Source organism: Mitsuaria sp. BK037 (genome assembly GCF_014193045.1).
Taxonomy (GTDB): Bacteria; Pseudomonadota; Gammaproteobacteria; order Burkholderiales; family Burkholderiaceae_C; genus Roseateles.
Window position 1 is genome coordinate 1,131,591 of sequence record NZ_JACHYS010000001.1, and the last position, 55,384, is coordinate 1,186,974.

At 71.2% G+C, this 55,384-nt stretch carries 48 protein-coding genes, 1 pseudogene and 1 riboswitch (2 of these 50 only partly in view); of the genes and pseudogenes, 18 read left to right on the top strand and 31 right to left on the bottom strand.

What is annotated here, in order from left to right; translation table 11 throughout:
* The 8 genes from ribD to FHT37_RS04980 form a co-directional block, all read right to left on the bottom strand.
* On the bottom strand, positions 1-1,370 hold the 5' portion of the coding sequence (ribD, locus tag FHT37_RS04945; protein ID WP_183479208.1) for a bifunctional diaminohydroxyphosphoribosylaminopyrimidine deaminase/5-amino-6-(5-phosphoribosylamino)uracil reductase RibD. It extends 307 nt beyond the left edge of the window; only the first 1,370 of its 1,677 coding nucleotides appear in the window; it begins with the start codon at positions 1,368-1,370; the stop codon falls past the left edge of the window.
* The gene (locus tag FHT37_RS04950) at positions 1,367-2,497 is read right to left on the bottom strand and encodes a PilX N-terminal domain-containing pilus assembly protein (protein WP_183479210.1); all 1,131 of its coding nucleotides are present in this window, start codon (positions 2,495-2,497) and stop codon (positions 1,367-1,369) included. The genes ribD and FHT37_RS04950 overlap by 4 nt, the downstream gene beginning before the upstream one ends.
* Positions 2,494-3,276: a PilW family protein gene (locus FHT37_RS04955; RefSeq protein WP_183479212.1), complete on the bottom strand. Its 783-nt coding sequence runs from the start codon at positions 3,274-3,276 to the stop codon at positions 2,494-2,496. The genes FHT37_RS04950 and FHT37_RS04955 overlap by 4 nt, the downstream gene beginning before the upstream one ends.
* A 13-nt stretch (positions 3,277-3,289) precedes the next feature.
* Positions 3,290-3,709, bottom strand: coding sequence for a type IV pilin protein (locus FHT37_RS04960; RefSeq protein ID WP_183481272.1), 420 nt, complete (start codon positions 3,707-3,709; stop codon positions 3,290-3,292).
* Positions 3,706-4,320, bottom strand: coding sequence for a GspH/FimT family pseudopilin (locus tag FHT37_RS04965; RefSeq protein WP_183479214.1), 615 nt, complete (start codon positions 4,318-4,320; stop codon positions 3,706-3,708). The genes FHT37_RS04960 and FHT37_RS04965 overlap by 4 nt, the downstream gene beginning before the upstream one ends.
* Positions 4,321-4,429: 109 nt before the next feature.
* A complete protein-coding gene (nrdR, locus tag FHT37_RS04970; protein WP_183479216.1) occupies positions 4,430-4,873 on the bottom strand; it encodes a transcriptional regulator NrdR in 444 nt (147 codons plus the stop codon).
* A gap of 16 nt (positions 4,874-4,889) precedes the next feature.
* Positions 4,890-6,140, bottom strand: coding sequence for a serine hydroxymethyltransferase (gene glyA, locus FHT37_RS04975; RefSeq protein ID WP_183479218.1), 1,251 nt, complete (start codon positions 6,138-6,140; stop codon positions 4,890-4,892).
* Positions 6,141-6,229: 89 nt separating this feature from the next.
* A riboswitch (ZMP/ZTP riboswitch) is annotated at positions 6,230-6,376 on the bottom strand.
* Positions 6,377-6,502: 126 nt separating this feature from the next.
* Positions 6,503-7,354 carry a lytic transglycosylase domain-containing protein gene (locus FHT37_RS04980; protein WP_091724385.1) on the bottom strand — a complete coding sequence of 284 codons (852 nt, stop codon included), beginning with the start codon at positions 7,352-7,354 and terminating at the stop codon, positions 6,503-6,505.
* 308 nt (positions 7,355-7,662) lie between these two features.
* On the opposite strand from FHT37_RS04980, the gene FHT37_RS04985 reads away from it, so the two are divergent.
* Positions 7,663-9,216, top strand: a complete 1,554-nt coding sequence (locus FHT37_RS04985; protein ID WP_183479220.1) for a UbiD family decarboxylase domain-containing protein — start codon at positions 7,663-7,665, stop codon at positions 9,214-9,216.
* 236 nt (positions 9,217-9,452) lie between these two features.
* Here FHT37_RS04985 and FHT37_RS04990 read toward each other — a convergent pair whose 3' ends face one another.
* Positions 9,453-10,220, bottom strand: a complete 768-nt coding sequence (locus FHT37_RS04990; RefSeq protein WP_183479223.1) for a YdcF family protein — start codon at positions 10,218-10,220, stop codon at positions 9,453-9,455.
* Between the two features lie 88 nt (positions 10,221-10,308).
* Between FHT37_RS04990 and FHT37_RS04995 the strand changes: the two genes are divergently transcribed.
* From FHT37_RS04995 to FHT37_RS05025, 7 genes are all read left to right on the top strand, one after another.
* Entirely contained in the window at positions 10,309-14,214 is a 3,906-nt protein-coding gene (locus tag FHT37_RS04995; protein WP_183479224.1) for a DUF748 domain-containing protein, read from the top strand.
* Positions 14,215-14,318: 104 nt separating this feature from the next.
* Positions 14,319-14,894: a peptide-methionine (S)-S-oxide reductase MsrA gene (gene msrA / locus FHT37_RS05000; RefSeq protein ID WP_091724389.1), complete on the top strand. Its 576-nt coding sequence runs from the start codon at positions 14,319-14,321 to the stop codon at positions 14,892-14,894.
* Entirely contained in the window at positions 14,894-15,616 is a 723-nt protein-coding gene (locus tag FHT37_RS05005; protein ID WP_183479226.1) for an ABC transporter ATP-binding protein, read from the top strand. Before msrA ends, FHT37_RS05005 begins: the two co-directional genes overlap by 1 nt.
* Positions 15,613-16,962 (top strand): ABC transporter permease, encoded by a 1,350-nt coding sequence (locus FHT37_RS05010; protein ID WP_183479228.1) that lies wholly within the window; start codon positions 15,613-15,615, stop codon positions 16,960-16,962. Before FHT37_RS05005 ends, FHT37_RS05010 begins: the two co-directional genes overlap by 4 nt.
* 173 nt (positions 16,963-17,135) lie before the next feature.
* Positions 17,136-17,702 (top strand): DUF3299 domain-containing protein, encoded by a 567-nt coding sequence (locus tag FHT37_RS05015; RefSeq protein ID WP_255489490.1) that lies wholly within the window; start codon positions 17,136-17,138, stop codon positions 17,700-17,702.
* A gap of 20 nt (positions 17,703-17,722) precedes the next feature.
* Positions 17,723-18,106 carry a hypothetical protein gene (locus FHT37_RS05020; RefSeq protein ID WP_221210955.1) on the top strand — a complete coding sequence of 128 codons (384 nt, stop codon included), beginning with the start codon at positions 17,723-17,725 and terminating at the stop codon, positions 18,104-18,106.
* A gap of 254 nt (positions 18,107-18,360) precedes the next feature.
* On the top strand, positions 18,361-20,478 hold the full coding sequence (locus FHT37_RS05025; RefSeq protein ID WP_221210956.1) for a TonB-dependent receptor: 2,118 nt from the start codon (positions 18,361-18,363) through the stop codon (positions 20,476-20,478).
* A gap of 215 nt (positions 20,479-20,693) precedes the next feature.
* Here FHT37_RS05025 and pdxH read toward each other — a convergent pair whose 3' ends face one another.
* Positions 20,694-21,329, bottom strand: a complete 636-nt coding sequence (gene pdxH, locus FHT37_RS05030; RefSeq protein ID WP_183479230.1) for a pyridoxamine 5'-phosphate oxidase — start codon at positions 21,327-21,329, stop codon at positions 20,694-20,696.
* Positions 21,330-21,482: 153 nt separating this feature from the next.
* Between pdxH and FHT37_RS05035 the strand changes: the two genes are divergently transcribed.
* Positions 21,483-22,130 carry an NTP transferase domain-containing protein gene (locus tag FHT37_RS05035; RefSeq protein WP_091724394.1) on the top strand — a complete coding sequence of 216 codons (648 nt, stop codon included), beginning with the start codon at positions 21,483-21,485 and terminating at the stop codon, positions 22,128-22,130.
* A gap of 80 nt (positions 22,131-22,210) precedes the next feature.
* Here the strand turns inward: FHT37_RS05035 and FHT37_RS05040 are convergent, their stop codons facing one another.
* Positions 22,211-22,834: a gamma-glutamylcyclotransferase gene (locus FHT37_RS05040; RefSeq protein ID WP_183479232.1), complete on the bottom strand. Its 624-nt coding sequence runs from the start codon at positions 22,832-22,834 to the stop codon at positions 22,211-22,213.
* 393 nt (positions 22,835-23,227) lie between these two features.
* On the opposite strand from FHT37_RS05040, the gene edd reads away from it, so the two are divergent.
* Together edd and FHT37_RS05050 are read left to right on the top strand one after the other, a co-directional pair.
* Positions 23,228-25,048: a phosphogluconate dehydratase gene (gene edd, locus FHT37_RS05045; RefSeq protein ID WP_183479234.1), complete on the top strand. Its 1,821-nt coding sequence runs from the start codon at positions 23,228-23,230 to the stop codon at positions 25,046-25,048.
* A gap of 53 nt (positions 25,049-25,101) precedes the next feature.
* A complete protein-coding gene (locus FHT37_RS05050; RefSeq protein WP_183479236.1) occupies positions 25,102-25,734 on the top strand; it encodes a bifunctional 4-hydroxy-2-oxoglutarate aldolase/2-dehydro-3-deoxy-phosphogluconate aldolase in 633 nt (210 codons plus the stop codon).
* Between the two features lie 137 nt (positions 25,735-25,871).
* Here the strand turns inward: FHT37_RS05050 and FHT37_RS05055 are convergent, their stop codons facing one another.
* The gene (locus FHT37_RS05055) at positions 25,872-26,426 is read right to left on the bottom strand and encodes a PaaI family thioesterase (protein ID WP_091724398.1); all 555 of its coding nucleotides are present in this window, start codon (positions 26,424-26,426) and stop codon (positions 25,872-25,874) included.
* Positions 26,427-26,547: 121 nt separating this feature from the next.
* Between FHT37_RS05055 and FHT37_RS05060 the strand changes: the two genes are divergently transcribed.
* Positions 26,548-27,066 carry a MarR family winged helix-turn-helix transcriptional regulator gene (locus FHT37_RS05060; RefSeq protein WP_091724399.1) on the top strand — a complete coding sequence of 173 codons (519 nt, stop codon included), beginning with the start codon at positions 26,548-26,550 and terminating at the stop codon, positions 27,064-27,066.
* Positions 27,067-27,141: 75 nt separating this feature from the next.
* On the opposite strand, the gene FHT37_RS05065 is transcribed toward FHT37_RS05060, so the two are convergent.
* The 10 genes and pseudogenes from FHT37_RS05065 to FHT37_RS05105 form a co-directional block, all read right to left on the bottom strand.
* The gene (locus FHT37_RS05065) at positions 27,142-28,293 is read right to left on the bottom strand and encodes a methyl-accepting chemotaxis protein (protein WP_409072704.1); all 1,152 of its coding nucleotides are present in this window, start codon (positions 28,291-28,293) and stop codon (positions 27,142-27,144) included.
* Positions 28,294-28,296: 3 nt separating this feature from the next.
* Positions 28,297-28,578 (bottom strand): annotated as a pseudogene (locus FHT37_RS25775) (PAS domain-containing protein); the annotation flags it as partial.
* A 149-nt stretch (positions 28,579-28,727) separates the two neighbouring features.
* Positions 28,728-29,492 carry an exodeoxyribonuclease III gene (locus FHT37_RS05070; RefSeq protein WP_091724401.1) on the bottom strand — a complete coding sequence of 255 codons (765 nt, stop codon included), beginning with the start codon at positions 29,490-29,492 and terminating at the stop codon, positions 28,728-28,730.
* 93 nt (positions 29,493-29,585) lie between these two features.
* Positions 29,586-30,122 carry a DUF2878 domain-containing protein gene (locus FHT37_RS05075; RefSeq protein ID WP_175538234.1) on the bottom strand — a complete coding sequence of 179 codons (537 nt, stop codon included), beginning with the start codon at positions 30,120-30,122 and terminating at the stop codon, positions 29,586-29,588.
* 74 nt (positions 30,123-30,196) lie between these two features.
* The gene (locus tag FHT37_RS05080) at positions 30,197-31,153 is read right to left on the bottom strand and encodes a fasciclin domain-containing protein (RefSeq protein ID WP_255489491.1); all 957 of its coding nucleotides are present in this window, start codon (positions 31,151-31,153) and stop codon (positions 30,197-30,199) included.
* Between the two features lie 186 nt (positions 31,154-31,339).
* Entirely contained in the window at positions 31,340-32,890 is a 1,551-nt protein-coding gene (locus FHT37_RS05085) for a cryptochrome/photolyase family protein (RefSeq protein ID WP_183479240.1), read from the bottom strand.
* A 140-nt stretch (positions 32,891-33,030) separates the two neighbouring features.
* A complete protein-coding gene (locus FHT37_RS05090; protein WP_183479242.1) occupies positions 33,031-34,782 on the bottom strand; it encodes a hypothetical protein in 1,752 nt (583 codons plus the stop codon).
* Between the two features lie 127 nt (positions 34,783-34,909).
* Entirely contained in the window at positions 34,910-35,488 is a 579-nt protein-coding gene (locus FHT37_RS05095; protein WP_091724405.1) for a DUF4337 domain-containing protein, read from the bottom strand.
* 98 nt (positions 35,489-35,586) lie between these two features.
* On the bottom strand, positions 35,587-36,093 hold the full coding sequence (locus tag FHT37_RS05100; protein WP_183479244.1) for a dihydrofolate reductase: 507 nt from the start codon (positions 36,091-36,093) through the stop codon (positions 35,587-35,589).
* A 173-nt stretch (positions 36,094-36,266) separates the two neighbouring features.
* On the bottom strand, positions 36,267-37,727 hold the full coding sequence (locus FHT37_RS05105) for an epoxide hydrolase family protein (protein WP_183479246.1): 1,461 nt from the start codon (positions 37,725-37,727) through the stop codon (positions 36,267-36,269).
* A 233-nt stretch (positions 37,728-37,960) separates the two neighbouring features.
* On the opposite strand from FHT37_RS05105, the gene ppk2 reads away from it, so the two are divergent.
* The gene (ppk2, locus tag FHT37_RS05110; protein ID WP_183479248.1) at positions 37,961-38,884 is read left to right on the top strand and encodes a polyphosphate kinase 2; all 924 of its coding nucleotides are present in this window, start codon (positions 37,961-37,963) and stop codon (positions 38,882-38,884) included.
* Here ppk2 and FHT37_RS05115 read toward each other — a convergent pair.
* The 3 genes from FHT37_RS05115 to FHT37_RS05125 all read right to left on the bottom strand — a co-directional run bounded on the left by FHT37_RS05115 (position 38,878) and on the right by FHT37_RS05125 (position 41,873).
* Entirely contained in the window at positions 38,878-39,600 is a 723-nt protein-coding gene (locus FHT37_RS05115; protein ID WP_183479250.1) for an aspartate/glutamate racemase family protein, read from the bottom strand. The genes ppk2 and FHT37_RS05115 overlap by 7 nt on opposite strands.
* 96 nt (positions 39,601-39,696) lie before the next feature.
* Positions 39,697-40,290, bottom strand: coding sequence for a tetratricopeptide repeat protein (locus tag FHT37_RS05120; protein ID WP_091724410.1), 594 nt, complete (start codon positions 40,288-40,290; stop codon positions 39,697-39,699).
* Between the two features lie 110 nt (positions 40,291-40,400).
* The gene (locus FHT37_RS05125) at positions 40,401-41,873 is read right to left on the bottom strand and encodes a HAMP domain-containing sensor histidine kinase (protein WP_221210957.1); all 1,473 of its coding nucleotides are present in this window, start codon (positions 41,871-41,873) and stop codon (positions 40,401-40,403) included.
* A gap of 129 nt (positions 41,874-42,002) precedes the next feature.
* Between FHT37_RS05125 and FHT37_RS05130 the strand changes: the two genes are divergently transcribed.
* Positions 42,003-42,821: a MipA/OmpV family protein gene (locus FHT37_RS05130; RefSeq protein ID WP_183479254.1), complete on the top strand. Its 819-nt coding sequence runs from the start codon at positions 42,003-42,005 to the stop codon at positions 42,819-42,821.
* Between the two features lie 141 nt (positions 42,822-42,962).
* On the opposite strand, the gene FHT37_RS05135 is transcribed toward FHT37_RS05130, so the two are convergent.
* Together FHT37_RS05135 and FHT37_RS05140 are read right to left on the bottom strand one after the other, a co-directional pair.
* Complete coding sequence (locus FHT37_RS05135; RefSeq protein ID WP_183479256.1) at positions 42,963-43,790, bottom strand: thymidylate synthase; 828 nt, start codon at positions 43,788-43,790, stop codon at positions 42,963-42,965.
* 40 nt (positions 43,791-43,830) lie between these two features.
* The gene (locus tag FHT37_RS05140) at positions 43,831-45,687 is read right to left on the bottom strand and encodes an ABC transporter transmembrane domain-containing protein (protein ID WP_183479258.1); all 1,857 of its coding nucleotides are present in this window, start codon (positions 45,685-45,687) and stop codon (positions 43,831-43,833) included.
* Positions 45,688-45,853: 166 nt separating this feature from the next.
* On the opposite strand from FHT37_RS05140, the gene FHT37_RS05145 reads away from it, so the two are divergent.
* From FHT37_RS05145 to FHT37_RS05160, 4 genes are all read left to right on the top strand, one after another.
* Positions 45,854-46,375: a MarR family winged helix-turn-helix transcriptional regulator gene (locus FHT37_RS05145; RefSeq protein ID WP_091724414.1), complete on the top strand. Its 522-nt coding sequence runs from the start codon at positions 45,854-45,856 to the stop codon at positions 46,373-46,375.
* A 73-nt stretch (positions 46,376-46,448) separates the two neighbouring features.
* Complete coding sequence (locus FHT37_RS05150) at positions 46,449-47,918, top strand: efflux transporter outer membrane subunit (RefSeq protein WP_183479260.1); 1,470 nt, start codon at positions 46,449-46,451, stop codon at positions 47,916-47,918.
* Positions 47,919-48,044: 126 nt separating this feature from the next.
* Positions 48,045-49,310, top strand: coding sequence for an efflux RND transporter periplasmic adaptor subunit (locus tag FHT37_RS05155; RefSeq protein WP_091724416.1), 1,266 nt, complete (start codon positions 48,045-48,047; stop codon positions 49,308-49,310).
* The gene (locus FHT37_RS05160) at positions 49,307-50,902 is read left to right on the top strand and encodes a DHA2 family efflux MFS transporter permease subunit (protein ID WP_183479262.1); all 1,596 of its coding nucleotides are present in this window, start codon (positions 49,307-49,309) and stop codon (positions 50,900-50,902) included. Before FHT37_RS05155 ends, FHT37_RS05160 begins: the two co-directional genes overlap by 4 nt.
* A 42-nt stretch (positions 50,903-50,944) precedes the next feature.
* Here the strand turns inward: FHT37_RS05160 and FHT37_RS05165 are convergent, their stop codons facing one another.
* The 4 genes from FHT37_RS05165 to FHT37_RS05180 all read right to left on the bottom strand — a co-directional run.
* Positions 50,945-51,358 (bottom strand): response regulator transcription factor, encoded by a 414-nt coding sequence (locus FHT37_RS05165; RefSeq protein WP_091725252.1) that lies wholly within the window; start codon positions 51,356-51,358, stop codon positions 50,945-50,947.
* Between the two features lie 29 nt (positions 51,359-51,387).
* Positions 51,388-53,586, bottom strand: coding sequence for an AsmA family protein (locus FHT37_RS05170; protein ID WP_183479264.1), 2,199 nt, complete (start codon positions 53,584-53,586; stop codon positions 51,388-51,390).
* Between the two features lie 80 nt (positions 53,587-53,666).
* A complete protein-coding gene (locus FHT37_RS05175; protein WP_183479266.1) occupies positions 53,667-55,145 on the bottom strand; it encodes a phosphatidylserine/phosphatidylglycerophosphate/cardiolipin synthase family protein in 1,479 nt (492 codons plus the stop codon).
* A 3-nt stretch (positions 55,146-55,148) separates the two neighbouring features.
* Positions 55,149-55,384: the 3' end of a bacterioferritin gene (locus tag FHT37_RS05180; RefSeq protein ID WP_091724420.1), read on the bottom strand. Its footprint extends 301 nt past the window's final position; 236 of the gene's 537 nt are visible here — the last part of the coding sequence; its start codon lies off the right edge, out of view; it ends in the stop codon at positions 55,149-55,151.

The window sequence follows — 55,384 nt, forward strand, 5'->3', positions numbered from 1 at the left end:
AGTTCCGCGCCCAGGCCGGCGAGCACCGCCCCCCGTTCGCCGGCCTGCGCCAGCGCGTGATAAACGAGCAGCCCGCCGGGCGGCGCCAGGAGGCGGGCGGACGGCGGGAGCTCCAGCCGCGAGTCGATCAGCACCCGCTGCGGCTGCCGGGCGGTCTCCACGTCGCGGACATCCAGGCGCGGGTCATCCTCGCGGGCGGTGCCGATGCCGGTCAGCACCGCCCCGGCGCGACGGCGCCATGCATGGCCGTCCTTGCGGGCCTCGGGGCCGGTGATCCATTGGCTAACGCCATTGGACAGCGCCGTGCGGCCATCCAGCGACGCGGCGATCTTCATTCGCACGAACGGGCGGCCGTGGCGCATGCGGGTCAGGAAACCGATGTTGAGCTCGTGCGCCTCGATCGCTGCCGGATGGTCCGCCGTGAGCACGTCCGTGACGATGCCGGCGGCGCGCATCCGCGCCAGGCCCTGGCCGGCGACCAGCGGATTGGGATCGTCCAGCGCGACGACGACCCGGGCCACGCCGGCTGCGATCAGCGCGTCGCAGCAGGGCGGGGTGCGACCGTGGTGGGCGCAAGGCTCGAGCGTCACATACGCGGTGGCGCCGCGCGGATCGTGACCACGGGCCTGCGCGTCTCGCAGCGCCATGACCTCGGCATGGGCCTGGCCCGCCGCCTGCGTGTGCCCTTGTCCGAGCACCCGATCCTGCGCGTCCACGAGCACGCAGCCCACGCGGGGATTGGGATCGCTGAGGCCGACGGCGCCCTGCGCCAGTCGCACCGCCTCGGTCATCCAGCGGCTGTCCCGGGTGTCGGCATGGAAAGGGGGCGGGGATGAGGCGGGGCGGGGCGCTTGCATGGCGCGCAGTCTAGCGGCGACCTTGGGCGGCAGCAGAAGCAGGCCCGAGAGGGCGGGATCCTCCGCCGGCAGCAGGCTGTCCAGCGTGAGCGACCGCGGCCTGCCGGCGCGATCGGTCCAGTGGACCCGGAGGTGGACCGCGCGCAGTGGCGGGACGTCGGCCATGAAACCGTCCGCCGGACCGTCCGCCGGAAGGCTGCCGGGCGGCATCGGCTCATGCCAGGGCGCGGACTGCGCGTCGAGCTTGAACTCGGTGGCCGGCCCCTCCCAGGTCAGCGAGGGGGCCGGGCCGTCGGGCCGCCATCGCCAGCGCTCGAGTTCGTTGCGCGCCAGGCGCAGCGCCTGCTCCTGGTGCCGGATGTCGTCGACAACGAGTCGCAGACGGACCTGGAGCGCCATGAGCGCTGCCGTGCCGATCGCGAGCAAGGCCAGCGCGATCAAGGCTTCCACCAGGGTGAAGCCCCGGCGACGACGCCGACCGTCATGCGGGAAAGGGGCGCGGGCGTCGGTCATCGCGTGGGGCTCCAGCTACCGGGGACGGGAAGAAAGCTGCCCATCTGGCGATGCACGCGATAGAGCACCGCGGCATCGTGGGTCAGGGTGACGGTCTTTCCCGGGTCGAAGACGCCGTCGGTCACGATCGCGCCGCGCCAGGAGGCGGCCTGGCCGACGGGCGGGTGCCAGCCGATGCCCTCCCGCGCATAGAGCACGCCTTGCGCGCTGCCCGGCGCGGAGAGGTCGAGGCGGCCGTCGACGACCAGCACCAGGGGCGTGCCGTCCAGCGCGGCCGGCGGCCACTCGCTCAGGCGCGCGTCGCCGTCGATCCAGATCAGGCGACGGCCCCGCGCCAGGGCCTGGGCGAGCGGGGCGCCGCAGTCCGCGTCGCAGCGCATGCGCGCGATGGCGGGCTGACCGCGATATCGCATCGCCGGATAGCCGAAGATGCGCAGGAAGCTGCCCGGCCCTTCGGTCGCCGCCTGCGGCGGCGGCAGCCGCAGGGCGCTGAGCAGGGCCAGATGCCGGGCAGCCTCGGCAAGGCCGGAGGGGCCTTCGGACAGGTCGTCGCAGTCGGCCCGGCGGTCGCTGCATCCGCGCACGATCAGCTTCAGCTGGCCGGCCGGGCCCGCGTCGGTGAAACGAACGGTGAAGCGTGGTTGCGGATCCAGGGGCCGTGCGTCCGCGGTGGGTGATGCGCCGGCGGGGTCGCGCTGGGTCGCGCACTGGCAGGTCCAGCGGAGCGGTCCGGTGTTCGTGCAGGCCGGGGACATCGCACCCCCTGCGCCTGGGGCGCTGGGCTTCGCGCGGTAATGCCCGTCCGCGCCGAGCTCCAGGAAGCGGCTGCGGAAGTCGGTCGCGGAGGCGCTGGAGGTGCCGGCGGCGGCAATGTCGGCGCTCGGGCCGGCTGGATGCGATGCCGGCCGGCAGCTGTCGTCCACATGGCCGCCATTGAGCATCGCGATCGCCCAGGCCATGCCGGCCTCGGCCGCCTCGAAGGCGGTGGCGGCGCGGTGGTCATTGGCGGCCACGCGCTGGGCCGTCGTCAACTGGCGCGTTGCCCAGGCGGCACCCAGCGCCAGTACGCCGAGCAGCACGACGCACATCGCCAGCGTGCCGAGCCCGCGTTGCAGGCGCCGGGTCATGGGCAGTCTCCCGCGAGCGCGTCGTTGCGCACGAGGCCACGCACCGTCAGCTGTTGACGGACCCGGTGATCGTGAACGGCCTCGGCGTCGAGCACCAGTTCGACCATGCGGGTCAGGATCGCTGGGCCACAAGCGGGCGCGTCGCCACCCCCACCGCCACCCCCACCGCTGCCACTGCCGCCGTCGGTTGGAGGCGGCGCGGGCGGCGGCGTTCCCGGCGAGCAGGCGCGCGCGCAGGCGTCTCCCAGCGACTTCGCCTGCGAGTCGACCCGCAGGTCGAAGGCGCGCACGCGCAGCAGCGCCGGATCGGTCAGCGGCTGGTAGCGGCCCGCGACCAACTGGTCGATGCGGCCCTCGCTCCAGCGGAACCCGGCGACCTCCCGCACGCCGGTCCCACCGGTCGAGTTGCCGTCCCGGGAGAAGCTGTAGGTCACGTGGGTGCCGGCTTCTCCCACGTCCAGGTCGGCGTAGGGGTTGCGGACCGGCGCGGGTGCATCGGCCTGCCAGAGGGCCTCCTGCGGTCGGTCCCAGAAGGCGGCACGGCGCAGGTCGCGCAGGATCAGCTCCGCGGTGGCGCGCAGCTCCTGCTGCACTTGCAGCTCCAGCAGCAACCGGTGATGGGCGCCGACTTGAAGGCCGGCCATGGTGAAGGCGCCCGCCATCAGCATCAGGCTGATGGCCAAGCCGACCAGCAGTTCGACGAGCGTGAAGCCGTGCGAGATCCCCTGCGCATTTCGCGACGCACGGGGATGCTGCGGAGGGTGACGATGAGCGGACATGCGTTTGCCCCCTTCAGCGCGGCCAGCAGGCGTCGGCCTGTTCGGCGCCCCCGGCGTCCCGGCCCGAGGTGTGGATGGCGCCGGCCTCCAGCCGGAGTGTCAATACCTGGCACCGGCGGTCCCCGGTCTGGCTGCCCTGCGCGATGGCCTCGAGCGTGTAGCGCGTCGCGTCCGCCTGCGCGATGCGCAGCCGGTAGAGGCTGCTGCGCGTCAACGGCGACTGCGCCAGGTCCTCCAGCCGGTCGGCATAACGGGGGTGGCCGGACCTGAAGCGCTCCTGCGCCAGCTGGAGCGCCAGCAAGGCCTCCCGCGCCTCGGCGCGCCGTCCCTTCAGGACGTGATCGCGGAAACTCGGCAGCGTCAGCACGGCGAGGACGGCCAGGATCGCCAGCACGATCACGATCTCGATCAACGAGAAGCCCCGCGTCCTCATGCGCACCTCGGCAGGCGGCTCGCGGTGCCCTCGGCCGCGCAACTGCGCACGCGACCGGTCAGGCTGACGATGTGGCGGATCGCGCCGATGCCTTCCATGCGGACCTCGACCGTGCCGCTCACCGACACGGTGCCCTGGCGGCCGCTGAAGAGCATCGACGGCACGTTGGACACCACCTCCGGCTGGCCGCGGCCTCGTGTCCAGCGCATCTGCTTGATGGCCTGGGCACCGGCGTCGCAGACCGGCGGGGTGTCCATCCGGCAGCCACAGCCGCCGAGGGGGCCGGTGTGCAGCACGTAGCAGCGCCCGCTGCCGGTCACCGGGGACTCGTCGCCGCCAAAGCGCAGGATCACGTTGCGCGCGCCCTGGATGGCCTCGCTGCGTGCCAGCTGAAGGTCGCTAAGGACAGCCTGCGCGCTGTTGGCGAGCCGCTGGCGCCAGAGCCAGTCGCGCAGATCGGGGCCGGCGAGCATCGCCGCGAGCGCGACGATCGCGATCGACACGAGCAACTCGATCAGGCTGAAGCCGCGACCTGCGCCCGATGGCACGGAGCCTTCGCGGGAGGCGGGGACGGGAAGGGCGGGAAAGGGAAGGGGAAGGGCAGTGGGCACGTCGGTCTCCGGAAGAGTTGCCAGGAACTCTAGGGAGACGCGCGTCGCGGCGCTTCGCCTTCAGGTGGGAAAAGCCGGCCCGCTGAAGGGGGCCGGCTTTTGGGGGGGCTTAGATGTCCCGGATCAGCTGCCGGAACTCATCGACGTCCTCGAACGAGCGGTACACCGATGCGAAGCGCACGTAGGCCACCTTGTCGATGCGCTTGAGCTCGCGCATTACATGCTCGCCGAGCTTGGTCGACGGGATTTCGCGCGCGCCGCTGCTCAGCAGCTTTTCCTGGATGCGTTCCAGCGCGGCGTCGATCTGCTCGATGCTGACCGGACGCTTGCGCAGCGCCAGCGTCATCGACGCGCGCAGCTTGCCCATGTCGAACTCGGCGCGCGTGCCGTCCTTCTTCACGACCATGGGCAGCGCGATCTCCGCGCGCTCGTAGGTCGTGAAGCGCTTGTCGCAGGACTGGCAGCGCCGGCGGCGACGCACCACGTCGCCTTCATCCGATTCGCGGGTCTCCGAGACTTGCGTGTCGCCGTGACCGCAGAAGGGGCAACGCATGCGCCGCGGGCTCCGCTCAGCGGTAGACCGGGAACTGACGGGTCAGTTCGGCCACCTTGTCGCGCACGCGGGCCAGGTTGGCCTCGTCATGCGGGTTGTCCAGCACGTCGGCGATCAGGTGAGCGGTCGCGCGGACCTGCTCCTCCTTGAAGCCGCGGGTGGTCATCGCCGGCGTGCCCAGGCGGATGCCGCTGGTGACCATGGGCTTCTGCGGGTCGTTGGGGATGCCGTTCTTGTTGCAGGTCATGTGGGCGGCGCCCAGGATGGCCTCGGCTTCCTTGCCGGTCAGGTTCTTCGGACGCAGGTCCACCAGCATCACGTGGCTCTCGGTGCCGCCGGAGACGATGCGCAGGCCGCGCTCGATCAGCGTCTGCGCCAGCACCTTGGCGTTGGCGACGACCTGCTGCTGGTAGGCCTTGAATTCCGGCGACAGCGCTTCCTTGAAGGCCACCGCCTTGCCGGCGATGACGTGCATCAGCGGACCGCCCTGGATGCCGGGGAAGATCGCCGAGTTGATCTTCTTGGCGATCGCTTCGTCGTTGGTCAGGATGATGCCGCCGCGCGGGCCGCGCAGGCTCTTGTGCGTCGTCGAGGTCACCACGTCCGCGTGCGGCAGCGGGTTCGGGTAGACGCCCGCGGCGATCAGGCCGGCGTAGTGCGCCATGTCGACCATGAAGTAGGCGCCGATCTCCTTGGCGATCCTGCCGAAGCGCTCGAAGTCGATGCGCAGCGAGTAGGCCGAGGCGCCCGCGATGATCAGCTTGGGCTTCTTCTCGCGCGCCAGCGCTTCCATCGCGTCGTAGTCGATCTCCTCCTTGGCGTCCAGGCCGTAGGAGATGACGTTGAACCACTTGCCGCTCATGTTCAGCGCCATGCCGTGGGTCAGGTGGCCGCCTTCGGCCAGGCTCATGCCCATGATGGTGTCGCCCGGCTGCAGCAGCGCGAAGAACACGCCCTGGTTGGCCTGCGAGCCGCTGTTGGGCTGCACGTTGGCGAACTCGGCACCGTAGAGCTGCTTGAGGCGATCGATCGCCAGTTGCTCGACGACGTCGACGTATTCGCAGCCGCCGTAGTAGCGCTTGCCGGGATAGCCCTCGGCGTACTTGTTGGTCAGCTGGCTGCCCTGCGCGGCCATGACCGCCGGCGAGGTGTAGTTCTCCGAGGCGATCAGCTCGATGTGTTCTTCCTGCCGCTGGTTCTCCTGCTGGATGGCGGCGAAGACTTCGGCGTCGACGTTGGCGAGGGTCTGTTGGGTGCGGTCAAACATGATTTGATGTCGGCTCAAGGGTTGGCGCCGCCCGCCCGGCGGCGCATCGGCGCGATCGCGGGGCGCGATGCGGCGACGGATGCCGGAACGACGGCGGCCCAGGCGAACGGCACGGACAGCCGGAGGAGACCCCGGCCGTTCGCGCTTCCCGGTGGTGACCCACCTCGGGCGACGCCTGCGCGGTGAAGGAATCATCACCGGACAGGGCGCCCTGATCGCCAGTTGCGCGAAGCGTGCAGTGTAGCCGCACCGGAGCGGGGCACGGCGCGGGTCGTGACATTGTTCCTGGCTGGAGGCACGCCGACGCGCCAATGAAAAAACGGGTTCCGAGGAACCCGTTTTTTCGAGGCGCGGTGGCTGGATCAGCGCATCACGGCGGTCATCGCGACCTGCTCGCCGCCGGTGGCCGGCGCCGAGGCCGGCTCGCGGATCGGGCGCGGCGCGGACGGGCTGACGTTGCGGCCCTGGACCACCGCCTTGAGCAGGTCCTGCTCGGCCAGCACGCGGGCGGCGTAGCCGGTGTCGTCGGGCAGGTTGGTGGCGCCGACGTAACGACGCAGGCCTTCCTCGAGGCTGCCGGCGCGCTGGATGCATTCCTTGAGCACCTGCACGCCGACGCGCAGGTTGGTGATCGGGTCGAACGCGGCCAGGTTGCCGCCGAAGGCCTCGTACTTGTCGTCGTGCACGCGCGTCATCACCTGCATCAGGCCCTGTGCGCCGACGGCGCTCTGGGCGAAGGGGTTGAAGCCCGATTCGATCGCCATGATCGACAGGATCAGCGTGGGATCGACGCGCGCGCGCTGGCCCACGTCCCAGGCTTCCTTGACCAGGCGGCTGACCGGCTCGGGCGCGACGCGGTAGCGGCGCGCCAGGTAGTTGGCGACCAGCGCCTGCTGGCGGGTCAGTTCCTTGGGATCGACCGCGGTGGCGCGGGTGATCGCCTCGGGCTCGGCCATCAGCGCGAGCACGTCGCCGGAAGCCTCGACGCGCGCCTCGTGGCGGGCGTTGAGCCAGCCCAGCACCTGGCCTTCCAGTTGCTGGCGCAGGTCGGCCTGGCTGGCGAAGACCAGCCCGACGGCGACGACGGCGAAGCCCACCAGGGCGAGCGTGTTGTGGCTGACGACCAGCAAACCCTGGCCGATGTCCTTGATGAACAGCACCAGGGCGGCACGCGCCTGGCGGGGGAGGGATAGCAGGTCCGAACGCGCTGTCATGCGACTCCTTTCTCCGACCACGCCCGGTGTGTGCGGGACGAGTCGCAGATCGCGTTCACTCGTCGGACGCACCCTTGGGGGTGGCGATAATGGGCCGGTTCGGGCGTTGTCGGCGGCTCGGAGGGCTCTCAGAGGGCTCCGGGCGCTTGGCGCGACAGACGGGCGATCCAGCGTCCATTGGCAGCGGACCGGTTTCGCCGTCCCAAGGCGAAGACCGGGATAACCCTGGGGGCCAGGGCAGGGCGCGATTCTATGGATCAACAATAACCCGTCAATAGTATGGGCCTTGTTCATCAAAACTTTTGGTTATGAAGTACCGAGATCTGCGTGACTTTGTGGGCGCTTTGGAAGGCATGGGGGAACTGCGTCGGGTGACCGATCCGGTGTCGCCGGTGCTGGAGATGACGGCCCTCAGCGACCTGGTGCTGAGGGCGGAAGGGCCGGCTCTGCTGTTCGAGCGGCCCACCGGCCATCGCATGCCGGTGCTGGCCAACCTGTTCGGCACGCCGCGCCGGGTGGCGCTGGGCATGGGCGCGGAGTCGACCACCCAATTGAGGGAGGTCGGCCAGTTGCTGGCGACGCTCAAGGAGCCGGAACCGCCGCGCGGCATGCGCGACCTGGGCAAGCTGGCCCAGATGGGCAAGGCGCTGTGGGACATGAAGCCGGCGCTGGTCAAGCGGCCGGTCTGCCAGGAACAGGTGGTCGAGGGCGCGGCCGTCGACCTCAAGCAGCTGCCCATCCAGACCTGCTGGCCAGGCGACATCGGCCCGCTGCTGACCTGGGGCCTCGTGGTGACGCGCGGACCGCAGCGGATCGCCAACCCCCGGTTGCGCCAGAACCTGGGTATCTATAGACAGCAGCTGATCGGCCGCCGGCAGCTGATCATGCGCTGGCTGGCGCATCGCGGCGGCGCCCTCGATTTCCGCGACTTCGCGATCGCGAATCCGGGACAGCCTTTCCCGATCGCGGTGGCGCTGGGCGCGGACCCGGCGACGACGCTGGGGGCGGTGACGCCGGTGCCGGACACCCTGTCCGAATACCAGTTCGCCGGGCTGCTGCGCGGCTCGCGGACGGAGGTCGCCGACACGCAGGTCGGCGAGGCCGGCCGGATGCTGCAGGTGCCCGCGACGTCGGAGATCGTGCTGGAGGGGCACATCCCGCCGGCGGCGCCCGGCTTCACCGGCCACAGCGAGGACGGCATCCCGCTCAAGGAGAAGGGCGGCTACCTGCACGCGCTGGAGGGGCCCTACGGCGACCACACCGGCTATTACAACGAGCAGGACTGGTTCCCCGTCTTCGAGGTGAACCGCATCACCCAGCGCGACGGCGCGATCTACCACTCGACCTACACCGGCAAGCCGCCCGACGAGCCTGCGGTGCTGGGCGTGGCGCTGAACGAGGTGTTCGTTCCGATCCTGCAGAAGCAGTTCCCGGAGATCGTCGACTTCTACCTGCCGCCGGAGGGCTGCAGCTACCGGATGGCGGTGATCTCGATCAAGAAGGCGTACCCGGGCCATGCGAAGCGGCTGATGTTCGGCCTGTGGAGCTACCTGCGCCAGTTCATGTACACCAAGTTCATCGTGATCGTGGACGAGGACGTGGACATCCGCAGCTGGCAGGACGTGATCTGGGCGATCACGACCCGCATGGATCCGGTGCGGGACACGACGCTGGTCGAGGGCACGCCGATCGACTACCTGGACTTCGCCTCGCCGGTCAGCGGACTGGGCGGGAAGATGGGCCTGGACGCGACCAACAAATGGCCGGGCGAAACCAGTCGCGAGTGGGGGCGCGTCATCGAGATGCCGGCCGAACACAGGGCCCGCGCGGCGGATCTCTATCAGCGTTTGTTCGGGGGCTAGGAATGTCCTGATTCCTAGGGGGCGCGGCTTGAATCGGCCGGATGGCCCACCTAAGGTTGTCAGGCCTTTCCGGCACTTCCTCTGGCGCAGTCTCTGCGCGCCAGGAGCCCTGCGGCAGATCGCCGCGGAGCCCCAAAGGCGGCTGGTCCGCCCACCCCCTCCCGTCCGGGATGCCCGGCGCGGAGGGGGTTTCTATTTGGGGTAACTGCGCGATCCCGGCCCGGCGGAAGGCCCGTTCAATGGCCGGCCAGGTACCCCAGCCATTCGTAGCCCAGGTAGCGCGCGCGGGCGGTGCCGTCCTGCGACGGCAGCAGGTCGCGCCATTCGAACCCGGACAGCGCCAGCCCCATCGGCGCCGGCACCAGCTCGACCCCGGGCGGCAGTTCCTCCCGGAAGGCGCGCAGCGCCCGGCGCATGTGGACGTCGTGCGTGACCAGCACGACGCGGCGCACGGGGTGGCCGCGGAGCAGCTCGGCGGTGTAGCGCGCGTTCTCGCGGGTGTCGGTGGCCCGGTCTTCCTTCGCGGCGAGCTTGAAACCGAACTCCTGCGCCGCGGTCCGCTCGGCCAGCGCGGCCTCGGTCATGCGATCCCCGGGCTCGTCGCGCGGCGTGCCGCCGGTGAAGATCAACGGGATGCCGGTGTGGCGCGAGAGCCAGATGCCGTAGCGCAGCCGTTCGATCGATGCCGGCTTGAGCTGCGCGCTGCCGTACTCCGGCATCAGCCGGCGGGCGCCGCCGCCGAGCACGACGATGACGCTTTCCCGCGGCGGGATGTCCTGGAGCCGCTGGATCTGCACGGCCTGCTGCGGGCCGAGCAGGCGCTGCTGCAGCCACAGCGCGCCCAGTTCGGTGCTGCCGACCCAGACCGCGACCAGCCCGGCCGCAAAGAGCGCGCCCGACAACCACCGCCGGCGATGCCGCAGCCACCAGGCGAGCAGCAGCAGCGGAAAGGCGCCGGTGGGTGGCAGGAGGAAGGCAGCGACCGCGTGTATCAGGTCGTTCATCGGGAGCCGGGGATGGGTGTCAGGTGTTGAGGCCCGCCAGCATAATCAGCTTCCTTGACGATTCGACCGGTCCCTGCCGGCTGTGCCCGTGTTCTTCTCCGCTCTTCCCGTCTGGCCCCGGCGCGTCCTGCGCGCGCTCGTGGGCCTGGTGCTGTTCGTCGTGGCCCTGCTGCTGGTCGCGTGGGTGGCATTGCCGATGTGGATCGAGCGGGCGGGCGTGCGGATCGCGACGGAGCAACTCGGCCGGACGGTGACGCTCGGCCGCGCCAGCTTCACGCCGTGGCGGCTGGCGCTGACGCTGGAGGACCTGAAGATCGCCGGCCCCGCGGCGCAGGCGCCGCCGCTGCTGGAGGTGCGCCGTGTCTGGGCGGCCTTGTCGCCACGCTCGCTCTGGCACCTGGCGCCGGTGCTGTCCTCGCTGACGGTGGAGGCGCCGCGCGGGCGCGTCGCGCTGCTGCCGGACGGCAAGACCGATCTGGACGACATCCTCGCCCGGCTGGCCGGGGCGCCGAAGACGCCGCCGTCGCCGGACGACGGCCCGGCCGAGGCGGCGCTCTACAACATCGAACTGACCGACGGCGAATTCCGCCTGGACGACCGGACCGCCGGCATGGTCCATGAGCTCAAGGCGCTGCATCTGGGCATTCCCTTCCTGTCGACGCTCGACGCGGACGTCGAGGTGCATGTGCAGCCGCGCCTGTCCGGGCAGTTGAACGGCGTGGGTTTCCAGAGCGAAGGCCAGGCGCAGCCGTTCGCGGACACCCGCAGCGCGAGCATGACCGTCAAGCTCGACGCGCTGGACCTGTCGGCCTATCGCGCCTACTGGCCCAAGTCGCTGCCGATGCGCCTGGCGCAGGGCCGGCTCGACACGCAGCTGACGCTCGACTTCAAGCAGCCGCCCAGGCAGGCGCCCGAGGTCAAGATCAGCGGCCGCACTGCGCTGCGCGACCTGTCGCTGCAGCGTGGCGCCGGCGACGGCGTCTGGGCGGACTGGCTGCGCTGGCAGGCGCTGACCGTCGACCTGGCCGACGTCCAGCCGCTGAAGCGGCAGGTGATGCTGGGCGCGGTCACCTTGAAGCAGCCCGAGCTGCTGATGGGGCGCGACGCGCAAGGCCGGCTGTGGCTGCCGGACATGCCGGCGGCGCCCGCGCCGAAGCCGGTGGCGAGCGCAACCGCCGCCTCGGCGGCCGGTGCCTCGAGAACCGCCGCGGCGCCGTGGCGCGTCGGCGTCCAGCGCCTGGCGCTGGAAGGCGGCCGTGTCGGCTGGACCGATGAGACGCTGCGTCCGGCCGCCCGCTGGCGGGTGGACGCCCTGAGCGTGACCGGCAGCGGGCTGAACTGGCCGCTGGCGGCGAAGGCGGCGCCGGTCGAGATCACCGCCACCCTGGGCGCCGACGGCGCGGCGTCGCCCGCGACGGTCTCCGGCAAGGGCCAGGTCGGCGCGGCCGGCATCGCGCTGGACTGGGCCGTGAAGGACCTGGCGCTGGACGGGCTCGCGCCTTACCTGAAGGCGGCGACGCCGCTGGCCGTGCGCGGCCGATTCGCGACGCAGGGCACCGTGCGCGCCGGTCCCGGCGGCGAGGACGTCAAGCTGTCGCTGAAGGGGCTCAGCCTGGACGGCTTGGAGATCGCTGACGGCAAGCAGCCGGTGCTGGCGCTCAAGCAGCTGAGCCTGGACCAGGCGGAGCTGCTCCTGGACAGCCGCCGGCTGAGCGCCGGCAAGCTGGCGCTGGTGGCGCCGCAGGCGCATCTGGGGCGCGACAAGGCGGGCCGATGGAGCTGGGAGGCCTGGATGGCCGCGTCGGCGCCGTCCCAGGGCGCGGGTGCCGCGACGGCCTCGCGCCAGCGCGTGCCAGAAACGCGGGGCGATCGCCTGACGCTGGATGCGCCCGAGCACCGCGAGGTGGCAGCCGCGTCGGTCCCCGCGCCGTGGACGGCGCAGGTCGCCGAGGTCACCGTCGAGGGCGGCAGCGCAACGCTGCTGGACCTGGCCACGCATGTGCTCGACGACGAACCGGCCCGGCCGATCGGCCTGCAGGAACTGGCGCTGAAGCTTTCCGGTCTCGAGTGGGACGGGCGGCAGTTGCGCAAGCCCATGCCGGTCCAGCTGAGCGCCACCCTGCGCCGGCCCGACGCCACGCGGCGCAACCAGCGCGAGGTCCCGACGTTCCGCTGGGACGGCCAGTTGGCGCTGGCGCCGCTGAAGCTGTCCGGCAAAGTCAGCGCCGAGCACCTGCCGCTGCACTGGGCCGATCCCTACCTCGATCCGTCGATCGGCATCCACCTGCAGCGGGCCGAGGGCTCGATGCGCGGCAGCTTCGAGCTGGCCGAGACGCCCAAGGGGCCGTCGGTCGCGGCTGGCGGCGACCTGCTGATCGCCGACCTGCGCCTGCGCCAGGCCCGTCTGCAGGACGGCCGGCGGCGCTCGGCCGAGGAACTGCTGAGCTGGCAGGGGCTGAAGCTGGGTGGTTTGCGCCTGGCGCTCGCGGCGGGCGGCACGCCGGACCTGAAGATCCAGCAGGCGGTGCTCGACGAGTTCTACGCCCGGCTGATCGTCAACGAGCAAGGGCGTCTCAACCTGCGCGACCTGAACCAGACCGAGCAGGGGCAGGCGGTGGCCGCCGTGGCCGGCACGGCGGCGGCCTCGGCCCCGGTGGCGGCGACGGTGGCGCAGGCCACCTCGGCGCCCGCGCCGGCCACCGGTGCCGCGGCCGCCTCGTCCGCCGCCGGGCAGCCGCCGCTGCGGCTCAGCATCGCCGAGACCCGGCTCAACGGCGGCAAGGTCGATTTCAACGACCGGTTCATCAAGCCCAACTACAGCGCCAACCTGAGCGAACTGACCGGCACGCTGGGCGCGTTCTCGGCGGGCTCGCAGGAGATGGCGCCGCTGCAGCTCAAGGGCAAGGTCGAGGGCACCGGGCTGCTGGACATCAGCGGCCGCCTGAACCCGAGCGGGGCGCCGCTCGCGCTGGACATCACCGCCAGCGCCACCGACATCGAGCTCGCGCCGCTGTCGCCCTATGCCGGCAAGTACGCCGGTTATGCGATCGAGCGCGGCAAGCTCTCGACGCGCGTGCATTACGAGATCGAGCCGGGCGGCCGGCTGCAGGCCGACAACAAGATCGTGCTCAACCAGCTGACCTTCGGCGACCGCATCGACAGCCCGACCGCGACCAAGCTGCCGGTCAAGCTGGCGGTGGCGCTGCTCAAGGACCGGGATGGCGTGATCGACGTCAACCTGCCAGTCAGCGGCTCGCTCAACGATCCGGAGTTCAGCGTCGGCGGGCTGGTCGTCAAGCTCATCGTCAACCTGCTGACCAAGGCGCTGATGTCGCCGTTCTCGCTGCTGTCCGGCGGCGGCGGGGCGGAGATGAGCCAGCTCGAATTCCAGCCCGGCACGGCCGCGCTGCAGCCGGACGCGGCGAGGAAGCTCGAGCCGCTGACCCGGGTGCTGGCGGACCGCCCGGCGCTGCAACTGAGCATCACCGGCTGGGTCGATCCGGCCGGCGAGCGCCGCGCGGCCCAGGCGGCGCGGCTCGAGGATGCGCTGCTGGCGGAGCGGCGTCGGGAACTGCGGCGGGCGGCGGTGACACAGGCAGCGGGGCAGGCGGTGGGCCCGGCGACGGCGGCCTCCGCCGCGACCGACGCGCCGGTGACGCTGGACGAAACCCAGCGCGCGCGCCTGCTCAAGGTCGTCTACGACAACGCCAAGCTGCCCAACAAGCCGCGCAACTTCGTCGGCCTGACCAAGGACATCCCGGCCGAGCAGATGCGCGAGCTGCTGATGGACAGCTACACCGTCACCGACGAGCAGCTGCGGGAGCTGGCGCTGCAGCGCGCGGTCGCGGTGCGGGATGCGCTGATCGAGCGCGGCGTGCCGAACGCGCGCATGTTCCTGGCCTCGCCGAAGCTGCACGCGAAGGACGACGAGCGCGGCGCCGACAAGGACAAGCCCTGGCAGCCGCGCGTGGATCTGGCGCTCAGCGCACAGTGAGCGGGCGTCGCTCGCCTATGCTGGCGGGCTTGATTTCCGGGGCGCGCGCCCGATCTGAATCCGCCTGTCGCGGGAAGACTTCCCGCCAGCCTTGAGGACCTGCCATGACGACCACTCCGAATCCCGTTTCCCTGCCGGCCGGCGAGGACCTGATCACCCTCGGAGGCGGCTGCTTCTGGTGTACCGAGGCGGTGTTCCTGCGCGTCAAGGGCGTGCTGGGCGTCGAGTCGGGCTACACCAACGGCCAGGTCGCGCAGCCCAACTATGAGCAGGTCTGCTCCGGCAACACCGGTCATGCCGAGGTGGTGCGGGTGCGTTTCGACACCCGCGTCGTCAGCCTCGAGGATCTGCTGCAGGTGTTCTTCACCATCCACGATCCGACGACGTTGAACCGCCAGGGCGCGGACGTCGGCACGCAGTACCGCTCCGGCATCTACTACACGCGGCCCGAGCAGCTGGGCGTGATCCGGCAGGTGCTGGACGAGGCGCAGCGCGCCCATGGCGGCAAGGTCGTCACCGAGGTCCAGCCCGAGCAGAACTACTGGCCCGCCGAGGCCTATCACCAGGACTACTTCGCCAATCATCCGGAGCAGGGCTACTGCGCGTTCGTCGTCGCGCCCAAGGTCGACAAGTTCGCGAAGAAGTTCAAGGAACTGCTGAAGGACGAGGCGGCCGGCTGATGGCGTCGACGGACGCCGCCGCGCTGATCACGAGCCACGGGCTGCGCTTCCGCTACGGGGCGTCCGCCGCGGCCGACCTGCACTTTCCCGACTTCGAGGTGCCGCGCGGCGGTCATCTGCTGCTGCGCGGCGCTTCGGGCAGCGGCAAGAGCACGCTGCTCGCCTTGATGGCCGGACTGCTGACGCCGACGGCGGGACGCCTGGCGATGGACGGGGTGGAGGTCGGCGCGCTCGCGCCGGCCGCGCGGGATGCCTGGCGCGGCGCCCATCTGGGCTTCGTGCCGCAGCGCCTGCACCTGAGCGCCTCGCTGAGCGTGCGCGACAACCTCGCGCTGCCTTACGTCGCCGCCGGGCTCAAGCCCGACGACGCCCGGATCACGGCGCTGCTGGCCGAGCTGGGCATCGCGCCACTGCTGGACCGACGTCCGCATGCGCTCAGCCAGGGCCAGGCGCAGCGCGTGGCATTGGCGCGAGCGTTGCTGCGGGCGCCGCGTTTCGTGCTCGCCGACGAGCCCACCGCCAACCTCGACGACGAGGCCTGTGAGGCCACGCTGGCGCTGCTGCGTCGCGTGGCGACGGAACACGGCGCCAGCCTGGTGATCGCCTCGCATGACGCCCGCATCGAGGCCGCCTGGAGCGAGTGGCCGGCGCTGCAACGGTTGAGGCTCATGCGCATGGGCAGCGCGACGATGCCGCCGCCGACGTCGTGCGCCACCCCATGAGCCGGTCCCCGCTGAACCTGCTGCGCCTGGCGTGGCGATACCTCTGGGCGCGTCCGATGCTGACGGCGCTCAACCTGATGCTGCTAAGCCTGGGCCTGGCCGCGATCGGTTTCGTCGTGCTGGTCAGCGAGCAGCTGGAGCAAGGCCTGCGACGCGATCTCGGCGGCATCGATCTGGTGGTCGGTGCCAAGGGCAGTCCGATGCAGATCCTGCTGGCGGGCGTGTTCCACCTGGACCAGTCGACGGGCAACATCCCGCTCGCCACCGTCTCGCAGTTGAAGGCGCAACCGCTGGTGGCGCAGGCGGTGCCGATCTCGCTGGGCGACAGCTTCCGCGGCCACCGCATCGTCGGCACGACGGCGGACTACCTGGCGCTCTACCAGCTGGAGCTCGCGCAGGGCCGGCGCTGGACCGGGCCCATGCAGGCGGTGCTGGGCGCCGAGGCGGCGCGTCAGTCCGGGCTGAAGCCGGGCGACCGGTTCCACGGCACGCACGGCCTGGCCGGTGGCGGCGAGGAACACGAGCAGCCCTATGAAGTGACCGGCATCCTGGCGCCAACGGGCGGTGTGGTCGACCGGCTGGTGCTGACGGACCAGGCCTCGGTCTGGGAGGCCCATGCGGCGCATGGGCACGCGGCGAAGTCGGCTCATGAATCGAAGGGCAGGGGCCACGACGACCACGCCAGCGACCGCGACCACGCCAGCGACCGCGACCGCGCGGAGGATCACGACCACGCCGCGGACCACGAGCACGAGCACGAGCACGAGCACGAGCACACCGGGGGCCATGCGGACGCCGCACTCGAGGTCAGCATGGTGCTGGTGCGCTACCGCAGCCCGCTGGCCGCCGTGATGCTGCCGCGCTGGGTCAACGCGCAGGCGGGGCTGCAGGCCTCGGTGCCGGCGCTGGAGACCGCGCGGCTGCTGAGCATGGTGGGGGTGGGCGTGGACGTGCTGCGCGGCTTCGGGGGTGTGCTGCTGCTGGCGGCGGCGCTGTCGGTGCTGGTGGCGCTGCTGCACGCGGTGCGCGAGCGCCAGGGCGACCTCGCGATGCTGCGGATGCTCGGCGCGACGCCGGCGCGCGTCGCCGGCCTGATCGCGCTGGAGGCGCTGATGCTGGCCTCGCTCGCGACTCTGCTGGCGCTCGGACTCGCCCATGGCTTCGCGGCCGTGCTGGGCGCGGTGCTCGCGCAGCAGCAGTCGGTGCGGATCTCCGGCGCCTGGGTCTCGGCCTGGGAGGCGCTGGTGCCGGCGCTCGCGCTGGGCCTGGCGCTGATCGCGGCGGCCTGGCCAGCCTGGCGCGGTTACCGGCTCGACGTGACGGAGCTGCTGCAGACGCCGCGTTGAGCGGCGGACCGCAAGCGGCGGGCAGTGGGGCGAGCGCTGCGCCCCCGCGCGACGGGCTCGGCGCAACGCGCCGCGAATCGGCGAGGCGAGTTGAGGGGGCCAGGCGAGGCGAGGCACAATGTCGCGTTTCACGCGGCGCCGACGCCGCGTTCACGCCGACGCCCCGACGCCTGATGTCCTCACGAACCGTCATCGCCATCGCCATGCCGCGCCTTCCTGGAAGTGCGCTCGCCTGCCTGGCGATCGGCATGGCGGCGGCCACCCTCGTCGCCGCCGATCCCGCCCAGGCCCAGGCGTCCTCACCGGGCACCGCGATCCCGATGGGCTCGGGTCCCGGCTACCACGATCCCCGCAGCCCCTTCAAGCCGCTGCAGGAGGTCGAGGGCGTCGTCAGCTGGAAGCTGCTGTCCTCGGTCACGGTCAAGGCCGACAAGAGCAAGGTCATCCCGACCTTTCCCTCCGGCGTGCTCGCGCTGGACAAGCGCACCGTGAAGATCCAGGGTTTCATGATGCCGCTCGAGCCGGGCGACAAGCAGAGCCACTTCCTGCTGTCGTCGGTGCCGACGAGTTGCTCCTTTTGCGTGCCCGCCGGCCCTGAAGGCCTGGTGGAAGTGCGCAGCAAGACGCCGGTGCGCTACACGCTGGAGGTCGTGACCGTCGAAGGCCAGATGGCGGTCCTCAACGACGACCCCTACGGCATGTTCTACCGGGTCACGCAGGCCGTGCCCGCGGCGCGCTGAACGCGCCCACGACGGACCCCATGCCGATGCATCGCCCCACCGCGACCCTCCGGACCCGCCAGCAGCGCTGGTGGATCTGGCTGTGCGTGGCGGCGGTGCTCGGCTTCCAGGCGCTCGGCCTGGTGCACCGCAGCCTGCACGGGTCGGCCGGCCATCCCTCGCGCATCGCCATCGCGATCGCGCAGGCGGCGGGCGAGGACACGCCCGCGCCCAGCTTCGGCCATGCGGCCGGCACGCCGGACTGCCAGTTGCTCGACCAACTCAGCCATGCGCTGGGGCCGGTCGCCCAGGCCTTCGCCTGGACCGCGCCGTCGCCGGACCTCCCGGTCGACGTGGACGCGCCGCACGACGCGGCGCTGGCCCAGCTGTGGCGCAAGGGCGCGCGCGGTCCGCCGCGCGCCTGACACCTCCGTCGATCTTTCCCGCGTCCTTTCAGCGTCGCTTCGGCGTCGTTCCTCGACGTTCTTTGCGCCGTTTGCACCGTGCTCGTGCCGTGCTCGCGCCGTTCCGCGCTGCGCGCCACGCCCCTCGACGGGGCCGTGCGCCGCTCGGCGGCACGCCCGGCAGGCGCCTCGGCGCTGGCGTTCGCGCCCGCGGGATCCCCACCAGCATCTGATCGCGCCGCGGTGCTCGACCGCCGGCGCTCGAGAGTGTCCTCATGGCCAACAAGCCCCGTTTCCCGTTCCTCCTGTCTCCCATTTCCCTGGCGCTCGCGCTGGGCGCCGGCACCGCCTGGGCCCAGCAGGCCCCCGTCGCGTCGACCGCCGATGCCGCCGCTCCCACAGGTGACGCCGCCAATGCCGACACCGCCGCGGGCGGCGCGGCCCGCGCGCACAAGCACAAGCTCGACGTCGTCGTCGTGACCGGCAACCCGCTGAGCCAGCGCGAGCTCGCCGCGCCGGTGCAGGCGCTGAGCGGCGACGCGCTGACCCTCAAGCGTGGCGCGAGCCTGGGCGAAACGCTGGACGGCCTGGCCGGCGTGGGCTCGACCTACTTCGGTCCCAACAGCAACCGCCCGACGATGCGGGGCCTGGACGGTGACCGCGTCCGCATGCTGAGCAACTCCGGCGCCTCGGTCGACGCCTCCAGCCTGAGCTTCGACCATGCGCTGCCGGTCGATCCGCTGGTGCTGACGCGGGTCGAGGTGCTGCGGGGCGCGGCGGCGCTGCAGTACGGCGGCAACGCGATCGGCGGCGTCGTCAACGCGATCGACAACCGCATCCCGCGCCTGGCCCAGCCGGGCCTGAACGGCGTGGCCGAGCTGCGCCTGGGCGGCGCGTCCGATGAGCGCGGCGGGGCGGTGGTGCTCGACGGCGGCAGCAACGCGTTCGCCTGGCACGTCGATGCCGCCGACCGTCGCGCCGACGACCAGCGCGTGCCGCGCTTCACCAGCGAAGACGGCAGCAGCACGCGGGTGCGCAACTCCGACGCCCACGGCCGCAGCGGCGCGGTGGGCGGCTCGCTGCTGTTCTCGCAGGGCTATGCCGGCGTGTCGGTGGAGGACTACCACAACGAATACGGCGTGACCGTCGAGCCCGACGTGCGCATCCAGATGCAGCGCCAGCGCCTGGCCACCGCCGGCGAGTGGCGCGATCCGCTCCCGGGCCTGGCTCGCGTGACCTGGCAGTTCGCGAGCAGCCGCTACAAGCATCAGGAAGTGGAGGGCAGTGGCGAGATCGGCACCGTCTTCGAATCCGACGGCAAGGACGGCCGCGTCGAGGCCACGCATGCGGCCTTCCAGGGCAACTGGGGCACGGTTCAGGGCGTGCTGGGCTGGCAGTGGGACCAGAGCGACTTCTCCGCGCTCGGCGAGGAGGCGCTGGTGCCCGGCACCAAGACGCGGAGCAACGCGCTGTTCCTGATCGAGCAGTTCAAGTCCGGCCCGTGGAGCCTGCAGGCGGGCGCGCGCGCCGAGCGCGTCAGCGTGGCTTCGACCGGCGGTGACGAGGAGCGCTTCGGTGATCCCGTGACGCGCCGCTTCAGCCCGAAGAGCCTGTCGCTGAGCGGCGCCTATGAGCTGGGGCAGGGTTTCAGCCTGTCGAGCAACCTGAGCAGCAGCCAGCGCGCGCCGACCTTCTATGAACTCTTCGCCAACGGCGTGCACGTGGCCTCGGGCGCGTTCGAGGTCGGGGACGTCAACCTCGGGCTGGAGCGCGCGAAGGCGGTCGACCTGGGCCTGCACTGGAAGCAGGGCGAGGCCAAATGGAGCCTGCAGGTCTACCAGACGCGTTTCTCGAACTACATCGCGCTGGACGCGAGCGGCCGCAGCGTCGAGCTGGTCGGCGAGGACGGTGGCACCGAGACCGTGCCCGAATACCTGTACCGCGGCGTGCGGGCGCGGATGCATGGCATCGAGCTCGAAGGCCGCCAGCCGCTGCCGGCGGTGGCCGGCTGGGGCCTGACGCTGGGCACGACGCTGGACCTGGTGCGCGGCACCAACCGCGATACCGGCGAGCCGCTGCCGCGCCTGGCGCCGGTGCGCGCCAGCCTGTCGATCCAGGCTGAGCGCGGCCCGTGGCTCATCCAAGCCGAGCTGCGCGGCGCCAGGCGCCAGGACCGCGTGCCGGCGCTGGACACGCCGACGGCCGGTTACGGGATCCTGAGGTTGAACATCGCGCGCCACTTCGACATCGGCAACCTGGACGCGATGTGGTACCTGAAGCTGGACAACCTGGCCAACAAGCTGGCCTACAACGCAGGCAGCGTGCAGACCATCCGCGAGCTCACGCCGCTGCCGGGGCGCAGCGTGTTCGCGGGGGTGCAGGTCAAGTTCTGACCCGGGCGCCGGCCCTCACCCCCACCCTTTCCCGCAAGCGGGAGAGGGAGCTTCACCGGCGCGCTTCGCACTTCCTCCCGCTTGCGGAAAAGGGTGCCATCTGTGCGCCCCGCACGCCCTCCCACTTGTGGGAAAGGGGGCCAATCGTTGCGCACTCCCTCTCCCGCTTGCGGGAGAGGGCAGGGGTGAGGGCCAGCGGCCGTGGAAGTAGAGGATCAGGGCGCCAGTCGCTCCCGGACCCAGATGCCGTCCTCGAGCCGATACACGAGCCGGTCATGCAACCGCGACTTGCGCCCCTGCCAGAACTCCCAGCGCTCGGGCACCAGCCGGTACCCGCCCCAGTGCGGCGGTCGCGCCGGATTCAACCCATGCTGGGCCGCAGCCTTCGCCGCGTTGGCGACCAGCACCGCGCGCGACGAGATCACCTGGCTCTGCGGCGACGCCCAGGCGCCCAGCCGCGAGTCCAGCGGCCGCGACGCGAAGTAGGCATCCGACTGCGCGGACTCGACCTTCTCGACCCGTCCTTCGATGCGCACCACCCGTTCCATCTCGACCCAATGGAACTGCAGCGCCCCGAACGGATGCGCCGCCAACTCGCGACCCTTGCGGCTGTCGTAGTTGGTGTACCAGACCAGCCCGCGCTCCTCGATGTCCTTGATGAGCACGATGCGGGTGGACGGCCGGCCGTCCGGGCCCACCGTGGCCAGGGTCATCGCATTGGGTTCGGGGATGCCGGCGTCCAGCGCCTGCTGGAGCCATTCGCGGAACTGGCGCAGCGGTTCGGGCGAGGCCAACTGCTCGTCGAGCTCGTCACGCTCGTAGCTCTTTCGAAGGTCGGAGAGTTTGTCCATCCTTTGGAGTATCGGGCGAATCCTTAAGTAAAGCTCCCACTCGTGAAACTCCGGGTGCGAGCCCCATCTTCCGGCAGGCATGCTTCCCGGCATGGAGCCGTGCCAGAGAGCGGCGGCCGGGGGGACTCGGGACCAAACCAGAAGGAAGTTTGCATGAATCAGCGACGACCCGCCGTCGTCGTGCTCGCGGCAGGGCGCGGCCAGCGCTTTCGCGGCGAGGGCCACAAGCTGGAACAGGTCTTGAACGGGGACACCGTGCTGGCGCTGACGCTGCGCCAGACGATGGCTTCCGGCCTGCCGATGCTCGTGGTGACCTCGACCGCGTTGGCGCCTCTGGTCCGACGCCATGTGGCCTCGCGCGACATGCTGGTGCTGCCCGACCAGGACCGCCTGGGACGTCCGGCGCCGCTGGGCATGGGCCATTCGATCGCGGCGGGTGTCGCCGCGACCGGGGACGCGCCGGGGTGGCTGATCCTGCCGGCCGACATGCCGATGGTGCGACCCGGCACCCTGGCCGCGGTGGCCGATGCGATCGAGCGCGATCCGATCGCCTACGCCCAGCACCGCGGGCGCCGGGGGCATCCGGTGGGCTTCAACGCCGAACTCTTCTCCGAACTCACCAGCCTGCAGGGCGATGAGGGCGCGCGCCGCCTGCTGGCGCGTTATCCGGCGCAGGCCGTGGACGTCGACGATCCGGGCGTGCTGATCGACGTCGATACCGTCGAGGACCTGCAGCGGCTCAAGGTGGATCCGTCGATGCCGCGCCCGAGCGACCTGGGCATGCGCAGCTTCGGCGGCTGAAACGGGCCAAGGCCGGCTCCGGCTGAGACCTGCCGGCTCGCGGTGCCGAGCCGCGGCCCAAGCCGACGCGGCCGGTTGCCTCACAACCCGTGCGAGCGAGCCAGCGCCAGTTGGCGCTCCAGCGCGCGGTCGTGGATGCCGTGCTCCCGTAGGCAGGTCACGGCGCGCGTCAGGTAATCCAAGGTCGTGCCATAGCGCCCGCGCGCGTGGCGCAGGATGTGCAGCAATCGGTCGTCGGCGAGGTCTCCCACCCAGCCCGGACTGCGCCGCGACAGCGTGAAGGCCAGCGCCTTGCGCGTGCCCAGGCCATCGGCGCACTGGCAGTCCAGCCACCGCGGCACGTAGGTGCCGACCACCATCTCCCGCAGCCACAGACGATGCAGCGTGGCCTCGCTGTCCTGCGGCGCCACGCGATAAAGCAACCCCCGGCAACTGCCGCCCGACAACAACGTCATCACCAGCCCCGGCTGCTCCGCGCTGCCCCGGTTCACCAGCGAACGCAGGCGCAGCGCGCGGTGATAACCCTGGACCTTCGCCACCAGCGTCTGCGCGGGCTCGAAACCAGGGTTCCACATCAGCGAGCCATAGGCGAACATCATCAGGCCGTGCTCGCGGTCCCATTGACGCTCCGCCACTTGCAGCAGCGCTTGACTATGGGAAGGAAGGTCTTCGAGCCGGGCTTCGGCCAAAGGGTCGTGAATCATGGGGGAATGCTGCCATAGGGGGGCACTCCCACTGCAACCGGCGGTGCGTTGGCCGCGAGGGCATGGGGCCTTGGCGGCCAGCGCCAAAACCCCACGCCCTCCCGTCCCGGCAGCAGGGCTGACTGCAACGAAGCGGTGGGCGCAGGGCAGGGCGTAGAACGGAGGCGGAGCGCGGAGAGCGGAGAGCGGAGAGCAGAGAGCGGAGAGCGGAGAGCGGAGAGCGGAAGGTGTCGTGCGGCGGGCGCGCTTCGGGAACGTGGACTGCCGCGCAGTGGGTGAGCGTTTTCGTAACTCTCTTGTACCTGGGAAAGCGCTTGCGGAGGGCCGTGGGACCCCGTCGGCGTGTAATATGGTTACCAATCTAACCCTGGCCGAGTTACATCGGCAGTCGGCATGAACAAGACGCTTCTGGACGTCACCGCGCGCATCAAGGCGCGCAGCGCCGCTTCGCGCGAGCGCTATCTGGACCTGATCGAGCGCATGGCGGGCCGCCAGCGCGGCGTGCAGCGCCTCGGTTGCGCGAACGTCGCCCATGCGGTGGCCGCGATGCCGGCCAACGACAAGCTGCGCATCGTCGCCGAGAAGGCGCCGCATCTGGGCATCGTCACGGCCTACAACGACATGCTGTCGGCCCATCAGCCCTATGAGAACTACCCCGCGATCATCCGCGACGAGGTGCATCGTCAGGGCGCCACGGCGCAGGTCGCGGGCGGCGTGCCGGCGATGTGCGACGGCGTCACGCAGGGCACGCCGGGCATGGAGCTCAGCCTGTTCTCGCGGGACACGATCGCGATGGGCACGGCGGTGGCGCTGTCCCACGATGTCTTCGATGCCGCGCTGCTGCTGGGCATCTGTGACAAGATCGTGCCCGGCCTGCTGATCGGCGCGCTGCACTTCGGCCATCTGCCCTGCGTGTTCGTGCCGGCCGGGCCGATGAGTTCGGGGCTGTCCAACAACGACAAGGCCAAGGTGCGCGAGCTCTACGCGCAGGGCAAGGTCGGCCGCGACGAGCTGCTGCAGGCCGAGTCCCAGGCCTATCACGGCGCCGGCACCTGCACGTTCTACGGCACGGCCAACAGCAACCAGATGCTGCTCGAGGCGATGGGCCTGCATGTGCCGGGCGCGGCGTTCGTGCATCCGCATGACGGGCTGCGCGAGGCGCTGACCCGCGAGGCCGTGCGCCAGGCGCTGAAGATCATTCCGCAGCGCGACTACACGCCGATCGGCCGCATGGTGGACGAGCGCAGCATCGTCAACGCGATGGCGGCGCTGCTGGCGACGGGCGGCTCGACCAACCACCTGATCCACTGGATCGCGGTGGCACGCTCGGCGGGCATCCTGATCGACTGGAGCGATTTCTCCGAGTTGTCGTCGGTCGTGCCGCTGCTGGCGCGGGTGTATCCGAACGGCAGCGCCGACGTGAACCAGTTCCAGGCCGCGGGCGGCCCCGGCTTCGTGATCAAGGAACTGATCGGCGCCGGGCTGATGCACGGGGACGTGCTGACCTCGGTCGCGGGGCAGGATCTGAATGCCTTCGCGCGGCTGCCGCGCCGCGCCGAGGATGGGTCGGTGAGCTGGAGCGACCTGCCGGCCCGGAGCGGCGACGAGGCGGTGGTGCGCACCGCCGCCGCGCCGTTCTCGCCGACCGGCGGGCTGAAGCTGCTGGCGGGCAATCTGGGTCGCGCGGTGATCAAGGTGTCGGCGGTGCCCGAGGATCGGCACACGGTGGAGGCGCCGGCGCGCATCTTCGACAGCCAGGAGGCGATGCAGGCCGCGTTCAAGGCCGGCGAACTGGAGCGCGACGTCGTGGTCGTCGTGCGCTTCCAGGGGCCGCAGGCCAATGGCATGCCGGAGCTGCACAAGCTGACGCCGCCGCTGGCGGTGCTGCAGGGCAAGGGTTTCAAGGTGGCGCTGGTGACCGACGGGCGCATGAGCGGCGCGTCGGGCAAGGTGCCGGCGGCGATCCACGTGAGCCCGGAGGCGCTCTCGGGCGGGCCGCTGGCCAAGCTGCGCGACGGCGACCTGGTGCGGGTGTGCGCCAACAGCGGCGAGCTGACGGCGCTGGTGCCGGCGGCGGAGTGGGACCGGCGCGAGCTGGCGCAGATCACCGCGGACGCGGTGGTGGACAACGGCGCCGGACTGGGCCGCGAGTTGTTCGCCGGCATGCGGCGCAATGTGACGTCGGCGGAGGAGGGCGCGGTCACCTGGCTGTGAGGCCGGAGGATCGACGCGTCGGCGGATTCGGATTCGATTACGAGGAGAACCCCATGAGTTCCATCAAGGACACCCTGAGCCTGGCCGAACACGGTCCGGTGATTCCGGTCATCGTCATCGACCGCGTCGAGGACGCGGTGCCGCTGGCGCGCGCGCTGGTCGCCGGCGGCGTGAAGGTGCTGGAGGTGACGCTGCGCACGCCGGTGGCGCTGGAGGCGATCGCCGCGATCGCGCGCGAGGTGCCGCAGGCGCTGGTGGGCGCGGGCACGCTGCGGACCTCGGCCGACGCGGTCGCGGCCAAGCAGGCCGGTGCCTGCTTCGCGGTCAGCCCCGGCTTCACGCAGGACGTGGCGAGCGCCTGCGAGGCGCATTTCCTGCCCCTGCTGCCGGGCGTGTCGACGGCCAGCGAGGTGATGATGGCCAGCGACGCCGGCTACAAGTTCCTGAAGCTGTTCCCTGCGACCGCGGTGGGCGGCGTCGGCCTGCTGAAGGCGCTGGCCGGCCCGTTCCCCGACGTGGCGTTCTGCCCCACCGGCGGCATCACGGTGCAGACCGCGCCCGATTTCCTGGCGCTGCCGAACGTCAAGGTCTGCGGTGGGTCGTGGCTCACCCCGGCCGACGCGGTGAAGGCGGGCGACTGGGCCCGCATCACCCAACTGGCCAAGGAAGCGAGCGCGCTGCGCTGACCCCTCGCCGCTCACCCGCCCCTTGGGGGGCGGGCCGGGGTGGGGTAACTGCTGCCCCGCCCGCTCGGAGGGCGGGGATGGGGTGGGAGCGAAACGATGAAAAGGGCTTCCAGAGCCGTGGCCGCCGGTTGCCTGGTTCACCGCTTCACAGGATCGAAGATCAAGCAAGTCGTGCTCCCATGCGCATACAGCTTGCCGTCATGGCCGATCAGGTCCGCCTCCGCCGTCGCCATCTGGCGGCCGACATGCCGCACGCGGCCGATGGCGCGCACGACCGGCACGCGCTCGTTGAGCGCCCGCACCAGGTTGATCTTGAGCTCCAGCGTCGTATAGCCGCGGCCGGGATCCAGCGTCGTGTGCACCGCGCAGCCCAGCGCCGAATCCAGCAGCGTCGCATACCAGCCGCCGTGCACCGTGCCCATCGGGTTGTAGTGCCGGAACTTGGGCGAGCCCTGGAAGATCACCTCGCCCTTGGTCACGCGCAGCAGCGTGAAATCGAGGGTCTGCGCGATCGGCGGCGGCGGCAGCTTGCCGTCGAGCATCGCCTGCATCTGCTGCAGGCCGTTCAGGCCGGCGATCTCCGCCATCGTGGCCACGCCATGCTCGGGCCGCAGCATCGCGCGGACCGCCTTTTCTTCGTCCAGCCACTGGGCCAGCGCTTCGTCGTGCGAGGGAGTCAAAGCTGCGCTCATCGTGCATTCCTGTCGGGTGAATGAAGACCATCCGGAAACTTGTGGCTGCAATGGTTGCAGCTACAATCTTCCGCTGTCAAGCATCCCTGCGACAGCCGCAGGCTTCCACGTGAGGGGACCCATGAACGCGTCCGTCACCGCCACGAAGACGTCCGCCACGGCGAGCACCGCCCAGGCGGAGCCCATCTCGCCCAAGGGCTGTACCAATTTCAAGCTTCGCCAGGTGACGCGGCTGGTCTCCAACCACTGCGAGGCCCATTTCGCCGAGACCGGCCTGAAGACCACGCAGTACGCGCTGCTGTCGCACATCGTGGTGCTCGGTCCGATCCAGCCGAGCGAACTCGCGCGCCGCATGGACCTGGATCTGTCGACGCTGTCGCGCAACATCCAGCCCCTGCTCGCGATGGGGTTGGTGGAGACCCTGCCCGGGCCCGACGCGCGCAGCCGCCAACTGCAGGCGACCGAGGAGGGCCACGCGCGTCGCAAGCAGATGAAGGCGACCTGGAAGCGCGCGCAGCTCTCGCTCAACGAGCGCCTGGGCGACGAGCGCGTGCAGCGCCTGCATGCGCTGCTCGACGAATGCGCGGCGCTGATGCGGGGCGAAGTCGATCCAGACGAGCTCGATGGCGACTCGCCATGAGCGCCTGAACGCTCCGAGCGCTCCAAACCCGAGCAACGCCCTGAGCGCCCCGAGCGCCCTGAACGCTCGCGCGGCTCAACGTCCCATCTGGAACAGGCCGAGCGCCGCGGCCACCTCGCCGGCCTGGCCGCGCAGCCGATCCGAGGACCGCGCCAAGTCCTCGACCATCGCCACGTTCTGCTGCGTGATCTGCTCGAGCTGACGCACGGCGTCGGTCACCTGCGAGATGTCGTCGAGCTGCGCCTGCGCGCTGCGCTCGATGTCCTCGATGACGCCGCCGAAGCGTTCCACCGCCGAGAGCGTGTCCGCCATGCTGCGGCGCGCCTCGCCGGTCTGGCGCGTGCCCGCTTCGACCTTCTCGCCGGAGGCGGCGATCAGCTGCTTGATCTCTCGCGCCGCCACCGTGCTGCGCTGCGCCAGCGCGCGCACCTCCGACGCCACCACCGCGAAGCCCTTGCCATGCTCGCCGGCCCGCGCGGCCTCGACCGCCGCGTTCAACGCCAGGATGTTGGTCTGGAAGGCGATGCCCTCGATCAACTGCGTGATCTCGCCGATGCGGGCCGAGGCCTCGGCGATCGCGGTCATCGTGTCGTTGACCGAGCGCACGTTGCCGTCGCTGCGCCGCGCCGCCTGGCCGAGCTCCGCGGCGACCTCGCGCGCCCGGTGGGCCGCGTCGCGGTTGCCGCGCACCTCGTCGGTGATCTGGCGCATGCTCGCGGCGGTCTGCTCCAGGCTGGACGCCTGGGCTTCGGTTCGCCGGGCGAGGTCATGGTTGCCTTGCGCGATCGCGTCCGACACCGCCCGCATCTGGCCGAGTTCATGCTGCGTGTCCGACACCAGCGCGCGCAGGTTCACCCGCAGTTGCGTCAGCGCGCGATCCAGCAGTCCCGGCGGCGCGGCCGCCTCGGTGGCATGAGGGCGTGGTGCGCCCAGGTCGCCGGCCGCGAGGCGCTCCGCCACCCGCAGGCTTGCGCGCAGGGCGGCGCGTCGCTGGCCCAAGCGCAGCGCCGAGACGACCCCGACCGCGAGCCACCGCCAGAGCGGCGCGCGAAGACGGCCGTGGTGCAGCGCGAGTTCGCTCCGACCCGACCGACCCGGCTGGCCTTCGGCGTTCATCCGCGCATACAGCGTCTCGGCCGCGCGCACCTGTTCGCGCGTGGGCTGGCTGCGCACCGACAGGTAGCCCGCCGGCTGGCCGTCGCGCAGCAGCGGCGTCACGTTGGCCATCACCCAGTAATGGTCGCCATCCTTGCGGCGGTTCTTCACCAGGCCCGACCAGGGCCGTCCGGCTTGCACCGTCGCCCAGAGGTCGCGGAAGGCCTCGGCCGGCATGTCGGGATGGCGGATCAGGTTGTGCGGCCGGCCGATCAGCTCCTCGCGGCTGAAGCCGCTGACCGCGACGAACACGTCGTTGCAGTGCAGGATCCGGCCCTTCAGGTCGGTGGTGGACACCAGCGCGCGGCCCTCGGGGAACGGGAATTCCCGTTGCGTGACCGGCAGATTCGTTCTCATCGATGCGTTCCCTGTACGGTAAGTCTTGACTTGGATCAAGACACAGCATCGATGAGTTGGTCAGGGCGTCACTTGAGCAAGATCAAGCCATTGCGGGTTGACCCTGGAGAGGGTTGGCGCGCCGTGAAGGAGTGCCGGCGCGCCGGCCGTCAGTCGAGCGTGACGATCACCGGTGCGTGGTCGCTGGGCTTGGGCAGCTTGCGCATCTGACGGTCGATCGTGCAGGCGGTGACGCGGGGCTTGAGCGCCTCGCTGACGAGGATGTGGTCGATGCGCAGGCCCTTGTTCTTCTGGAAGCCGAGCATGCGGTAATCCCACCAGCTGTAGCTCTTGGGCGGCTGCTCGAACAGCCGGTAGGCGTCGGTGAGGCCCAGGTCGAGCAAGGCCTGGAAGTGCGCGCGCTCCTGCGGCGAGGTGTGCGTCTGGCCGACGAAGGCGGCGGGGTCGTAGCAGTCGCGGTCTTCCGGCGCGATGTTGAAGTCGCCCATCAGCACGAGTTGCTTGTGCTGCTGGAGTTCACTGGCGAGCCAGGCGCGCAGGCCGTCCAGCCAGGCCATCTTGTAGACGAACTTGTCGCTGTCCAGCGCCTGCCCGTTGGGGAAGTAGGCGCCGATCACGCGCACGTCGCCGACGGTGCCGGCGATCAGCCGCGCCTGTTCGTCGGCATAGCCGGTGATGTTCTTGACGACGTCCCGGGCGGGCTCGCGGGACAGCAGCGCCACGCCGTTGTAGGTCTTTTGCCCGAACCACTGGACCTGGTAGCCGGCCTCGCCGATCTCCAGGGTCGGGAACTTGTCGTCGGTGAGCTTGGTCTCCTGCAGCACGAGCGCATCGACCGGATTGGCGGCCAGCCAGTCGAGCAGCTGCGGCAGGCGCACGGCCAGGGAGTTGACGTTCCAGGTGGCGAATTTCATGGTGCTCGTAGGTGATGAGGCAGGCAACGCCGCATCGTACCCAGTCCTTCGGCGCCGACGCGCCATCGCCCTGCAGACGCCAACTGGAGAGGCTCAGGTGGGCCCGGTGGGTGCCGGCGGGTGCCGCCTGCCCAGGCGCCGGGCCGATTCGATCAACGCCGGGGTCATGACCGCCCAACCCGCGCCCAGCACGGCCAGTGCGACCGCCGGGTCAGGAAAGCTGCCGGCACCCAGGCGCACGGCGGCCAGGTAGGACAGCGGTCCCCCGATGGCGCCGAGCACCGCCGCCAGCAGCGGCCGCCCGTGCAGCCACGCGAGCGGCCCGCGGAGCAAGGTCGCGAACAGCGCCCAGAGCGCCAGGATCCAGATCGGCGCCAACTGGGGCAGCGGGCCGGGCGATGCGTACTGCACCCAGCCTTGCCGGACCATCGCGCTGTCCCACGCGAGGCCGATCAGCATGGCCAGCACCGTCAGCGCCAGATCCGCGGCGCGGGCGGGACTCACGGCCAGGTGCAGCAGCACGACCGCGGCCACCGCCATCAGGCCCGCCGCGACCTGACCATGCGCCGCGCCGAGCACGCACGCGAACCAGGCGGCCTGGAACAGGCAGAACTGGACGAGGCCGATCATCAGCCGCCTCCTCGATGCACTGCCTGCCTGCATGGCGGCGCCCCTTCCATCGCGGCGCGCCGCGCGCTGCCGCATCACAGCGGGTTGGGGATCAGCACCTTGTCGACGACGTGAATCACGCCGTTGCTGGCCCGCACGTCGACCGCGACGATCCTGGCCGGCGTCGCGCTGGAGTCGGTGATGGTGGGCGGCGTGCCGGCGTTGATCACGAGGGACTGGCCCAGCACCGTGGTGACCGGCGTGCCGAAGGGAATGTTGGCCGACAGCACCTCGCTGCCCAGCACGTGATAGGTCAGCACGTTGGTGAGCTGCTGCGTGCTCAGTCCGTTCACCGTCGAGGCGATGGCCGCGAAGGCGTCATGGGTCGGCGCGAAGACGGTGAAGGGGCCGGCGCCGCTGAGCGTCCCCTGCAGGTTCGCCTTGACCACCGCGGCGACGAGCGTGTCGAAGGTCGGGTTCACCTGCGCCATCTGGACGATGTTCAGCAGCCCCGGAGGCACGAGCACCTTGTCGACCGCATGGATGACGCCGTTGCTGGCCATCACGTCGGCAGCCGTCACACGGGCGGTGGTGAGGGCCGCATCCTGGATGGTGACGCCGCCGGTGAAGCTCAGGCTGAGCGTCGTGGCGTTGCCGTTGAACTTGTACAGCGTCGCCTGCGTGGCGCCGCCCGCGGCCAGGTCGGCGGCGGCCTTGCGCGTGCCCAGCACGTGGTACTGGAGGATGCCGGCCAGCGTCGATGCGGGCAGGGCCGTGACCATCGCATCGGCACTGGCGAAACCCAGCTGCGTCGCCAGTGTCGTGAACGCCTCGTTGGTCGGCGCGAAGACCGTCAGGGACACCGAACCGTCCGCGAGCGTCGACGCCAGCCCCGCTTTCGTGGCGGCCGCTGTGAGCGCGGTGAAGCCGCCGTTCTGGGCGGCCTGGGCGAGGGTCGGCATCGGCGCGGGATCGTCGTCGTCGCCGCCGCAGGCGGTGAGCATCGTCGACACCGTCGCGGCCGCGAGCAGCCATTTGAAGAGACGCAGCATGATGGTTCTCCTGGGTTCACGTTATGGCGGTTGTGGCGGCCCGGACCGGCACGACCGGCCCGGGAGCGCGACGGTCTTACGTCGCCCGCGGCGCGGCGGATCATCTGGAAGGGAAATCGTTACGCTGGGTGCGGCGCCCCACATTGCCGATGGACAGGGCGATCCGGGCCGATCCGGTGCGATGGCTCAGCGGGCGAAGCGCTCGCGCAGCGCCTGCGCCTGGGTTTGGATCGCACGCGTCTCCTGCGCCGACAGCCGATCGAGGTGGTGGACCTGCGCGCCCAGTCGGGGATGACGCGCGAAGCGCGTGCGGTGGCGCAGCAGGAAATCCCAATACAGCGTCGTGTACGGACAGGCTTGGGGACCGAGCTTGACGCCGGGCTGGTAGGGGCAACGGGCGCAATGCTGGCCGCCGCTCATGCGCTCGATGTAGGCGCCGCTGGCGACATAAGGCTTGCTTGTCATCCGGCCACCATCGGCGAACTGGCTCATGCCCAGCGTGTTGGGCAGCTCGACCCATTCGACCGCATCGACGTAGACCGCCAGATACCACTCGTGGACCTGCGCGGGCCGCACGCCCAGCAGCAGAGAGAACAGCCCGGTGACCATGAGCCGCTGGATGTGATGGGCATAACCCAGGCGCAGCGTCTGCCGCAGCGCGTCCGCCAGGCAGGCCAGTTCCGTCTCGCCGCTCCAGTAGAAGGCGGGCAGCGGCTGGTCCGCCGCCAGGGCATTGGCCGTGGCGAGCGCCGGCATGTGGGTCCAATAGATGCCCCGCACGTACTCGCGCCATCCGAGCACCTGACGGATGAAGCCCTCGACGCTGGCCAGCGGCGCGGCGCCCGCGCGCCATGCCTGCTCGGCGTGGGCCACCACCTCGCGCGGGCCGATCAACTTGAGGTTCATCGCCGCGGCCAGCTGCGCGTGCCAGAGCCACGGCTCACCCGGCCACATCGCGTCCTGCCACAGGCCGAACTCGGGCAGCCGCTCCGCGATGAAGCGCTCCAGGGCGTGCAGGGCCTGCTCCCGGGTCACCGGCCAGTCGAAGTCCCGCAGCGACCCCGGATGCTCGGGAAAGGCCTGCTCGACGAGTGCCAGCACCTCGCGGGTGATGTCGTCGGGAGGTGCGCGAGCGCGATCGGGCACGAAAGCCGGCCCGCCCGGCGGGAAGGGGCGCTGGTTCTCCGCGTCGAAGTTCCAGCGGTCGCCGGCAGGCTCGTCGCCGTTCATGAGCACGCGGTGATGGCGGCGCATGTGCCGGTAGAACACCTCCATGCGCAAGGTCCGTCGCCCCTGGGAGAAGGCGGCGAACTCCCGCACGGTGCAGAAGAAATGCCGGTCGTCGCGCAGTTCGATCGCATGCCCGGCGACCGCCGCCGCCCCGCGCAGCGCCTTGAGCACGCGCCAGTCGCCGGGCGCCGTCAGGACCACGCGTCGCGGCTGCCAGCGCGCCAGCGCGCGCCGGAGTTCACCGGCGAGGCTGCCGGTGTTGCCTGCGTCGTCGAGTCGCACGTAATCCACCGGTCGGCCCAGCCCCTGCAACGCCCGGGCATGGTGCCGCATCGCGGAGAGGAAGAGGGCGATGCGGATCCGGCTCGACCAGACATGCTGGGATTCCTCGCGCACCTCCGCCATCCAGACGAGATCGCATTCGGGATCGAAGTCGTCGAAGGCGGAGCTGTGCAGGTCCAGCTGGTCTCCCAGCACGATGACCAGCGAGCGCACGGCGCCCTTCATGGCGATGACGGCTTGGCAGGCATGGCGGCGGCGCGGTGTCCAGGCGCCTTCAGGCGCCCGCCCACGGGAAGCGTCTCTTCGTTGTTCCGCGTCGATATACGGCGATCGCGACGCCTTGGATCAACGCGACGCGCGGCCGCTTACCGCAGGCGCTCCACGACGCTACGCTGATCCGGCCATTCCTGGTGCGAGGCGGCGCGGTGGTTCTCCACCTCGGTGAAGGTCTTGCGCCGCTGCTCGTCGGTCCTGCGCATCGCGCGCGAGATCGAGTCGCGCGTCGTGTCGATCAGCGTGGTGACGGTCTTGCTGTCCTCGACGGTGGTGGCGTCATAGTTGCCGCCGGCGCGGTCCAGCGTGTAGGTGCGCGACTTCTGGAAGCTGGCGCTCAGCGTCTCGGTCTGCGTCTGCGTGATCGAGCGGCCGCCGGTCGCCGCGTTGGGCCGCTCGCTGGTCGTCTGGCCGATGCGGTAGTCGGCATGGCCGGCCTCCTGGACGCTGCCGATGCGGCTGGTCCGCTGCGAATCGGCGCTGAAGCTGGCCTGGAAGTCCGCCAGGCCGCTCCGCAGCGATTGCGCCTGCGCGCGCAGCCCGTCGCTCATCGGTGCCATCGCGCTGGGGTCGAGGGCGTCCACGGCGCCGCCCTTCGCGGCGGTCGTGGCCTTGGCGGCAGTGCCGGCGCCGCTTGAACTCCCGGTATTCGCCGCGTGGCGGACCGCCAGCAGCGAGGCCGCATCCTGCGGACGCCCGCGCCCTTCGCCGGCATCGGGACGCCGGGTGTCATCGACGCGTCGCGTCTCGTCTGGATCCGCGGGCGGAGCCTGCAGCTGCCGGAAGGCGTCCTTGAAGGACTTCGTCATCGCCGCGTCCGCGTGGCTGCGTTCGGCCGCGGCATCGACCTGCTGGAGCAACTGGTCGATGGCCGACCAGCGCCTGCCGCTCGCCGGCGCGCCGGTGGTCGTGCGGGACGTGGCGGCGGCGTCCACCTCGAGCGCCATCTCGCCGCTGGTGGTGCGCAGCGACAGCGACTTCTTCTCGGCGCCCAGTTGCAGCGAGAACGAACGCAACTGGCCGGGCCGGTCGGCCGAGGCGTCGGGGTGGTCGATGCGCAGGTCCAGGCCGGTCAGCACGCCGTCGGCGTCGAAGCCCGTCAGGCCTAACAGGTCCAGCGTCGGAACGCCGTCGCCCAGGCCCTCCAGGGCACGGTCCAGGCCGTCGGACAGCAGGGCGAGCGCGTCGCGCTCGGCGCCGCTCAGCGGCCCGGAGCTCGAAACCTCGACCTGCAGGCCGCGCGTGCCGCCCGATTCGCCACTGTTCACGCCGATCTTGAGCTCGACGGTTTGTCCGGAACGGGTCTGCACCTTCAGGCTCACCGTCGTGGCGTTGGTCGCGACGCCGGACAGCGCCTGTTGTTGCAGGGCAGCGGCCGCGGCGGCGGGGTCGGCGCTTCCGGTGCCTTCTGCGTTTGCGGCGCTCGCGGCCGGATCGGTCGCGCCGGCGTCCGGGAGCGCCGGCACGACGTCCGCCAGCGTCTGGCGGTAGCGCTCGCCGGTGTCGGCCAACTGCTTGAGCAGCGCGCCGCCGAGACCGCGCCAGCGGTCGGACAGCGTGTGGGCTTCCTTGCCGCTGTTGCGCGACATCAGCTCGCTCAGGCCGTCGTCACCGGCCTTGGCCCAGACGCGCCGCGGTCCGGCGCCGGGCGCCGAGGGCCGCGCATACACGGCGGCGTCGGCGGTCGCGGCGTCCAGAGTCACGCGCGTGCCTGCGGATGGCGCCGACGAGGAGACCGCGTCGGCGGCGCGCGAGGACACGCCCGCGGGGCGGAACGAGGCGGCCGCGCGGCTGGCGGCGAGCCGGTCCAGCAGGCCGGGGCCCGCCGAGGCGATGAAGTTCATGCGAAGCGCCTCCCTGGCGGCGGTGTCCCGTCGCTCTGGTGGCGGCGACGGTGATCCCTTCGCTATCGGCCGCCCGCGGCAGAACTTGAGGGGCCGGGCGGCGCGTCGTCGTGCCGGGCCGCGGCGCTCAGACGTGCAGCCAGGCCGCGATGCCCAGGCCGATGCCGATCGCGCCGGCGCCCAGCGTCGCGTACTCCATCCAGCGCCGCTTGGTCAGCAGCGCGATCGCGGCCAGCGCGATGCCCACCTGCAGCGCGGTCGTTGCCTGCGCCCAGCGGTGATGGAGGTGCAGCTGGTCGTCGCTGCGGCGGTCCCATTCGGTGGACTCGGCCTCGAGCTTCTCGGCCTGCGCCTTGATCTCGTTCTTCTCGGTCTCGTAGCGGGCGATCTTCTCGCGGTACTTCGCCTTCTGCTCGTCGCTGGCGGTCAGGTCCAGCGCGAACTCGGCCAGGTTCTGCTTGCTGCTCTTGGCCTGGAAGTAGTTCCAGCGGTTGGCGGCCTCGGTCTTGGTGATCGCGGCGTTGTTCTTGAAGAGTCCCGCATTGGCCTGCGTGGCGCCGCCCATGTAGGAGAAGAAGGCGCCCAGCGTCGCCAGCACCGCGGTGATCACGGCCAACTGGCCGGCCAGGCCCTTGGGTTCGTGGTGCGCGGCGTGTTCGAGCTCGTGGTCGTGCGGGCCGTGGACGTGGAAGTGATTGCCGGACATGGGAGTAGGGGGGCGTGAAGTCGGAAGACGGAAAGGAGGCGGGAAGACGGTCGGGCCTCGGGCGCGACCGGCCCGCGGTCGAGGGCCAGGACGCCCGCTCAGCGGCGGCGCTCGTAGCGGACGAAGTCGTAGTCCCAGTCGTGGCCGCGGTCGGCGGGGCTGTGATGGCGCTCGCGCGAGACCGGCGCGAAGACCTGCGGGTCGACGGCGGGGAAGAAGGCGTCGGCGTCGAAGCGGGCGTCGATCTCGGTCAGTTCCAGCGCATCGGCGCGCGGCAGGCTGAGCGCATAGACCTGCGCGCCGCCCATGACGAAGACGGCCTCGTCGGCACCGCAGGCATCGAGCGCCGCGTCCAGCGTGGCGAAGACCTCGGCGCCGTCGAGCCGTAGTCCTGGCTGGTGCGACAGCACCAGGTTGCGCCGCTGCACCAGCGGGCGGAACCTGGCGGGGATGGAGTCCCAGGTCTTGCGGCCCATGATCACCGTGTGGCCCAGCGTCAGCGCCTTGAAGCGCGCCATGTCCTCGGGCAGGCGGACCAGCAGGCCGTTGTCGCGGCCGATGCCGCGCGCGCGATCGAGCGCGGCGATGAGGGTGAGATGAGGCATGGGGAACGGCGGCGAAGCGGGGCGGAAACGTCGGGGAGGCGCCCGCGACGCGAAGGCGAGGTGGGCCCGGGTCGCGAGTTTACGGGCGACGAGGTGCCTTGCGCGGAGAGTCCGGCTCCGCCTGTCACCACTTGTCGCCGCCCGTCGCCGCCCGGACGTTCAGCGCTCGGCGTTCAGCGCAGCCGGCGGAAGGCGGCGCGCAGTTCCCGGGCGAAGAGCTCGGGCTGTTCCCAGGCCGCGAAGTGGCCGCCCTTGTCCACTTCGTTGAAGTAGGCCAGCGACGGATAGGCGCGCTCGGTCCACGAGCGCGGCGCGCGGTAGATCTCGCCCGGGAAGACGGTGACGGCGACCGGGATCGTGATCTCGGTGGTGCGCTGGTGCGCGGCGCTGAAATTGTTGTTGTTGTTCTCCCAGTAGAAGCGCGAGGCCGAGGCGCCGGTGTTGGTCAGCCAGTAGAGGCTGACGTCGTCCAGGATCTCGTCCTTGCTCAGGACGCGCTCGGGCTCGCCGCCGCTGTCGGTCCACTCGATGATCTTCTCGACCATGAAGCCGGCCAGCGCCGCCGGCGAGTCGCACAGCGCATAACCGATGGTCTGCGGCCGGGTGACCATCAGCGCGCCGTAGGCGGCGTTGCGGCCGAAGAAGCGGCTCAGCGTCAGGTAGGCGGTGCGCTCTGCGTCGGAGAGCCCCGGCGGCGGTGGATCGCCGGCGTTGATGGGCTTGACCAGCTCGGGCGGCACCGTGGGCGGCATGTTGACGTGGATGCCGAGCAGGCCGTCGAGCTTGAGCCGCGCCATCGCGTCGGAGATCACCGAGCCGTGGTCGCCGCCCTGCGAGACGTAGCGGCTGTAGCCCAGGCGCTTCATCAGCACGTCCCAGGCGCGGCCGACGCGCTCCGGGCCCCAGCCCAGTTCGCGCGGCTTGCCGGAGAAGCCGTAGCCGGGGATGGACGGGATGACCAGGTGGAAGGCGTCCTCGGCCCGGCCGCCGTGCGCGGTCGGGTCGGTCAGCGGGCCGATGGTCTTGAGCATCTCCAGGATCGAGCCCGGCCAGCCATGGGTGATGACCAGCGGCAGCGCGTTGGCGTGCCTGGAGCGGATGTGGAGGAAATGGATGTCCAGGCCGTCGATCTGCGTGATGAACTGGGGCAGGGCATTGAGGCGGCGCTCCACCTGGCGCCAGTCGTAGCTGCGGCTCCAGTAGTCGCACAGCGCGCGCAGCCGCGCGAGCTGGATGCCCTGCGAGCCATCGGGCACCAGCTCCGGGTCGGGCCAGCGGGTGTCGGCGATGCGGCGGCGCAGGTCCGCCAGCGCGGCATCGGGGATGTCGATGCGGAAGCGCCGGACGGAGAAATCGCCGATCGGGACGGCGGTGGTGAGGGCGGTGGTGTCGCCGCCGGAGAAGGTGACGGCGCCGGTCGGGGCGGCACCGGCGGCGCGCGCGGCACCGGCCGCGGACAGCAGACCCAGGCCGGTCGCGCCGGCGGCAGCGGACGTGGCGAGGAAGCGCCGCCGGCCCGCCGCGTCGCGGGCGGCGGACGTGTCCGGCGTCGGGGTCGACGTGGTCGACGCGTCCAGCAGGGCCGGGGTGGAGGCCGCGTCGGTCACGGCGGGAGGAAGGGACTTCTTGAACATCAGGTCTCCGCATGAGGCTGTGAATGCGGAGGCGATCACATCAAACGCGGCGGCGCGCGGCCATCCGACCCTCGTCTGCGCGACCTGTACGAAGGTAGGCCTTGCGGCGTCGCGGCGTCGCGGCGTGGAGGCGGTGGAGGCGGAGGCGGAGGCGGGCGCGCTCCGGTCCGTCACGAAGCCGTCACCCGCGCCGCGAATGATGGCCGGTCCCCAGCTCCGACCCTTGCCGCACCATGAGCCCAGCCTCCGATCACGACGCGCTTGTCGAGCGCATCCGCCGCGACCTGCAGGACGGCTACGACGAGGAGCTGGAACTCGAGATCGAGGACCGCCACGTGGACGAGGCGCTGCGCGCGCTCGACGAGGGCGACGGCGACAGCGCGCACGGCGAGCGCATCGCCTACTTCCGGCAGCTGTTCCGGCTGCAGCGCGAGCTGGTGAAGCTGCAGGACTGGGTGCAGCACACCCGCCAGAAGGTGGTGATCCTTTTCGAAGGCCGCGACGCGGCGGGCAAGGGCGGCGCGATCAAGCGCATCACCCAGCGCCTGAATCCGCGCGTGTGCCGCGTCGTCGCGCTGCCGGCGCCCAATGACCGCGAGCGCACGCAGTGGTACTTCCAGCGCTACGTGCCGCACCTGCCGGCGGCGGGGGAGATCGTGCTGTTCGACCGCAGCTGGTACAACCGCGCCGGCGTGGAGCGGGTGATGGGTTTCTGCTCGGAGGCCGACGTCGAGGAGTTCTTCCGCTCGGTGCCCGAGTTCGAGCGCATGCTGGTGCGCTCCGGCATCACGCTGATCAAGTACTGGTTCTCCATCAGCGACGAGGAGCAGCACCTGCGCTTCCTGGGCCGCATCCACGATCCGCTCAAGCAGTGGAAGCTCTCGCCGATGGACCTGGAGTCGCGCCGGCGCTGGGAGGACTACACCCGCGCCAAGGAGGTGATGCTGGAACGCACCCACATCCCCGAGGCGCCCTGGTGGGTGGTGGCCGCGGACGACAAGAAACGCGCGCGGCTCAACTGCATCCAGCACCTGCTGGACCACTTCCCGTACCACGAGGTGGAGCGCGCCGAGGTCCGCCTGCCCGAGCGCGAGCGGCATGACGACTACGCGCGCCAGCCGGTGCCGCCGCAGATGTTCGTGCCCGAGCGCTATTGAGCGACGGCCCGCCGCAGGGCGGCGCGCGCCAGCAGGCGGGTCGAATCGAGCGTGGGCAGCGACGCGTTGGCGTCGCCGATGATCAGCGGGATCTCGGTGCAGCCCAGTACGACGGCGTCGCAGCCACGCTCGCGCAGCGCATCGATCGCGCGCTGGAAGCGCTCGACGGTGCCCGGCTGCACGCGGCCCGGGACCAGCTCGTCCATGATCCGCGCGCCGAGTTCGTCGCGCCACGCGTCGCTGGGCCGGATCGCCTCGATGCCGGCGGCGGCGAGCGCTTCGGGATAGACCTCGCTGCGCACCAGCCACTGCGTGCCCAGCACGCCCACGCGGCGGAAACCGCGCTGGCGCGCCTCGTCCGCGACGACGCGCGCGATGTGCAGCCAGGGCAGCGGCGAGCGCGGCTCGACCAGGTCGAAGGCCTGGTGGATGGTGTTGTCCGGGCAGATGAGCAGCTGCGCGCCGGCGGCCTGCAGACGATGCGCGGAGTCGAGCATCAGCGCCGCGACCGCCTCGCGGTCACCGCGATCCAGCGCCTCGACATAGCGGTGCAGCGAGGGCGTGTGCAGGCTGAGCTCGGGGTGCGCGTGCGGGCCGAGCAGCTCCGCGCCTTCGGCGCAGATCGTGCGGTAACAGAGGGCGGCGCCTTCGGCGGAACAGCCGACGATGCCGATGTGCAGCGGGCCCGCGGCGGGCAATGGGGCGGAAGCGGTCATGCGCGGATGCTAACGGGCGGCCTGCTCGCGCAGGGCGCTGACTGCGGCGCTAGTCCCGCTCCGCGCGCTTGACTCAGCACCGATCTCGCCCCGCCTTCAGCTCAGGCGTTGGTTCGAGCGGTTCTCGTCGACCAGGCGGCGATAGACGCGGAAGTGCGCCGCCGACGCGCGTGGCTCGCCGAGCCGCTCGCACAGCGCGCCGAGGCGGTAATGCGATTCGGCCAGCGCCGGGTTGAGGTCCAGGGCCTGCTCGAACGAGGCGATCGCTTGCGGCAGGCGACCCGCGCTCTCGAGCACGCACCCGGCGAAGTGGTACAGCGCGGCGATGTCGCCACACCAGCCGACCGCCTGGTCGATGAGCTCGAGCGCCTCGTCATGGCGGCCCTGGCGGCTCAGCAGCGTGGTCAGCCGGGCGAAGGACTCGACGTGGCAGGGATCCTGCGCGATGGCCTGGCGGCAGGCCGATTCGAGGGTGGCTTCGTCGGTGTTGTCGGTCAGCACGGCCAGCTCGGCGATCGCGTCCAAGGCCGCGTCGCTGAGGCGCCGCGCGGAGCATTGCCGCTCGACCTCGTCGGCGCGAGGCGCGGCTTGAGACGCCGGGGTGGCGCGATCAAGCGAGGGGTCGAGCGGGCGCTCGAAGGGGCGGCTGAGCAGACGGTCGGCGGCGGTGATCGGCGGGTTGGTGGTCATGGCATCTCTCTGAAACGTTGCCGTGAACGGTACCCAGGCTTCGCACGCGTCTCTGCCGGAGAGGAGTGCGCGCGCGTGTAGGACAAGCGGAAGTTCCGAGCGCGCCGGGCTCAGCGCGGTCCGCGCGCTTCCCGGGGCATTGGCAGCGCGACCCGCACCAGCAGCCCGCCGCCCCGCGCGTCGTGCAGCGCGATGCGCCCGCCCAGGCCCTCCACCACCGCGCGGGCGATCGACAGTCCCAGGCCGCTGCCGGGCTCGCGCTGCGCGGGGTCCCGGAAGAAGCGGTCGAACACCCGCACGCGCAACGCGGCCGGGATGCCCGGACCCTCGTCGGCCACGGTGAGGAGCGCCTCGCCGGCCGCCTGCCGGAGCGCGACGCGCACCGTACCGCCCGCCGGTCCGTACTTGACGGCGTTCTCGACCAGGTTGTCGACCAGCGACTCCAGCGCGCCGCGCTGGCCCTCGACGCACAGGTCGGGCGCCGCGGTCAGCTCCAGCTCGACCGAGCGCGCCGACGCCAGCGGCGACAGGGCCGCCAGCCGGTCCTGCAGCAGGCGGTCGAGGCGGATGCGCTCGCGCCGCTCCGCGCCGGGCGCCTCGCTGCGCATCAACCGGAGCAACTGGTTGACCATGCGCGACGCGCGATGGCCGCTGCTCAGCACGCCGGCCATCAGCTGGCGCTCCCGCTCGTCGCGCGCATCGGCGCGCAGCGCCTCGACGTTGACCAGCATCGCCGCCAGGGGCGTGCGCAGCTCGTGCGCCGCGTCGGCCACGAAGACGCGCTCGCGCTCGCTGCTGTCGGAGACGCGTCGCATCCAGCCGTTGATCGCCTCCACCATCACCGCCAGTTCGCGATGGCCCTCGCGATAGGCGAGCGGGGTCAGGTCCTGCGGGCCGCGCCGGGCCATCTCGCGCGCCACCGCGCTCCAGGGACGCATCGCCAGGCGGATCGACAGCCAGGCCGGCACCACGAGGATGGGCAGGCTGATCAGCAGGGGCAGCAGGTAGAAGCCCTTGGAGTAGATCGTGATGAAGACGTTCCACCCCTGGTTGCGCGCGAACATGGTCGTGCGCGTCCCCGAGGGCGCCTGCATGGTCTTGGCGACGTAGGCGACGCCGCCCAGGCGCAGCGGGAACTGGCGGTCCAGCGGCCCTTCGGGGACGAAGTCGGGCGCCTTCGGACTGCGGTACACGATGCGCCCGTGCTGCTGGACGACGAAGCCCGGCAGCGGGTCGTTGATCGCGTCGTAGTCCTCGACGATCGCCTCGTGGGCGCGGTCGAGCACGCGCTGGCGGCGGTCGGGATCGTCGGCCAGCTCGTCGGCGATCGCATTGATAGTCTCGTAGAGCTTGCGGGTGTCGAGCAGCGGCCGGGCGCCCTGGCTCAGCAGGTAGCCCGCGCCCGCCGACCACAGCAGCGTCAGCAGCAGCATCTGCGCGATCAGCAGCCGCCGCACCAGGCTGGGTTGGGTGAGGGCGCGCGTGAAGTCGCGCACGCGTGAGGCCCCGATGAGCTGCATCTTCATGCCGGCCATTGGACCAGCACCGCGACCCGGCACGCGCTGCGCCGCGCGGCGCTTCATGCTTTCTTCATGCGTGGAAAAGGTCGGCTTCATGGACCGCTTTGACACTGCCGACGCGTTCCAGGCCCCGTCTGGCGCTCCAGTGCTCGGGCGGCGGTGTTCTTTCCCATGATCGACATGACCACATCCATGAAGTGTTTCCCCCTCACCCCCATCACCACCGCCCTCCTGCTGCTGCCGCTGTGCGCCGCGGCCCAGGCGCAGACCGGACCCGCATCGGCGTCCGCATCCGCGCCGACGTCCACCATCGTCGTCCAGGGTGGCGTGGCCGTCGCCACGCGCTATGCCGGTTCGGACGAGCACCTCGTCGCGCCGTTGCTGGGGGTGGAGTACGCGCATGCCAGCGGCTTCTTCCTGAGCACGCAGCGTGGCCTGGGTTATGCGGGATCGACCGGCGGCCTGAGCTACAGCGCGGCGCTGGGCTACCGCGGCAAGCGCGAAGAGAAGGAGACCAAGGGACTGGGCGGCAGCAGCGGCAGCAAGTACCTGCGCGGCATGGGCGAGGTGAAGGGCAGCGCCACGGCGCACCTGACGCTGGGCTATGCGGTGACTGATTGGCTCGAACTGCAGATCGCCACCGAGCAGCCGATCACGGCGCGGACCAACGGCGCGCTCTACAGCTTCGGCGCGGCGGCCACGGTGCTGTCGGGCGGCAGGAACACGGTGGTGCTGTCGGTGTCGGCCAACGCGGCGGACAAGAAGTACATGCAGACCTATCACGGCGTGACCGCCGCGCAGTCGGCGCGCTCGGGTTATGCGGTGTTCACGCCCAAGGCCGGCGCCCACATGGCCGAAGGCGGCGTGAGCTGGCAGCACAAGCTCTCATCGGACTGGAGCATCACCGGCATGGTCGGCGCGCAGCGCCTCCTCGGCGACGCGCGCAAGAGCCCCCTGACGCGCCGCGCGACCTCGCCGGTGGGGGCGGTGTATGTGAGCTACTCGTATTGATGAGCAATGGCCCGGCGATCGCCGGGCGCCCGCTTGCCATGCGAATCGGTTGTCGATCCGCATGGCGTCCATTCCCCACGCCCTGAGTTCGCGCTTGATCGCGAGTTCGCCGACCGCATCACCAGGAACGCGCCCTGGGTGTCACACCGCCACCGGCGCCTTGATCGCCGCGTGGTGCTGGTAGTCGCGCAGCTCGAAGTCGTCGAACTCGTAATCGAAGATCGAGGCCGGCTGGCGCTTGATGTGCATCGTCGGGTAGGGGAGGGGCGCGCGCTCCAGCTGCGTCCGCACCTGCTCGAAGTGATTCGCGTAGATGTGGCAGTCGCCGCCGGTCCAGATGAAATCGCCCAGGCCCAGCCCGCATTGCTGCGCCAGTATCTGCGTCAGCAGCGCGTAGCTGGCGATGTTGAAGGGCACCCCCAGGAAGATGTCGGCGCTGCGCTGGTACAGCTGGCAGGACAGCCTGCCGTCGGCCACGTAGAACTGGAAGAAGGCGTGGCACGGCATCAGCGCCATCTGGTCCAGCTCCGCCACGTTCCAGGCCGAGACGATGATCCGGCGCGAATCCGGGTTGGTCTTGAGCTGCTTCACCACCTCGGCGATCTGGTCCACATGGCCGCCGCCCGCCTTGGGCCAGCTGCGCCACTGCACGCCGTAGACCGGCCCGAGGTCCCCGTCCTCGCGCGCCCACTCGTCCCAGATCGTGCAGCCGCGCTCCTGCAACCACTTGACGTTGGAGTCGCCGCGCAGGAACCACAGCAGCTCCAGGATGATCGACTTCAGGTGCACCTTCTTCGTCGTCACGAGCGGGAACCCCTCGTTCAGGTCGAAGCGCATCTGATGCCCGAAGACGCTGCGCGTGCCCGTGCCCGTGCGGTCGCCCTTGGCGACGCCGTGCTCGTACACGTGGCGCATGAAGTCTTCGTACTGGCTGCGCACCGGGCGTGCGGCGGTGGTGTCTGCGGTCATGGGGCGCGATTCTAGAGAAGCCGGGGAGCCCCGCCGGGCGTCAGGCATTGAACTGCAGCGCCGCCAGGCGCGCATACAGCCCGCCACGCGCCACCAGCTCGGCATGCGTGCCTTGCTCGGCGATGCGGCCGTGGTCCATCACCACGATGCGGTCGGCGCGCTGCACCGTCGCCAGCCGGTGCGCGATCACCAGCGTCGTGCGGTCGCGCATCGCCTCGTCCAGCGCCTGCTGGACCAGTCGCTCGCTTTCGGCGTCCAGCGCGCTGGTGGCTTCGTCGAGCAGCAGCAGCGGCGCGTCCTGCAGCATCGCCCGCGCGATCGCGATGCGCTGGCGCTGGCCGCCGGACAGGCGCACGCCGCGCTCGCCGAGGAAGCTGTCGTAGCCCTGGGGCAACTGGCGGATGAACTCGTCGGCATGCGCGGCCCGCGCCGCGGCGATGACCGCCTCGCGGCTCGCGTCCGGACGGCCATAGCGGATGTTGTCCAGCGCGCTGGCCGAGAAGATCACGCTCTGCTGCGGGACCAGCGCCATGCGCGAGCGCAAGTCCGCCAGCCGCAGCCGGTCCACCGGCACGCCGTCCAGCAGCAAAGCCCCCGACTGGACGTCGAAGAAGCGCTGCAGCAGCTGCAGCACGGTGCTCTTGCCGGCACCGCTGGGGCCGACCAGCGCGACGGTCTCGCCGGGTTCGATGCGCAGGCTGAAGTCGTCCAGCGCGGCGCGGTCCGGCCGCGACGGGTAGTGGAAACGCACCTGCTCGAAGGCGACGCGCGCCGGGCCGGTCGACGCGGGCAGCGCCACCGGCGCGGCCGGATCCGCCACCGGCGACTGCGCGGCGAGCAGCTCCATCAGCCGCTCCGTCGCGCCCGCGGCGCGCAGCAGGTCGCCCCAGACCTCGGCCAGCACCGCCACCGACGACACCAGCAGGATCACGTAGACCACCGTCTGCCCGAGGTGCCCCGCGCTGATCCGGCCGGCCATCACCGCCTGCGTGCCCTGGTACAGGCCCCACAGCAGCGCGCCGAAGGTGGCGGTGATGATGAAGGCGACCAGGAAGGAGCGCACCCGGGTGCGCTTGCGGGCGGTGTCGAAGGCGGCCTCGCTGGCGGCATCGAACCGGGCCGCCTCCCGCGTCTCCTGCGCGTGCGACTGCACGACGGTGATCGCGTTGAGCATCTCCGCCGCGATCGCGCTGGTGTCGGCGACGCGGTCCTGGCTCGCCCGCGACAGGCGGCGCACGCGTCGCCCGAAGAACATCGCCGGGGCCACCACCAGCACCAGGATGCCCAGCACCTGCGTCATCACCCACGGGTTGCTGGCGATCAGCAGCGCCACCGCGCCCACGCCCATGATCAGGTTGCGCAGCCCCATCGACAGGCTGGAGCCGACGATGCTCTGGATCACCGTGGTGTCGGTGGTGATGCGGCTGATGACCTCGCCGGTCTGGGTGGTCTCGAAGAATTCGGGGCTCTGCCGCAGCACATGGCTGTAGACGGCGGTGCGCAGGTCCGCGCTGACGCGTTCGCCCAGCCAGCTCACCGCATAGAAGCGCAGCGCCGAGAACACGCCCAGCGCCGCGCCGGTGGCGAACAGCCAGAGGAAGTGTTCCCGCAGCGCCATCAGCCGCTCGCCCGGGTCGGCGGCGACCAGGCCCTGGTCGATCAGCTGGCGCAGCGCGATCGGGAAGACCAGCGTCGCCGCCGCCGCCATCACCAGGAAGACGATCGCCGCGGCGATCCGCCCCCGGTACGGCCGCAGGAAGGGCCACAGCGCCGGCGCCATCGCCCGCAAGGGGGGCGGGCTGCGCACGGCGTTTGCCTGAGCCTCAGCCGAAGGGCCGGTGCCGGGGGGCGAAGCGGGGGTGGTCGAGGCGCCCGGGCGCGTCGAGGAGGGAGACATGGCGGACATCGGATCAGTTTAGGGGGCCGGTGTGGCGGAAAAGTCCCCACCCGCAGAAAGCCCATCCCAGGCAGTGATTGGCGAGGCAATCATTGCCTAAGCAATAATTGTCATCAAGTCTTTCCGCATCCTGCCTCCCGGAAAGCCGAAGTCAGAAAGCCCAGCCATGAGCCCCAACTTGCCGCCTCCCGCCGATTTCTACAGCGCCGACAGCTTCACCTCCGAGCCCAGCCTGGGCTGGCTGCTGCGCCAGATCAAGCAGTCGATGGTGCTGCAGGCCGACAAGATGCTGGGCCAGCACGACCTGACCCACGCCCAGTGGGCGCCGATGCTGCGCCTGCGCTTCAACGGCCCGATGTCCAGCGCGGCGCTCGCGCGTGAACTGGCGATGGACGGCGGCGCGATGACCCGCCTGCTGGACCGGCTCGAGGCGAAGAACCTGGTGCGCCGCGAGCGCTCGGTCGAGGACCGGCGCGTGGTGATGGTGTCGCTGACCGAGGTCGGCGTGAGCGCGATGGCGGCCGCGCCGGGCGTGCTGTCCAAGGTGTTCAACGATCACCTGGCCGGCTTCACCGACCACGAGTTCCGCACGCTGATCGGCCTGCTGCAGCGCGTCGTCGCCAACGGCCATGCGATCCGCGACGCGGGCCTGAGCTCCGAGACCTCGATCCTGGACAAGGACGATTGACCCGCACCTGTCGATGACGATCTCCCGCTGCTCTCTCCCCCTTCACAAGAACAACAGTCCCGAGGAACCCCCGATGACCTCCCGATCCCTTCATCGCACGACGCTGGCGCTGGCCATGGGCGCGGCGCTGCTGATGGTGCTCGCCGCCTGCGCGCCCATCCCCAAGCTGGCCGAGCCGGGCCGGCCGATCGACGGCGACGAGGCCGTCGCGCGCCTGGGCCTCGAGGCCGGCCCGGCCGAGGCGCTCGACGCGCAATGGTGGAAGGCCTTCCGCGATCCGCAGCTGGACGCGCTGGTCGACCAGGCGATCGCGAACTCGCCGACGCTGGCGCTGGCACGGGCCCGCATCGCCCGCGCCGCGGCGCTGACCGAGAACGCCGAGGCGGCCCGGCGGCCGGCGGCGGAACTCGAGGCCGACGCGACGCGCCAGCGCTTCAGCGAGCACGGCATCTACCCGCCGCCGCTGGCGGGCAGCGTGCAGACGCTGGCCAACATCCAGGCCGGCCTGAGCTACGAATTCGACTTCTTCGGCAAGCACGATGCCGCGCTGCAGGCGGCGCTGGGCCAGCAGCGCGCCGCCGAGGCCGACGCGGCCGCCGCGCGGCTGAGCGTGTCCAACGCCGTCGCCAAGGCCTACGTCGCGCTGGCCCGCAGCCAGGCGCAAGGCCGCCTGCTGGAGCAGCAGAAGGCCTTGCGCGACCAGAGCCTGGACCTGGTGCGCCAGCGCAGCGCCGCCGGGCTGGACAACGGCCAGGACCTGCGCGTGGCCGAAGCGCCGCTGCCCGACATCCAGCGCCAGCAGGTCGTGCTGCGCGAGCAGCAGGCGCTGTTGCGTCACCAGATCGCCGCGTTGACGGGGCAGGGGCCGACGGCCACCGCGTCGCTGGATGCGGCGCTGCCGGCCGCGCTCGACTGGCGCCAGGCGCCGCATCTGGATCTGCTGGGCCGCCGCCCGGACCTGGCCGCCGCGCGCGCCCGGGTCGAGGCCACCGCCCAGGACATCCGCGTCGCACGCGCGCAGTTCTATCCGAGCGTCAGCCTCACGGCCTTCGTCGGCCTGAACTCGATCGGGCTGGACGATCTCTTCAAGAGCGGCAGCCGCCAGTACGGCGCCGGCCCGGCGCTGCACCTGCCGCTGTTCGACAGCGGCCGGCTGCGCGCCAACCTGCGCGGCAGCGCTGCCGAGCAGGACGCCGCCATCGCCAGCTACAACGCCGCCGTGCTGGACGCGGTGCGCGACGCCAGCGACCAGGTCACGACGCTGGATTCCCTGCGCCTGCAGGGCGCGCAGCAGGACGCGCTGGTGGCCAACGCCGACAGCCAGGCCGCGCTGGCCGAGCAACGCCATCGCGCCGGCCTGACCGGTCGCCTGGCGCTGCTGACCGCGCAGCAGAACCAGCTGCTGCAGCAGCGCGGCCGCATCGACCTGCAGGCGCTGACCGTCGACGCGCAGATCAACCTGATGCGCGCGCTGGGCGGCGGTTACAGCGAACCCCGCCGCGCCGAGGCGCCCGCGCCGACCGCGCCGGCCGGGCGCGGCTGACGCCCGTCCCGCCAGGACGCTTCCGCAGGCAGCAACCGAACCCGCATCCGGACGCCGGCAGCCCGTGCCGCCAGCCTTCCTCCGACTTCCGCGCCCTTCGCGCAACGACATTCCGCAGAGCACACCATGAGCGCAACGCCCCCGAACAACACGCAAGCTCCCGCCAAGAACGGCGCCCGCAAGAAGGGCCTGACCGTCATCGCCGCCGCCGTCATCGTCGCCGGCCTGGTCTATGGCGGTTATGAATGGATCGTCGGCCGCCGCTACGAGACGACCGACAACGCCTACGTGCAGGCCAACGTCGTGCAGATCACGCCGCTGGTGGGCGGCACCGTCCGCGCCGTCTATGCCGACGACACCGACTTCGTGAAGGCCGGCCAGAAGCTGGTCAGCCTGGACCCGGTCGATGCCCGCGTCGCGCTGGAGCAGGCGCAGGCGCAACTGGCCCAGACGGTCCGCGAGGTCCGCACCCTGTATGCCAACAACAGCGGCCTGGAAGCGCAGGTCAAGGTGCGCGAGGCCGACCTCAAGCGCGTCGCTTCCGACATGGAGCGCCTGCAGGCCGACGTCGCCCGCCGCCAGCCGCTGATCGCCACCGGCGCGGTCGGCAAGGAAGAGCTGGAGCACGCCCAGTCGCAACTGACCGCCGCCCGCGCGCAGGCCGCCGCCGCGCAATCGGCGCTGCAGGCCGCGAAGGACCAGCTGGCCTCCAACCAGGTGCTGACGGACGGCGTCAAGGTCGAGGACCATCCCAACGTGCTGCGCGCCGCGGCCCGCCTGCGCGAGAGCTACCTGGCGCTGCAGCGCGCCGAGCTGATCGCGCCGGTGGACGGCTGGGTCGCGCGCCGCTCGGTGCAGCTGGGCCAGCGCGTGGCCGCCGGCGCGCCGCTGATGGCGGTGGTCGGCCTGCAGCAGGTCTGGGTTGACGCCAACTTCAAGGAAAGCCAGCTGGCCAAGCTGCGCATCGGCCAGAAGGCGACGCTGGAGGCGGACGTCTACGGCAAGAAGACCGAGTACCACGGCACGGTCCAGGGCCTGGGCGCCGGCACGGGCGCGGCCTTCGCGCTGCTGCCGGCGCAGAACGCCACCGGCAACTGGATCAAGGTGGTGCAGCGCGTGCCGGTGCGCATCGCGCTGGATCCGAAGGAAGTGCAGGAGCACCCGCTGCGCGTGGGCCTGTCGATGGACGTGCAGGTCGACGTCCGTGAGCAGGGCGGCCAGATGCTGGCCGCCGCGACCGGCGCCAGCGCGCCGCGCCTGCAGACGACGATCTTCGACGCGCAGGAGAAGGCCGCCGACGAGCAGGTGAACCGCATCATCGCGGCCAACCTCGGCAAGGCGGCCGCCGCCAGGACCTCGACCTCGGCCTCGACCACCACGCGCGTGCAATGAGCAATTCCACTTCCATGGATGCGGCACCGGCGCCCGTGCCGTCCGCCGCACCGGCCGCGCCGCCGCCGCTGACCGGCACGGCCCTGGTGCTGGGCACGATCTCGCTGTCGCTGGCGACCTTCATGAATGTGCTGGACTCGTCCATCGCGAACGTGTCGCTGCCGGCCATCGCGGGCGATCTGGGCGTGAGCCCGGTGCAGGGCACCTGGGTGATCACGAGCTTCGGCGTGGCCAACGCGATCTCGGTGCCGCTGACCGGCTGGCTGACCCAGCGCTTCGGCGCGGTGCGGCTGTTCACGATGAGCGTGCTGCTGTTCGTGCTGGCGTCCTGGCTGTGCGGCTTCGCCCATTCGCTGGAGATGCTGGTGGCGGCGCGGGTGTTCCAGGGGCTGGTGGCCGGGCCGATGATCCCGCTGTCGCAGACGCTGCTGCTGGCGAGTTATCCCAAGCACAAGGCGGGCACGGCGCTGGCGCTGTGGGGGATGACGACGCTGGTGGCGCCGGTGGTGGGGCCGCTGCTGGGCGGCTGGATCACCGACAACGTCACCTGGCCGTGGATCTTCTACATCAACGTCCCGGTCGGCCTGTTCGCGGCCGGCCTGACCTGGAGCATCTACCGGACGCGCGAGACGCCGGTGAAGAAGCTGCCGATCGACACCATCGGGCTGGCCCTGCTGGTGCTGTGGGTCGGCTCGCTGCAGGTGATGCTCGACAAGGGCAAGGAGCTCGACTGGTTCGCGTCGAACCAGATCGTCGCGCTGGCCGTGATCGCGGTCGTGGGTCTGGCGGTGTTCATCGTCTGGGAGCTGACCGACGACCATCCGGTGGTGGACCTGCGGCTCTTCGCGCGGCGCAACTTCCTGTTCGGCGCCTCGGTGCTGTCGATCGCCTACGGCCTGTTCTTCGGCAACGTCGTGCTGCTGCCGCTGTGGCTGCAGCAGCACATGGGCTACACCGCCACGGCCGCGGGCTTCGCGCTGGCGCCGGTGGGCGTGCTGGCGATCCTGCTGTCGCCGGTGGTGGGGCGCAAGGTGTCGACGTGGGACCCGCGCGCGATGGCGAGCTTCGCGTTCGTCGTGTTCGCGATCGTGCTGTTCATGCGCTCCAAGTTCACGACCGACACCGACCTGGCCGCCATCATGGTGCCCACCATCCTGCAAGGCGGGGCGCTGGCCTTCTTCTTCATCCCGCTGACGACGCTGACGCTGTCAGGTATCACGCCGGAGCGGATCGCCGCGGCGGCGGGCCTGTCCAACTTCGTCCGGATCACGGCGGGGGCGATGGGGACGTCGATCTCCACGACCCTGTGGGAGAACCGCGCGACGCTGCATCACCATCACCTGGCGGAGCGCCTGGCGCTGGGCGACGTGCCGGAGACGCAGGCGATCGAGACCTTGCAGCGCCAGGGCTTCAGCCATGACCAGGCGCTGGCCTACCTGAACCGGCTGGTCGACCAGCAGGCCTTCACCCGGGCGGCGGACGACATCTTCCTGGCCTCGGCGATCCTGTTCCTGGTGCTGATCGCCTTCGTCTGGCTGACCAAGCGCCCGCCGAAGATGGGCGCGCCGGTGGACGCGGGCGGGGCGCACTGAGCGCCAGCGGCCTCACGCCCACCAGCGAACTTCAGTGGCGGTTCACGCCTTCGACGACGCCAGGTCCAGGCAGTAGGCGATGAGCTCGTCGAGCTCGCTGGACTTGTCGAAGACCCGGTCGGCGCCGAGCTGCTCGCAGCGCTGGCGCATGTCGACGGTGGCGTAGTTGGTCAGCACGATCAGCTTGGCCTCGGGCTGCAGCAGCCGGGCCTTGGGCAACAGCGACATGCCCGAGCCGCGCTTGAGGAACAGGTCGATGATCAGCAGGTCGCAAGGGACCGCCTCGTCATGCAGCCAGCGCAGCGCGGCGGCCTCGTCCTCGGCCTGGCCGACGACGGCCAGGTCCAGCATCTCCTGCAGCGTCGCCACGAGGTTCTCGCGGATGAGCGGGCTGTCCTCGACCAGGAAACAGTTCAGCGTGCCGGGCGTCGGATCGATGACGGGAACGGTGGACATGGGCGTGGGCAGATGGGAGGCGCCCATTATCACGATCCCGGCCTCCGCTTCGACACGGGCGCCAGCCGGGCGTTGCATTCGGACAGCGCGCGCAGGCTTTCATCGTCTGGATCCTCGCCCAGGTCGATCAGCGGCACGATCGCCGCCAGCGGCGCCACGGCCACGCCCAGCACCGCCGCCGGCACCAGCTTGCGCAGCAGCGGGGCCTTCTGCAGGCTGAGTCGCGGATCGCCCAATGTCCCCTGGATGTTCAAGGGCGTGCGCAGCGTCAGCGGGCTGCGGTCTTTCGGATCGACCTTGGCGACCAGGTTCAGCCGCTCGGTGGCCAGCGACATGTCGCCGTCGACCAGCACCACCGAATCCTTGGTGTCCACCACCATCGGTCGCGGCGTCACCATCCCGTCCTTGACCCGCAGATCGGCGACGCCGCAGTTCACCTGCAGGGCGTCGTCACCGCGCACCAGCAGGCCCAGGCCCTGCGCGATGTCGATACCGGCAGCCTCGACGATCAAGTGCGACACCGTGCCATCGGTCCAGTACAGCACCATGCGGCCGTCGGCGCTGGCCAGCAGCTCCGCCGTCGAGCGCCCGACGCCATCCAGCGCGATGCGTCCGCCCATCACGCCGGTCACCCAGCGCTGTCCGTTCTTGCGCTCCAGGTTCAGCCACTGCTCCAGATGCACGCCGCTGACGCGCAACCGCGCCTGCCACCGGGCCTTGGGCTCGCGGCCGTCCAGGCGCATCAGGCCGGCGACCTGGCCACGCGCCACGCGGGCGTCGATGTCGCGCAGCTCCAGCACGCCGTCCTTCAGCACGATGCGGGCGTTCAGCGGCTCGGCCGCCTGCAGCAGGGCCGAGCCGGACTCGAAGCGCGCGAGCTTCACGTTCACGTTGGCGTTCATCGCACGCAGCGAGGGCAGGTCGAACTGCTTGTCCGGCAGCACGCGCGACGCGGCCTTTTTCGCCCGCGGGGCGCCCGGCTCGGCCGGCACGCCGACGGCCGGGCCCAGGTCGGCCAGCCAGAGCTCGCGGCCGCGCAGCTCGCCGGTCAGCGTCGGCACGGCGTTCTCGGGCTTGTCGTACTGGAATTCACCGCTGAGCTGGCTCTTGCCGATCGTGGCCTGCCGCACCGCGGTGGTCCAGCGCGTGCCCTCGCGGGTAAGCCGCCCGCGCATCGAGAAGGCCGGTGTGGTCGGCAGCGTGACGCCCAGCGGCTCGCCGACCGCGGCCAGCGACGGGCCGCTGAGGGTGTAGTCGCCCGCCAGCCCCTGGCTGACGAGCAGGTCGCGCACCTCGCCGTCGAAACTCAGCCGCGCCTGCCCGATGTTGCCGCGCAGCGTGACCGGCACGGCCGGCGCGTTCGGGTCGGAGGAGAGCCAGGGCAGCGCCGAGCCGGTCTGCAGCGAGGCCTTGATCGGCAGGTCGCGGAAGTGGCCCTCGGCATGGGCCGTCACCCCATAGCGGCCGCCTTCCCCGGGGCCCGGCTCGCCAGCGGGCGCGGACGCTCCCTTGGGCTTGCCCGCGACGCGCTCGCCGAAGTCGACCGCCAGGCGCGTGCCCGACGCCGCGGCGCTGGCCGCGCGGGCGGCCACGCCGGGTGGCGAGTCCGGCGACGCGCGTCGGGCGGTCGCGCCCGAGGCCCCGGCGCCTGCGGCGCTGGCGGCCTGCTCCGCCGTCGTCCAGGTCTCGCGCAGCGCGAAGCGTGCGAGCAGCGAGAGCCGCTGGATCTTGTCGTCCACCAGCGCCGTGCCCTGGCGGACCTCCAGCAGGTCGAAGCGGATGCCGTCGACGCGGGGGCGTTTTCGCACCTGGGTGTCGCTCGGCGGTTGATCGCCGAACTGCCAGCTGGCGCGGCCTTCGACATCGCGTTCCAGCCGCAGCGCCAGCTCGCCGGCCCGCAACGCCTTCACGCGCAAGGCCTGGCCCTCGTGGCGCAGGGCGAGCAGGTCGCTGTAGCGCAGCGTGAGGGCGGCATCCTGCGCCTGCAGCGTGGGGCCGCCGAGCGTGCTCCAGCTCGGACCGGCGACGGTGACGCTGTGCGCCCGCAGCCGCAGGTGCCCGATCAGCCGCAGTTGCCAGTCCTGGCCCTCGACGCCGTCGAAGCGCACCTGGCGGTCCAGCTTCTGGCTCAGCCATTGCTCCGCCGGACGGCGCAGGAAGGGCCAGCCCAGCCATTCGCAGACGCCGATGGCCACCAGCAGCATTGCCAGCAGCGTGAGCAGGCCCATCGCCCACCCGTGCCGGTGCCGATGTCGTCGAGGGGCCGGTCCCGGCGGCATGCCGCCCGGTTCGCCCGCGGGCGCGTCCTTCACCACCATTGTTCAAACATCCTCGAGAAGAATTCCTTGCCGCGCTGCCAGACGCCGCGGTCCTGCCAGCGTCGCAGGTCGATGGCCTGCGATGCGGCGCGGTCGCGCTCGAACATGCGGGTCATCGCGTCGCCGAAGTCCTCGCCCAGCACGACGGCGTTGACCTCGTTGTTGTAGACGAAGCTGCGCCAGTCCATGTTGCTGGAGCCGACGGTGGAGACGACGCCGTCGATCACCGCGGTCTTGGCGTGCAGCACCGCCTCCTGCAATTCATGGATGCGGACGCCGGACTTCAGCAGGCGCTCGTAATGGCTGCGGCCGGCGTGCATGACCGGCGAGAAGTCGCTGCGCGAGGGCAGGATCAGCTGCACGTCGACGCCGCGGCCGGCGGCCTGGCACAGCGCGTCGACCATGTCCTGGCCGGGCGCGAAGTAGGCCATCGTCAGGTACACGCTGCGCTGCGCCGCGCGGATGCTGCCCAGCAGCAGCGTGTAGATGCGGTTCTCGGTGTCCTGCGGCGTCGACGGGATCACCCGCATCAACTGGCGGCCGGGCGGCGGACCGGCCGGCGGCTCGATCGCGGTGACCGTGCCCTGGCATTGCTGCTGCGCCCAGACCTCGCGGAACATCGTGTGCAGCGCCCGCGTCGCCGGGCCGCGCACCTGGATCATGGTGTCGCGCCAGCCCTTGTCGCCGTCCTTGCCACCGTCCTTGTCGCCCTGGCCCTCGGCGCCGCTGGCAGCCGCCGCCGGCCGGGGCGACCGCGACGAGCCCCGGCTGCCGAAGCCGCCCGAGCCGGAGGAGTAGACCGCGCTGATGTTGATGCCGCCGGTGAAGCCGGTCTCGCCGTCGACGACCAGGATCTTGCGGTGATCGCGGTGGGTGATCTTGTGATACCGGGCGCGCTTGAGCGGGTTGACCGGGTTGAAGGCGCAGACGGCGATGCCGCCCTGGCGCATGCGGTCGAAGTAGGCGTCCTGCGTGCCCATCGAGCCGATGGCGTCGTACATCAGCGCGACCTCGACGCCCTGCGCCCGGCGCTGCAGCAGGAGGTCGGCCAGGCGCTGCGCGACGTCGGCGTCCTCGATGATGTAGCTCTCCAGCACGATCTGCCGGCGCGCCTGGCCGATGGCCGCGAACATCGCGGCGAAGGTGGCCGGCCCGTCGACCAGCAGCGACGCTTCATTGCCCGCGTAGAGGTCGACATCGCCGAACGAGGACATGGCGGCGATCTGTCGCTTGAGCAGCTCGGCCTTGCCCTGGGCGGCGGCCGCGCGCAGCGCCTGCTCGCGGCTGGCCTGGTTCATCGGACCGCGCGGCCCGACGACGTCCACCTGCGCGGCGACCCGCGTCAGCGCGGGCGCCGACGCCGGCGGTTCGGGGACGCGGCCGTTGACCGGCGGACGCGGCGTGCCGCAGGCGACGAGGCCGAAGCTCGCGCCGAGCACCAGCAGCAGGGCCGCGACGCGCCGGCGCATCGCTCAATCCCTCAGCAGGTCGGCCAGGTCGTCGGCGTGCTCCTCCTCCTCGGCGAGCACTTCCTCGAGGATGCGGCGCGTCGTCGGGTCCTTGTCGCCGATCAGCTGGATCATCTGCCGATAGGCCTCGACGGCGATGCGCTCGGCCACCAGGTTGGAGCGCAGCATGGCCTTGAGGTCCTTGCTCTCGTCGTACTCGGCGTGGCTGCGGCTCGTCAGCGAGTCCGGCTTGAAGTCGG

What these genes read in the sequence shown, in the direction of transcription:
- FHT37_RS05065 (WP_409072704.1), bottom strand. Translation starts at nt 28,293, where the DNA reads ATGGCCAACGTGACGCCGCTGCTGCGCGACGGCCAGCCGGCGGGCTAC.
- FHT37_RS05100 (WP_183479244.1), bottom strand. Translation starts at nt 36,093, where the DNA reads ATGCCTCATCTCACCCTCATCGCCGCGCTCGATCGCGCGCGCGGCATC.
- FHT37_RS05120 (WP_091724410.1), bottom strand. Translation starts at nt 40,290, where the DNA reads ATGACCACCAACCCGCCGATCACCGCCGCCGACCGTCTGCTCAGCCGC.
- FHT37_RS05050 (WP_183479236.1), top strand. Translation starts at nt 25,102, where the DNA reads ATGAGTTCCATCAAGGACACCCTGAGCCTGGCCGAACACGGTCCGGTG.
- FHT37_RS05005 (WP_183479226.1), top strand. Translation starts at nt 14,894, where the DNA reads ATGGCGTCGACGGACGCCGCCGCGCTGATCACGAGCCACGGGCTGCGC.
- FHT37_RS05175 (WP_183479266.1), bottom strand. Translation starts at nt 55,145, where the DNA reads ATGCGCCGGCGCGTCGCGGCCCTGCTGCTGGTGCTCGGCGCGAGCTTC.
- FHT37_RS05080 (WP_255489491.1), bottom strand. Translation starts at nt 31,153, where the DNA reads ATGCTGCGTCTCTTCAAATGGCTGCTCGCGGCCGCGACGGTGTCGACG.
- FHT37_RS05105 (WP_183479246.1), bottom strand. Translation starts at nt 37,727, where the DNA reads ATGTTCAAGAAGTCCCTTCCTCCCGCCGTGACCGACGCGGCCTCCACC.
- FHT37_RS05130 (WP_183479254.1), top strand. Translation starts at nt 42,003, where the DNA reads ATGAAGTGTTTCCCCCTCACCCCCATCACCACCGCCCTCCTGCTGCTG.
- FHT37_RS05135 (WP_183479256.1), bottom strand. Translation starts at nt 43,790, where the DNA reads ATGACCGCAGACACCACCGCCGCACGCCCGGTGCGCAGCCAGTACGAA.
- FHT37_RS05085 (WP_183479240.1), bottom strand. Translation starts at nt 32,890, where the DNA reads ATGAAGGGCGCCGTGCGCTCGCTGGTCATCGTGCTGGGAGACCAGCTG.
- FHT37_RS04985 (WP_183479220.1), top strand. Translation starts at nt 7,663, where the DNA reads ATGAAGTACCGAGATCTGCGTGACTTTGTGGGCGCTTTGGAAGGCATG.
- FHT37_RS05155 (WP_091724416.1), top strand. Translation starts at nt 48,045, where the DNA reads ATGAGCGCAACGCCCCCGAACAACACGCAAGCTCCCGCCAAGAACGGC.
- FHT37_RS05125 (WP_221210957.1), bottom strand. Translation starts at nt 41,873, where the DNA reads ATGAAGCGCCGCGCGGCGCAGCGCGTGCCGGGTCGCGGTGCTGGTCCA.
- FHT37_RS04980 (WP_091724385.1), bottom strand. Translation starts at nt 7,354, where the DNA reads ATGACAGCGCGTTCGGACCTGCTATCCCTCCCCCGCCAGGCGCGTGCC.
- FHT37_RS05090 (WP_183479242.1), bottom strand. Translation starts at nt 34,782, where the DNA reads ATGAACTTCATCGCCTCGGCGGGCCCCGGCCTGCTGGACCGGCTCGCC.
- FHT37_RS05060 (WP_091724399.1), top strand. Translation starts at nt 26,548, where the DNA reads ATGAACGCGTCCGTCACCGCCACGAAGACGTCCGCCACGGCGAGCACC.
- FHT37_RS05055 (WP_091724398.1), bottom strand. Translation starts at nt 26,426, where the DNA reads ATGAGCGCAGCTTTGACTCCCTCGCACGACGAAGCGCTGGCCCAGTGG.
- FHT37_RS05015 (WP_255489490.1), top strand. Translation starts at nt 17,136, where the DNA reads ATGTCCTCACGAACCGTCATCGCCATCGCCATGCCGCGCCTTCCTGGA.
- FHT37_RS05025 (WP_221210956.1), top strand. Translation starts at nt 18,361, where the DNA reads ATGGCCAACAAGCCCCGTTTCCCGTTCCTCCTGTCTCCCATTTCCCTG.
- FHT37_RS05020 (WP_221210955.1), top strand. Translation starts at nt 17,723, where the DNA reads ATGCCGATGCATCGCCCCACCGCGACCCTCCGGACCCGCCAGCAGCGC.
- FHT37_RS05160 (WP_183479262.1), top strand. Translation starts at nt 49,307, where the DNA reads ATGAGCAATTCCACTTCCATGGATGCGGCACCGGCGCCCGTGCCGTCC.
- edd (WP_183479234.1), top strand. Translation starts at nt 23,228, where the DNA reads ATGAACAAGACGCTTCTGGACGTCACCGCGCGCATCAAGGCGCGCAGC.
- ppk2 (WP_183479248.1), top strand. Translation starts at nt 37,961, where the DNA reads ATGAGCCCAGCCTCCGATCACGACGCGCTTGTCGAGCGCATCCGCCGC.
- FHT37_RS05140 (WP_183479258.1), bottom strand. Translation starts at nt 45,687, where the DNA reads ATGTCTCCCTCCTCGACGCGCCCGGGCGCCTCGACCACCCCCGCTTCG.
- nrdR (WP_183479216.1), bottom strand. Translation starts at nt 4,873, where the DNA reads ATGCGTTGCCCCTTCTGCGGTCACGGCGACACGCAAGTCTCGGAGACC.
- FHT37_RS05150 (WP_183479260.1), top strand. Translation starts at nt 46,449, where the DNA reads ATGACCTCCCGATCCCTTCATCGCACGACGCTGGCGCTGGCCATGGGC.
- FHT37_RS05070 (WP_091724401.1), bottom strand. Translation starts at nt 29,492, where the DNA reads ATGAAATTCGCCACCTGGAACGTCAACTCCCTGGCCGTGCGCCTGCCG.
- FHT37_RS05035 (WP_091724394.1), top strand. Translation starts at nt 21,483, where the DNA reads ATGAATCAGCGACGACCCGCCGTCGTCGTGCTCGCGGCAGGGCGCGGC.
- FHT37_RS05040 (WP_183479232.1), bottom strand. Translation starts at nt 22,834, where the DNA reads ATGATTCACGACCCTTTGGCCGAAGCCCGGCTCGAAGACCTTCCTTCC.
- FHT37_RS04950 (WP_183479210.1), bottom strand. Translation starts at nt 2,497, where the DNA reads ATGACCCGGCGCCTGCAACGCGGGCTCGGCACGCTGGCGATGTGCGTC.
- glyA (WP_183479218.1), bottom strand. Translation starts at nt 6,140, where the DNA reads ATGTTTGACCGCACCCAACAGACCCTCGCCAACGTCGACGCCGAAGTC.
- pdxH (WP_183479230.1), bottom strand. Translation starts at nt 21,329, where the DNA reads ATGGACAAACTCTCCGACCTTCGAAAGAGCTACGAGCGTGACGAGCTC.
- FHT37_RS04955 (WP_183479212.1), bottom strand. Translation starts at nt 3,276, where the DNA reads ATGTCCGCTCATCGTCACCCTCCGCAGCATCCCCGTGCGTCGCGAAAT.
- FHT37_RS05170 (WP_183479264.1), bottom strand. Translation starts at nt 53,586, where the DNA reads ATGGGCCTGCTCACGCTGCTGGCAATGCTGCTGGTGGCCATCGGCGTC.
- FHT37_RS05010 (WP_183479228.1), top strand. Translation starts at nt 15,613, where the DNA reads ATGAGCCGGTCCCCGCTGAACCTGCTGCGCCTGGCGTGGCGATACCTC.
- FHT37_RS04990 (WP_183479223.1), bottom strand. Translation starts at nt 10,220, where the DNA reads ATGAACGACCTGATACACGCGGTCGCTGCCTTCCTCCTGCCACCCACC.
- FHT37_RS05145 (WP_091724414.1), top strand. Translation starts at nt 45,854, where the DNA reads ATGAGCCCCAACTTGCCGCCTCCCGCCGATTTCTACAGCGCCGACAGC.
- msrA (WP_091724389.1), top strand. Translation starts at nt 14,319, where the DNA reads ATGACGACCACTCCGAATCCCGTTTCCCTGCCGGCCGGCGAGGACCTG.
- FHT37_RS05095 (WP_091724405.1), bottom strand. Translation starts at nt 35,488, where the DNA reads ATGTCCGGCAATCACTTCCACGTCCACGGCCCGCACGACCACGAGCTC.
- FHT37_RS05115 (WP_183479250.1), bottom strand. Translation starts at nt 39,600, where the DNA reads ATGACCGCTTCCGCCCCATTGCCCGCCGCGGGCCCGCTGCACATCGGC.
- FHT37_RS04960 (WP_183481272.1), bottom strand. Translation starts at nt 3,709, where the DNA reads ATGAGGACGCGGGGCTTCTCGTTGATCGAGATCGTGATCGTGCTGGCG.
- FHT37_RS05165 (WP_091725252.1), bottom strand. Translation starts at nt 51,358, where the DNA reads ATGTCCACCGTTCCCGTCATCGATCCGACGCCCGGCACGCTGAACTGT.
- FHT37_RS05075 (WP_175538234.1), bottom strand. Translation starts at nt 30,122, where the DNA reads ATGATCGGCCTCGTCCAGTTCTGCCTGTTCCAGGCCGCCTGGTTCGCG.